Below are 55,967 nucleotides of genomic sequence, written 5' to 3' on the forward strand. Positions count from 1 at the left end.
CTGGGAGTCATGGTGGTCCTTTCCTTGGTCTGTTGCATTTCCAAGTATAGTCCACCTGGCTCTCGTTAATTTTGCACCACTTTCGTTATACCACCGTTGAGGCCACCGTGTTTGGGAGATTCAACCGCCGCAACGTGCGCCGTAAGGCTGTTGTATAGCCCTTATGCGTGATTGCCGTCCATCCCAACACATCCGCCGTGGCCAGCAGTTCGTCTTGCATGACCTGCTTTATGCTGTCGTCGGTATGTGGCATCTTAGGCCGCCTTGTGCTCGCGCAATTTCTTAATCGTGGCTTCGCCAATACCGTCGATGGCGCTCAACGTGGCATCATCAGCGGTAATCGCATCGCCATAGCTGGTATAGCCCGCTGCGGCCAAGCTGGCAGCTGCCTTGCTGCCCACGATTACCTCAAGTGTTGCTGATGGCTCGCCGCTTGGCGCTTCGCCACCATCGTTGGTTGGGGTCGCTGCGCCGTCGGCGTTGGGGGTTTCGACCCGTTGCACCGGCTCGGCAGCCGCTGGAGCAACAGGCATTGGATTGGTCGCTGCGTTGGCCGCAACCAACACAGTGGCAATCGACTCATCGAGGGTATGCACGCCGGACAAGTAGGTCACGCCCATATGAATCCATGAATCGGCTAAAGTGACTTGAACGTTGGCCATTGAAAAAACTCCTTTACAACAACGCCATATAGACCTGAAACCGTCTCCTGTTCTCTAGATGTTTTTCAACACGCCGATCGCTTCTGGCTCGGTAATGACGGGAAAGCTTGTTTGCCATGCCTCGCCTTCAATGCGGGGTGGTTTATTCTCAAAGTGCTCGGTTCGAATCACCCGCCCTGGCTCGCTTTGGCCAGCGGCCCGCCCAATCGCGGTATAGCCCAAGGTGTCGGTGATCAGGTTTTGTTCGCCATCCGGCAGATCAAGCTCTTCGTTTTGACCCGTCAAGGCCACCATCACGAAGGCTTGCGCGTGCAGAAAGCGCACATCGCCTTGTTGGGTGCGATAGCGCAAGTCATAGCGCTCAATCGGCGGCAAGCTATCCAATTGCAAGGCGGCATTGATGCCCGCCAAGTTGCCAAGGCCAGCAGCGAGCTCTAAGGCATTGCCATTGGTGGTTACAAAGTGGCTGGTGCGTTGGCGCACATTTTTATTGAGCGACAATTTGGTAATGACGGGCGTGCCGGTGATGATCCGGCCCACGGTGTAGCCTTTGCCTTGCAGCAAATTCACCATGGCGTAAATATCTTGGAAGGGGTCGTAGGTATCATTGGCCCAATCGCCTGCCACGTTGACGCGATGGCCTGCGGGATTGGCCAACTGTACGGTTTCCTTGAAGGCGTTATCGCCTTCAACAACCACGGCTGCATCAACAATCGCCTGCCAGCGCCATGCTTCGTTGACCTCAATCAAGGCCAAGTTGAGTGTGGTTTCAGCCCAATTCGTCAAGGCGGCGATGGCTTCCATCGAGGCATTGCGACCTAAATAGCGCAACAGGATGTCATAGTCACGGCCCGTCAATTCGCGGGCAATATCACTATGGGCCAGCTTGACATCGAAGGTACCGATCAGGTCGCCACCCTTCTTTTGCGCGGGACTATAGCGCGTGCCACCATTGGCCACGACGGTGCGATAGCGGATCGCATCTTCGGTATATTGGTTTTCTTCGACGGTGCGTTCAGGTAACAGCTCTGCACCAAGATAGCGCCGCTGCGGTCGCCCGAACTGGGCCAAGACATTCCTTGCCAAATTGATGAGCGTGCCATCAGCGCGGGCTTGGGCAATTAAACTTGCAATATCAGCCATAGAAACAGACTCCTAGACAGTGAATGAAATGATTAGGCTTTGCCGATGGTGCATTGGTAGCGGCTGCGCACAAAGGCTTTGAGCGTACTGCTGAGCGCCGCCCAGCCCGGCACAAAGTTTTCTTTGACGATGCCACCATGCCGATACAAATCAGCATCGTTGTTTTTGCTGGCATCAGTAATGTCTTGGGCCAAGAAATAGATTTCTTCATCAGCATCAGTAGCGGGGCCAAAGGCCGTGCCTGCATCGCGTTCGGCCCACGTTCGGCCCAATAACGTGCCGCTAAGGATGGTGACAGGCTTCATGCCACTGCCTTTATAGGTGGCTTTATCGCCGCTCGTGAGACCAGCAGCCAAGGCTTCGACTGCAATGGTGACCGCGCCAGCGGCGGCATTGGCCGTGGTATAGGCTAATTTGCCCACGCCAAAGCGCAACAACGTGCCACTGGGGATGGGGTTGGCCAACGCGCTCACCGCAATGCTGGTTGCCACCGATGCGGCATTGGCGGTTAGGGTGACGACTGCGCCATCGGTTGCCAGAAACTGACTAGCATCGACCTTCGCGCCACCTGGTAATACGTGCTCACGATTGAGAAAATCGCCCGCCCATGCAGGGCTGGTAAGTTGGTTTGGATAGCTGTTTACGTCGGCCATTAATTACCTCGCTTTGGAAGGGCATACCCCATCCGCTGATTGTGGGTCGTGATTGGATCATCTTTCTTGGGATTGCCAGCACCTTGCTGGATAAAGCCCGTTCCTCGCCGTGGAGGGTTACTACCGATCGTGAGGGATGGCATAAATTCACTCCAATGCTTGTCGGCATAGTCTTGGAGTGGGGTTTCCACGTCGCCGTCCTTGACGCTGATCGTGGTCTTGTCGCCCTCGGTTTTGGTGACAAAGGTGACATTCGTGGCCAAGCGCTCGAGCACGTTTGGTTTCCACTGCATGGCCTCGGCAACACCGCGAATGGTCGCTTGGGTGCGCAGATTGGCCAGCTCGGTTTGGGCTTGCTCGCGCTCGGTCAAACGCGTGCGCACTTCATCGATCTGCCCAAGGGCTTGATAGTCGCGCCAGCGCTGCACATCGTCGCCCGTCAGCACCACGGAACCTTCCGGCGTGCGCTCGCGCAGCTGGCGATTCTGGTCGCGGTACTGATAGTTCTCCTGCATCAACAGCATGAGCGCTGCATCAGGGCCACCTTGGCGCGCAACGAGATTGGCAATTTGCCCCGCAATATCGGGTTGATTGCCACCATTAGGAGCGGGCGGATTAGTCGGTGGATTGGCAGGCGGGTTGGCTGGGGCTGGATTGCCACCGCCGCCACTACCGGAACCACCGCCGCCGTTATCAGCAGTAAATAATTTGATTGAGCGAAAGAAACGAACCATTGCAAAGAACTCCTATAAATACTAAGGATTGGTGCTAGCGCTTCTGTCGTGGCTGCCAGCGTACCGATTCCCATGGCTTTGGCTTGCGATTTGGTGATGCTTCGCCTGCACGCGCTGGTGGATCACCAACACGGGATGGATGGATGCGTGGATGCATGAAATCATCGAACAGGTGCGGTGGTGGATTGAGTACCACAAACCCTTCAAGACTGTGACTTAATCGCACCAACGATTCACGCAGCGATTCGTGAGCTTCCGTTGAACCCAACGCTTGCATTGCTCGCGCAGCATCATTGAATTCCATCATTGTCCTATCCTTTGTAATGCGGCCACCGTGGTGACTTGGGCATTTGCGCCCCAAACGCCACCGCTGTGCACCGTCGCTAAATCTTCGAATTGAAATGCACCCTGTTTCCAGAGTCCATACCGACCTGGGCCAAGCATATCGCGCTGCGTTTTTGCGCTTTGCTCCAGAAACCATTCCTTGCCCGTTGACATCGCCAGCGGCGCGCGGTTCCTTAAAATTGGCAGAATTGCACACCGGCACTGAGGATGCAGCGGCATCATGACGTTGGTTGGGTAGACCGTGCCATCAAGCGCTAGACAGGCCAGACAGGTACGCCGTTGGCGTGCCGCGATTCGCATGTAAGCGGTAGTCAAACCACTCGTTTGATACTGCTGCAATGTTGCCAACCGTGCTGCCCGAACCGACTGATCACGGGTGATGAGCAAGGCATGATTGAGACTGGTTGTCAGTCCATCGTTGACCATGTTCCGCGCGGTCGTGCGCGGATTCTTGCCCAACGCCAACCCCTTCAGCAGTTCGTCGGTGATGGCCTGCGCCGTTGCTGGATAGGCAGCACTCAACAAATCAGCGAGCGGATTGCCAGCCCGTGCCAAAGCAGCAATGTTTTCAAATGCACCGCTGCCCAATTGATAGAATGAGCCTTGAATCGCGCCGGAATAGCGCAACCACGCCGTGGCCTGCTCGGCCCCCATACTGGCGAAACTCAATTGTTGCGCCTGAATCAGTGCAGCTGCATCGGCGTTGTACTTTGCCAATTCCCGCTGGAGTTGCACCAACAACGCGTGGTAGCGATCGTTCGCATACAGTTGCGACTCGCTGACGGTTTGCCCCTCGGCTTTGGCTTGGCTCATTTGAAATGCCAAGGCCTCGATCTCAGCCTTCAACGCGGCTTCGACCATACGCCAGCGGTTGGTCAAATCGTCCATGGCGCGCGCGTTCATTACCAACAACTCGTTGCGAAACTGCGTCGCAATGGCAACGACATTAATCATTCCGGTTGCTCCAGACCCGTGCTCGCGGCACCACTGTCGAGCCGTGCTTGGTTGGTTGCGAGCGCTGCGGCCAGCGTGCGGGTTTGCTGAAGCTGCTTGGCTTCCTGCTCCGCCGCAATGCGGGCTTTCTCGGCATCGACATCTTCCACATCGATCAGCCCTAAGAACAAGTCATGGCTGATGGCCCCTTTTTCATAGGCTGCAAGCAAGAAATTGCGTTCCTCACTGCTTAAGCTGCCGAGCCACAGGCGTGGGATCACATCCGCACGCAGGCTATCAAAGGCGTTCGGGCGACCAGCAAAGTGGGCTGCGAGGGCCAAGGTCGCTTCGAGCAGCCAGCGCACCAGCTGTTTGATGGCGGTGGCCGTTGGGCCAAGCGCCATCGCGAAATCGAGCAAGGCTTGTTTACGACTTTCGCCGCTAGCAACCGCATCCCCACTCAACAGCGCATGCAGCTGCTTACACTCGTTGAGCATGCGGCGATAAATGGCGGCATCGGTGTCAATGAAGGTCGTCACGGGTGACGGGTCACGCCATTGCACCGATGGGTTGGTATAACCGGTGATCACCTTCGTGCGCTCATCCCGAATCGGTACACCCACGAGATTGGTCGTTTTGCCGGGGCCAATGTCATAGGGCTTATAGACGCGCATCTTTTGCCCAGCATTCGCCGGATCGTCCACCTCGTCGTAGGGCATTTGGGCATTCGACAAGACGCGTTCGACAAAGCCACTGATGACGATGTTGTGTTGCAGCATGGTCAAGGTCATGTTTAAGGCCTTTTGCATCTGCTGCATCGACAGGCTGATGATGGGCTTGCAGGTGATTTCCAGCATCAGTAAGTGACCCATCAGCGGCAATCGCGTTTCGCCCGTGACCGCCTCCCCTTCGAGCGTGCGCACCACGGTATCGAGGCCATCAAGGAAGGTCACTTCCGCAACTTCTTTTTTGTCGGCGTTGGTGTAGACATACACGCCACAGGCTTGCATGGTGGCTTTGTCGCGGCTGACCCCAGCCTGATCTGGGGCCAGCACATCGAGCCAAATGAGATTCAAGGCATCGGCCAAGGTTGGCTGTCGTTGGATTACCCCGCCATCGACCGCAGCAGGCGGAATAAACAAGCGCAGCACCGCACGCCCATGCACCACAGCAGTGGCAATTGATTCTTGCAGGATGCCCAACACATTGCGCTGATCCCACCAGCTCGTCATGGCTGCTTCGGCTTCGTCGATTAAGATTTGCTCGGGGTCGGTTGGTTGTTCATCCTCCAGTAGCGGGCGGCGCACGGCATAGCTCCACTGCGGCTCACGGCCAATCGCTCCATTCATATGCCGTTCAACCACCTCGGCAATCACATTGCTGGACACAAACTCGCGTTGGATACGGGTCATCACCTCGGACGCGTTTGTATCGCCAGCGGCAGGCGTGGGGCCAGTCCACGCTGCGCCACCCTGCCAGTGATCGCCATCACGAAACAACACCGCGCTCTTGACGCTTTCGGGCGTAGAAGGCAGCCGTTTCTTAGCCAATTCAACGGAGAGTGTGTCAAAGGCAGTTGGCATTAGTAGCTCCCCCATGAGCCAGGCATTGCTTCATCGTCATTGCTTACTAACAGGTGATCAAAGCAAAAGTCAGGAGCGCCACACAAGACCAAGCCATCACCATCATCAGGACTATGCTTATGGCGTTTGCGAAAATCATCCTTGGGTTCAAGGCGTTTCAGCTCGAGCTGCCCCTTCGACTGATAGCCATACTGACGATCGGTCAAATCAATTTCGAGCTGCTCGGCGGGCTGAATAATGGCAATGTCCTTCAAGACCTCTGCCGTTTCAGCGTACATCTCGGTCACGCAGTTGGCGTACTCCTCGCTGTTGTGCGGCGAGGGCAGCGCCCCAAACATGACCTCAATCACCTGATAGTTACGAAAGCGTCGCCGCAATTCGGGATCAACCAGTAAGCGATCGATAATGCCTGCACCAAAACCACCCGTACCATCGACGCGAATATGCAGACTAGTTACATCCTCAGGCAGCTTCAATGCGGCGAACTTAATATGCTCAACATAGACAAAGGTGTTTTGCTGCTCGATGCGAGCAACCTTGCTAATGTGCCCGTTGTGCCGCAGATACACCGCCCCGGTATCATCACCCCAGCGCGCACAGTCCACCCCGATCCGCGCCTTGGTTGGGTCAGCGGTTGCGTTAACCATGGGCTGTTTGCCACGTTTGACTGCTGCCTCAAATCGACCAACCGGAATGAAGGTATTGATGCTGGCGTTCTCCGGCGGAATGCCCAGCACGCGGAACATAAATTCATTGTTTGGCTGATACCAGGTCGTGGCATCCCATGGCAATTGGAAGTGGAATAAATCAGGGTTTGGCCCGTCTACTTCTTGGCAGTGCTTTTCGATCATGTCGGTGACATAACTGCGTTTCACCGCCCCTGGCACCACAGTTTTATCAGCCACCACATTCGGGTGCTGTAAACAACTCATCCGCATCGAGAGCACGTTGCTGTACTTGGCTTGGTGATAGAAATGGCTGTTGCGTGTTTTGGGATTGGCAATCATCAGCACAATCACGATCCCGCCACTCGTCATCGAATCGATAGCCTCATAGACAAACTTGGGAATGCCTTCGGCCTCGTCCAGTACAAACATCAAAAACTTGCCGTGCTGCCCTTGTACCCGCTCGCCGCCCTTGCCATTGCTATCATCGGTTGACTTGCCACTCGCAAAATGGTTGTCGTCGATGATGACTTCACAGGTCTCCAGAATTCGACCGGGCAGCTTGGCCTTTTTGCGGTCGGTTTTGATTTCTTTCCAGAGCAGCTTTTTCACCTGATCCCAACTGGGGGCAAAGGTGTAGATAATGCTGGGCCGAAAGCAATCTAAGAAATGGCTCACCAAGGCGCTCATGCCTTTGGTCTTGCCCACCCCGTGGCCTGCTTCGATCCGTATCCGATTCTTGATGATCTGCCCCGGCTGCCACACGGTTTCATCGTAGGCTTCGCCGTTCTCGTACTTTTCTCGTTCAAACTGTTGGCGCAACGCAAGCGTATAGGCCTCGAAAATCTCAACCTGCCCAGGCTCGTCGATGCCTGTGCCGCGCCATGGCTGCCAGCCCAGCTTGTCTTTGGTGTAGCCCTCAGGATTGAACTGATAGTCGGCAAACGGCGATACATCCTCCAAACCGCGTTCGCGCAGTTCAAGGATGGCCTTGGCGCGGACTTGCAGGCTGAGTGGCGGCTTAATCCGCAGATTCGTATTAGGGGTTAAGTAAGACATCGATGATATCCTCGCCTGCTGCAATGGCCCGAATTTGATTAGGCGTGAGTTTGCTCACATCAAGGTTGGCCAACAACGAATCTTTGATATTGGTCAGCGCGCCATTGGCCTTGCCAATCAACTCCAGCGCTTTCAGTGCATCGTGCAACTCCAGCTTGGCACCGACTTTGGACGTTCCTTCTTGAAAACTGCGCACCAGCCCGATGTCCGCCTGCGCCTCCACAGTTTTCAGGTTTATCGCATTGCCTTTGGTGATGAATGGCTCGATCGTGCCGCGTGCGATGCGGGCTAAGCGATCAAGCACCTCATCGGCGCTCATGGCGCGTTCGGCCACCAAGTCTCGTATCGCGCGCATGATGTTAGCTTTTGTTAGCATGCGGCTTGCGGTCACGGATGCAGCGCGAGGATTGTCCTCTGAATAGCCTGCTCGCTGAGCGGCCTTCGTGCCGTTGAAGTCTTTGACATACTCATACACAAACGCCTGCTCCTTTTTGGTTAAGGGCTTGTCTGCTGCATATTTGAGGTTGTCGTGTACTTCATTGGTCATCAATGGCCTACTTCAGTGATGTCGCCGCTGGCGCGGCGGATAGTAATAGATTTACTGTCAATAATTATTTGCGTGACGTTGTTTTGCGTGCGTTCCGGCGACGATGAGCGCGGTCGGGTTTGCCCGTGCGCCACGCTGGTGGGCGATCAATCAAATGATGGGTGCCAGCCAGCAGGTTGTTGACATCGACATGCAAGCGAGTAAGGGAGTGAGCCACAAGAACGATCAACAGCACAATCAACGTGATGCCAATGAAAACATCCAATTTAGACCTCCTCACATAAGGATTCGTGAAACATTCCGAGGCCATCGATAGCGCGATGAATCCACCATGGATTGCCATTGATGGCTTGACCTAGAATGCGCTTACCATCAAACTCATGACCTGCGTGGAACGTTGCGGCCACAGGAAAGTTGAGACCTGGGCCTTGCCGACAATTCGCATCATTGAATTTAATGCGATAGCGCTTGATGACTGGCGCGGCTGGCTCCTTGCGCCATGCGTCAAGCATTGGCATGAGCACTGGGCCGGGGCATTCGCTCTGCCCCCACTCCATATGCCCTTTGGTATTTGACTTCACATTGAAGCCACGATCATCGGCCAACGCCTCAAAAAGCATGACCTTTGCATTCCACTGTTTATCGGTTGGGTGTTGCTTGCCACCAATCGGCGTGTGGACAGCGACGGTTGTGGTGTTGCCGGTGCCATGACCACAATGCCAAAGGATGTCGCTCAGGTTGCGCAGCCAATAAATCGTGCCCGTTGCGCCCACGGCGTAGTGATACATAATGCCGTGCCCATAAATCGCGATCCCATTGGCATAGCCCCAGATTTTGCCAACGTGATAGTGCGCAATCGCCTGCAAATGCCGAATCTCTGCATCGATCGATGCCGCTATTGCGGTTTCGGGGCCGTTGTAATGATCAACGCTCCCAGTAATAAGCTTCAGCAGCCGCGTGACGAGATAGCGCGATGGGCGACGCAGCAGGAGATGCCGAATATCAACAATTGGCAGACTGGCGATACCCATGGGCTACACTCCGTCTGTTGCAGCGGGAACAATGGAAAGGATTGGCCGCAGCCGCTCTTGTTTAGCTGCTTCAGCCTCAATCAAGGGAGTCAGCGTTTTAGGATCAAGGTCGATGTTGAACCGCTTGGCATAGTCAATGGCAGCTTGAACAGCAACGTCCTTGGCGGTTGCCCATGCGTGTTCAGGGGTGAAGCCTTGCGCAGCAGCGGCCCGTTCGCCCACCTTCACGGCGGCATACAACACCGCTTGCTGATGCTCGGTCAATTTGGAATTAATGAAGGCCGTGCCAAGCTTAATCAGCGATGGGCCTGAGCTGGCCACGATGCCAAAAATGACTGAGAGCAGCAGCGGAACAAGAACATTAGCGATGGCGTTGATGGTTGCGAGCATTGGGTTTACCCTCCTGAATCATTGGTAATGGTTGATTAGGTTGTGTGACATTGCGGCGTTCGCGGCTCGGTTGTGGCTGTCGCGTGTAGGCATAAATGCCGGCAATATCCAGCTTCATATCGTCGAGGTCTTGGCGTGATGCTCGCAACTCAATTTGAATCGCTTGCATGGTCATCACGACTTGGGTATTGACCTCGGTATTTTTCTTGTAGGCATCGAGCAGCTCGCCATCATACACATGCGACAACAGGGCAAGCTCCTCTTTGCGCAAGCGAGCATCACGGTCGAGATCCTCCTTCTTTTGTTGTTCCTTGGCATCAGCTCGCGTCGGATTGAAATAGGAAACAAACCAATCCCACACCGTGCTGACGGCTGGCGCTGCCGATTTACTCAGAAAAAACAACAGCACGACGAGAATCCCGATGATGCCGTTGTTGTTGATGAGTTTGATTGCGTGCTCAGCCTCGGCCATAGAAACAAATCCTTGAAAACAACAAAAACCCGCAGGATCAACACGCCCCAAATGTATTCGGGGAGTATCGACCTTGCGGGTATCGCATCAGTCGTGCGCCTAGTTGCCTAGGTCGCCATGGCTAGCCCAAAAGGAAGCTAGTCACATAAAGAGCGAAGTTCGCTCTTCATTAATTGGTGGTCGGCGCGAGGATGATTTTCGCCAGCGTTGGCTGGTCGTCTGCGTATTCAACTTCCATCGTCGCCATTAGGGATTGCTTGGTTGAAGCAAATCGTTGTTGTTTGAACGTTTCACCATTCCGCTGGCAGCGTTTGAGAAAAGAAAGCGCTGATTCGTTGTTGTTGCGTTTGATGGTGACGATCCGCGCAACTTCAGGCCAGTTGCCTGGCGATTCCAAAACAAAAATAACTTTGCCATGAAATCGTGCTGTCATCATGACCTCATTTGGTTGCGTCGATACGATTGCGGAAATTATAGCACATGTGTACTAATTGTCAATGAAAATGGGGCTATTTATCCCACATATCCCACATTTTCAAACATAGCTTAATAAAAGCGCTCATACAAGACTGTAACGCGCAATGGACGTAATCCGTATGGTCAGCAATATCGGTAGAAAGAAAGGCGGAGTTATGCGATTTCGATTACTCGCTGGTGGATTACTCGTTGCGGGATTGATCTCAGCATGTGGAAGTACAACGCTTCCATCACCTTCTCAACAACCCATATCAACCAATATGCCATCAACCAATACGCCAGCACCGACCGAGAGTATCGTTCAGGTAACCGTTATTTATCTTGATCCTGATGAGGAGTATGTATCGTCGTTTGAATTTGCCTCGGCCAAAGAACCTGTGATCAAAGGCGAACGCCTGATCATGGCAGGTTCCGATATTTCTTTATCATTCAAAGTCATTGATTTTGTGCGTGGTACGCAGGCATTAGAGGATATTGCAACTTTTGATCCGGCATATGCTGGTCCACCAGCTGGCTATGAGGTTGGGCTGGTTCGAGCGGAAATACAGCATGGGAATGTTCTCACCGAACCAGTAGTCCTTGATGGATCACTCGTGTCACTCCTAGTCCTAACGAATGGTGAATATCTGGAAGTGCCTACTATGCAGGGCTTACCATGTTGTATTGAACCGCGATTTGATACCCCGGTCGCAAAGGGTGATACGACAGAAGTCTATTTTCCGATCTTGGTTGCTCGTGATGATCCCAATCCCTTACTGGTGATCAATCGCGACCAATCGAAGAATAAAGATGCGCGTCATTTTGCCCTCCAATAAACGCATCTAAGTCAAGCAGACGATCTAGCGGTGTTTCTTAAATCGGTGGATCGTCTGCACCATGGGCTGATTACTGGAGAGAATGAGCGTGGGGTACTATAGTACCTGAGAAGAATGATCGCGATCAGTGGGAGGTTCAAGCATCAGGATTGAGCTGGTGAGAAGGATACACGCCGCACCACCAAAGACAAACCATTCCGCACGTTGATAGAAAAACACATTATGCTGTCCTCTGACCTCAGTATACTGACGCGAGCGAGAGTCTTGTTTATAGGTATTTCCACTCCATGAAATAATTCCACAGAGCATCAAGAGTGCAGCGCTCATCCACACGAGATCCCAGACAAAATGCATCCGAGTAAAAAAATGTGCAACACCACTCAAGATAACGAGGATGATCAGAATTCCTATCCCGATCGTGGCAAGATACACTTGTTCTTCAAATTCATATGAAGAAGATGAATTAAGCATGGGTTGGCGTAAGGTAATGAGTCCGGCCACCATTAAACCCACACCCATGACCCAGGGAATCCACGCCCAGCGTTGATAGCCATTAATGAGTTTTGTAAGCATCGAGCGCTCCTTTCTGATCATCAGTTATTTCAGTTGTTCACGTTGCTCGATAGTGAGCATCCCATAGCCTTCTTCGATATAGCCCTCATAGCCCTCGGTGCGAATAAAGAGCCAAAAGCCGTTATAGTGCATGACTCGATATCGGACGAACCTAGTGGTGTAGCCCAAAACTTCGTTTCAGGCGAATATGCAATAGAATGCCCTCAGGAATAAACCAGAAGGAGTTCCCTGCGCCGAGTTGGCGGTTAAATGAAGAAAGCCTAGCTTGTAAGCTAGGCTTTAAAAACTATTTTATTTTAGGAATCCTAAATAATCAAACTCATCGTTCATATCTTGTACGTATTTATTCAATCCTCTAAGCCAATTTTTCTGAACTTTAAGTAATGGATCTCTTATCGTTATATATGAGTTTATTATTTCTTCTTGTATTTTCTGTGATTGATTTAATTTTTTGATTGCATATATAGCACTTTCTCTTATATTATTTTTAGATGCTATTTCTTCAATTTGCTTAGAAAGAATATATAGTAAATGTTTTTTAGGATATGGACTAGGCCAATTATCAATTTCCTTTTCTACTTGTTCTGAATACGGCGAATATTCTAAGATCTTACTTCTAAGTATAGGGATTAAATTCCCAGTTTCATCTGGATGAACAATATTACCCCATAGAGGATAGGAAAAAAATTTCGGTGGGTGTTTTTTAGGAATAAATTTAGTAGTTCTCACTACCCATCGGCTTCTTGTAAATTGCCATAGATTTTTTATTTGTCCTACCCCAACCGCTGTTGAGCCAAAAGCATATGATAGTAGGCCGAGTGGTCCAGCAAATGCATGAAAAAGAGGTTTTCCAGTATTAGCTAATAATAAGCCAGCTTTAAGAAAGCTATAAATTTCATCTGGATTTGATGGCATTTTTTCATCCGAAAACTCGAAGGAGAAATACCATCCATCAGCGTTTAGCCTTGTTATATCTGATAGAAGAGCCATGATATTACTATCAGATATAACAGCTGACCTTCCTATTATAATACTAGCATAAGTAGGTATTCCAAGATTATCCCCAACCTGTTTTGCTGCTTTAAAAAGCTTCTCATTGAGATCTGTAATTTTATCGTCTGATGCTTCATAAATAACTGCTGGAGCAATAACAGCATTAGTACCTACTTTCTCATTTATAAATAATAAATCTCTCTGTAATGATAATAAACCATCGCTATCAATTTCAACTAGCTTTGAAATTCGATTTCTATGATTATTCATACTATAGGATTGTAGATTTTTATTTGAATAACTAGGAATATGATATTGTTGATCAATCATCAGCTCAAAACCTAGTTTTTTAAGCTTTTTTGCATTGGTAATCATTGAGTTCTGAGAGATATCTCTTGGACTAAATACAGCTCCTTGTCCAACACCTGTCTTTGCCAAATCTAGCATAATTTTCTGACTACCAGAACCATATTGAAACCATACACCTCTTTTCATTAAGAACCTCCTAATTTTTGCAATAATAATTTTACCTGTCCTGCGTTCATTGGGCGATTTATTCTCTCTTTTTCTAAAAGTTTTTTGATGATTATCTTAAGTAGAGGAGGGAGGTTTATATAATCGGGATTCATTAAATAAGCAGTAGATAATTGGATGTTTTGATATAGATCACCAGGTATATCGGCAAAAGGATGTGTACCTACAGCAGCCTCATATAATATGATACCCAGTGCAAATAGATCTGTCCGATGTTCAATTTCTCTTCTGTTTCCACGTGTTTGCTCTGGAGCAAAATACAAAGGAGTTCCTATATCAGCACCTCGCTGTGTGCTAGTCAAATCAGGTAACCTTAAATGCCTCGCTACTCCGAAGTCAATAATTACAGGATCATTATTCTTATTGATACGGATATTACTTGGTTTCAAATCACGATGAACAATACCTTTATCGTTTAATACTGAAAGTCCATCGCATAACTGAGAAAAGATATGGATAATATTATCCAGAGATAATGGGGCTTTGGAAAGTGTTTCAGTGAAATCACATCCATCAATAAAATGTTCGACTAGATAATGCCGTTGAACGCCATAACGCACAGAATTTTCATAAATAATAAGTTTCGCCAAGTTTTTGTGATTCATATCATAAAGCGCCCCAATTTCACGTCGGAGGCGCTCATCATCATCATTATCATGTATGATCTTTAAACAAAGATCAATTCCTTTCTCATCTCTAACATGAAACGCTGCCCTTTGCGCACTAGGCGTAAGTGCTTTAATGAAAGTATAATCTGGATAAAGTTTTTGAGCTTCTTCAAGAGGAACTATATAAAAACTCATAAGATTACTCCTTTTTGTTTTGAGCAAGTATCAAGGCCAGCCGATAATAATAACTCCAAACTTTGGGATTATCACGTCTAGCTGATTTGATAACCTCTACTTGGTGTGCTGCATTGACTGCAAGAATACCGATCCCGAGATCTTGAATGCTGGGTTCAAGCTGAATCCGTATGGCAACACGGGTTGGCATTGCAATATACGAACGATGGGCAAATATCTTATTACGATGTGCCTGAGCGACTGCCTTGCGCCAATCGCTTACCTTTGCTTCGACGCTCACGATTTCAGGCAAGATGGAACGCCACGTTGGGGCAAGGGCATAGGTATATCCTGATTGTTCGACAATATTTAATTCAATAAGATTCGATAACTGTTCCCACACATTCCGGCTCGTTTGAAGCACTCGCTCAGCGATGGTTTCAAGCCGAGCTTTATTGATTCTACGAAGATATGACATGATATTAATTGGATCTTGCGTAACTCGTGTGAGCTTCGTTACCTCAGGCTGGAAAGTTGTCGCTAACAGATCTGGCTTTCCTGCCCCAACGGTCAGTGAACCAGCAGTCCAAAATTCTTGCCGACCAAGAAGCAACTGAGGGAGGTGATGTGCTACAGCATCTTCAATAATTGCTTCTGGGCCATTGATCCGACGGCTAAAATAGGTGACACTCATAGATCGCTCCAGTAAGCGTTATTGCACAAAGAAGAATTGTATAATACGCCTTTGTGATGAATATTACAAGACGCTAATCGTATGAGTTTCTTACGAGTTTTGCGCGTATTTACTAAAGGTCTGCGCCCCTCCAATGTCTTTCTATCAACAGTCTATAAACAGGTAAATTCCTAGTTATCCACAGTTAATTCATAAGAAATATTAGATCTATTGAGTGCTTTGATAGCTCTGTCTGAGTGGTTAAATACTCCCGCTACGGCCCATATAACCAATGATCAACGCCACCATGATGGCTACACGCACCACGTCCAGTTGCATAGGAGCGTGAACCGTCGCGACAAATAGCTCCAACCCGTTGGCCTGAGTTTGAAGCAGGCCGTGCTGTTGGGCGCGGTCGAGCAGTGGGAACCACAGTTGGCAACCTGGGGAGATCCGAGCGATCAAGGGTCAATACTGCTTGTTGTTCGCTAGAAACATCAAACAGACTAGCGCTCATCCATCCATCGTAATCTCCAACTTTAACGTGATACCACAATTCATCATAAACCGTGCGTTGAGCGAGAATCGTAATCGCATCGCTTGGCGCAATCTTAGTAATCACGTCATAGCGGGTGCTTGGGCCTTGTCGCAGGTTCGAGGTTGCAGGCACAGAAACAACCAAAGCCGTGGGTTCTGGAGTAGATGTTGGTGCAGGCCGTGCTGTCGCTGGCGATCGCTGAGGCCGAGCCGTACTTGCTGAGAGTTTGGATTGGGTCGATGTTGTTGGGACAAGTGTCGTGCTTGCGCCACCACATCCAATAACGATGAGAAGGCAGAATCCAAGGATGAAGCGATGGAGCATAGGAACCTCGCAATTCTAAGGGCTTTCTCTATTTAGATGCACTGTGAGGGTGAATTTTGCATGCAATTAATAGCATGATGTTTGGTCACCTCTATTTAGATGTGACCAAACACTAATCAACTAGGTTTATGCTTCAGCCTTGGGATTGGTATAGGCCGCGATGGTAGCTCTGAGCCGATCAGCAAACTTATAGATATCATCAATATCTTTGATTTGAACTTTTTCTTCTTTGCGTTGGTTATCAAAGAGGCTGATCGATTTTGTGGTGGTTGAGTTCAGCCAGAGCCGGCAGATGGGCTTGCGATTGTTGTCATCGAGCAGAATGCCACAGTAGCTCTGCTTATCGCGCATGACGATGCGTTTGGCATCGATGGCTTCACGCAAGATGGAGCGCACGATGTAGAAGGCTTCAAGCTCTTCCATCGTGGTCAGCACGCCCGTGGCTTCTTTGTCGGCTGCGGTCACTGGCTCGTCGGTTGCTGCTTGAGCAGCTGGGGTTTCCTCGATCGTGATCCGTGTATCGGTTCCCAATGCGGTTTTGAGCCGATCGTTCACCTGGTCGTTGATGAAGTTGCGCAGCGCTCGGCGGGTGGTCTGGCCAAATTGCTCGCGCATGTTGGCGGTCATGCGGCCACTGTAGACTTGGGTCGCGAAGAACTTGATAAATTCTTCCGAGGGATTGGTGAGTTGTTCGCCCATGATCCGCTTAATTTCGCGGGTATATTTCAGCTCGCTGGCGGTCGTGACGATGCCAGCTACATCGAAGGTGGCTTTGGTAAATTTCTTTAGTTCGTCAACATCTTGTTCACGAATATCAAGCAAGTTGAATTCGAAGAAGGGTTTGGTATCCATTTTGTTGGGCGCTTCGAGATCGGTGTAAAACCAGTAGGAGAGGCCATTCGTAAGAATCCCAAAGCGAGCCTCAGTTACGCTGAAATAGCGATACAACTGGGAAGCATGGGCCTTACCCAAATCGGCATTGTGATGCTTACATTCGAGGAGCATGACCGGCTTTCCATCACGCAGGATCGCATAATCAACTTTTTCACCTTTTTTCAAGCCAATATCGGCATTCAGTTCGGGGGTTACTTCGAGAGGATTGAAGACATCGTAGCCCAGTGAGGCTAAGAAGGGCATAACTAGGGCATTTTTGGTTGCCTCTTCCGTTTGAATATACTCCAGCTGCTTGGTAACACGGGTGGCCAGATCGCGCAGACGGTCAATCAGATCCATGGTCATTCCCTTCTAAACAAGAATGCGGTTACCCTAGTTCCTACACACACTGCGATAAGCGCTCTCTACACGCCTAACAAACGAAGTGCCTTGAAGTCTACCACCTCCTAACTAACGCTACAAGACAAACATTTGTGTTATTCAGGTATAGGTCGGCAGCACTATCTAAGTGAGGAGGTGATGCTGCCGACCTATTTTCTTAACTTTCGCACCCAATACCATCTTTATCGCGATCAAAACGGTGTGGATCGGGTGCCAAAACTCTAAATCGACGATATGGGATGTCACCACAATCAAGATCTGGCGGTGGTGGTGCAATACAGACATCAGGATAGGAAGGATCACATCGTGGGACAGACGTTGATGTAAGTGTTGGTGTTGCAGTTGGAAGAGCCGTTGCTGTCGGGAGTGGAATTCCCGTTGGTTGCGGCATCGGGATTGCGGTTGGCTGGGTTACGCTTCGCACTTCGCTCCCAAGTAATCCAAGCAATACCTTAAACTCATCAGGATTATTGGGATGCCATTCAAATCGAGCGCGCTCGAACCACTGGGTTTGAACAGTATCGCCATTCGCATTCGTTTCAGTGGCTACACTAGTAAGAGGAAGTCCAAAAAGTTGTAATGATCGTGCATATACATCAAGCCCTGGTATCGTTAATCCATGCGATTGCCAGTAGCTTTTGAATCCTCGGTTTGGAGCTTGATCACAGACATTATGCCCGGTCTCCTCAAACCACAAACACCCTGGGATTGGTCCAGCTTCGCGGGCATTAGCAGTGCGACCGAGTTGTGTCAGTCGCTCTTTTCCAAGCAATCCTAAGAGCACTTCATAAGGAGTACCAACATTTTCAGGATGGTACTCAAAGCGATTCCGCTCTAGCCATTGTGTTTGATAGACCATCCCAGTGTCAGGATTAGCTTCACCTGCAGCTGCGCTGATGGGATAGCCAAACACGGCGAGACCACCATTGGCTTCCCAATAATCCGAGAATGGATCATCAAGGCAAAACGCTGATTGTGAAAAGCAAAGGTTGTGGGCGGTTGCTGCTTGTGGAAGAAACAGCACGATAAGACTCAGAGAGCATAGAAGGAAGATGAGCCGACGCATGCAAAGACTCCTTAACAAACTGATGATATAGTATTTAGATGCACTCTTCATGCATTTTTTGGATGTGAAGTAAAGAAGTTTATTTTTGTGTTTGTCGGGCTAATTGCTCAGCAAGTCGTTCAAAAACCCTATCAATCCGGGGAATAACTCCAAAATACACATGGCGATTTTCATAGGCTTTGAGGGCTTCGATATGGGCTGGCATGGAAGCAAGTAATTGGTCAATTTCCTCAAACCACGTGAGCGAAGCTGGATCATCGACAATCAACGGTTCCCACTTGTAATGAACAAAATCATTTCGTTGTTTCGCAAGTGCTCGTAATGCCTCGCGAATTGACTCATCAAAACGGGGCAGGCCAAGGCCATCAAGCACTTTGGTATATTTATCACCAAGATTATGCTTGCGAATCAATCTTTTGATATCTGCATCTGACTGGCCTTGTCGTCGAGCAATGCTTGTGATGATGCCATTAATCCAATGTTCACACCATGTTGCATAAAGAATGATTGCGAGGAGTGTATTTTCATTATTAACAGCATTCAGCGCATCCTCTAGTAATCCATCGGTATAATTGAGGGTGAGTTTTGTTGACAAGGTTGTTTCGTTTGCTAGTTGAGGTATATAAGCAAAGACCAATTTTTGGAGTTCTCGATCAGTTTTATTCGCAACATCTAACATTCCAGTGCGAATAGCATTAAGCACTGATGATTTAACGAAGGCTAGGAATTGATGGTTATCAATAGATTGATCATTGATTGATGCTTCAATGATATGAAGATATACTTCTAAATCTGCGGCTGACATATCCATGTGATGTTACCTTCTCTATTAAATCAAAGTATATCAAAAGGTGTTATAACTCCTAATATTCGAGATCTATTGTTTGAACAAGTAACAATAAACGGCTTATTTATATTTTTTTCTAATACTTCTAAGATGGTAGTATCAATATAGCAGAGATTTGCTTTTTCTTTATATAGTTGGTTATTAGTATCAGTTAATGCCGCTTTAATAGAGGTAGATAATCTTTCTATTCGTTGATTATTTGACTGTAGGTTGAATCTTAAGTACTTAACTATATGATAGTCGGATATAAGATACCAATCATCTTCATGGAATAATGGTAAATAGGAAAATGAATTTCCTAACATCTGTTGTCGTACAAATGAAATAGGATGCCAATCTTCAGCAACCACCACGTTTGAAACCATAAAAGCATTCACTGTATCTTGATTAGACATTAGAGCTGCCTCAATTAATAAAGCTAAACGTATCGCATGTGATGTAAGATTTCTCGCGACAGCACCTTGATGAAGTGCGTCATTACGATAATATGTCACAGCCGTATAGAGTTTTTCTGGATCAATATAATAAGGCGATGTTGTATCAAGACATATTGTACTGATTAGAGCGCATATTTTTGTTTGATAGGCTTTTAGACTTGCGTCGGTTCCTTTTTTAGGAGACGTTAGAGTAATTCCCAGTTTCTCTAAGGCAAATAGAATGTCTTGAAAATCCTCAGCATTCTTCTGTGCTTTGGCACGGGCACTCCTGAATAAATCCCGAAAATAAATACGTTGATTATCACAAAGTACTATTGGATTCTGATGTGTTAAATTTCTAGCCATTCTATCCTCAATAACGAAGTAAACAAGAGGCTGAAATCTAAATTCCAGCCTCTCTACCCAGCATTCAGATACTAGCAGAATGGTTATTTGGGTGCAATACTCCAATCACCATCAGCTTGCACTTCGTAGAAACAAGGGCCTTTGCTGAATCGTGCTACTGCTTCACTCTGTACAGGGCCAATCTCGTTTTGAACAAGATCCCGCCCACCAGCACAGTAGACCCAAACAATAAAGTTACTGTTGCCATTGTGGCTAAATCGATAGGGGATATTACCGATTTTAGCCGGCTCAAAAAGATCGCTGACCGTATCTCCTCGTCCTTCGATTCCACTAGTGGCAATCCCTTGATTGTAGCCGAGCGGCTCGAGACGTAACGACCATGTTCCATCAGCATCTATTTCAAAAAAGGTTTCTTTCTTGCCAGTAACGAAGCGACTGCCGTTATATCCGCCAATTTCATTGACAATCAGATCACGATCCGAGCCTTGATAGGCCCACACAATAAAGTTACTGCGGCCATCATGGGTAAAGGTGGCGCGTGCATAACCAAACGGAATCATAAGAGGATCGGTCACTTTTGGCCCAATCCCGCTCAGCATGATTGGTTGCGGTGGAGGAGTATTTTCCCGCACTTCTTTCCCGAGTAATCCAAGAAGCACTTTGTATTGATCGGGATTGTTAGGATGCCATTCAAAGCGTGCACGTTCAAACCATTGGGTTATCACGGTATCGCCATTGGCATTGGTTTCCATGGTGGCACTGGTTAATGGAAGTCCAAAGAGTTGCAACGAACGAGCATAGGCATCTAAACCGGGGATTTTTAGCCCGTTTGATTGCCAGTAACTTTTGAAGCCGAGTCCTTGAGCTTGATCACAGACATTGTGTCCAGTATCTTCGAACCAGAGACAGCCTGCAATCGCCCCAGCCTCGCGTGGTTCTACGCCGCGATTAAGTTGAGCAAGACGATTTTTTCCTAATAATCCCAAGAGAATTTCGTAGGGTGTGCCTGCATTCTCTGGATGAATTTCAAACCGATTGCGTTCCAGCCACTGGGTTTTATAGGTTTGCCCAGTATCACTATTCGCTTCATCGGTAGCAGCATTAATAGGATACCCAAAGACCGGCAATCCTCCATTACTTTCCCAATAGTCACTAAAAGGATCTTCGAGACAGAAACCTGTTTCGTTAAAACAAAGATTGTGGGCCGCAGCGATGCTGGGCATCCCTGCTATCACGAGCACCCCCAGCATAAGCATAGAAAACCAACGACGCATCACAAAACTCCTAATACAAAAGAATCCTCATTGTATTTAGATGCAATCGATTGCGAGATTTTGCATGGAATAAAGGAATATTTGAAGATTTAGTCTCAGATAGCTGGTGAGGGTGAGTGCTTATGAAATACTTACATGCGCTAGATAGAACTAATACAAGACAGCCCAGCCTGATCAGTTAATTCTGTACTGTTATAGATTTAGCCGCAGATGCTGGCCAGCTGGAGCAAAAGCAACAACGATTATTCGCGCTATGTTATCGCTATATTGTTGCTTTGTTGTTGATGATAAATGATGCTACGCGCTTTCGACAATATACCAGCATCATGTGTTGTTGATCCGGCAGCCGCCGCAGCGAGCAACAATAAACTAACAACGTTTGTTGTCGTTTCATAAACATTTCGCTCATCAATCCTCTTTAACCAGTGTTATCAATCGTTATCAATCGTTATCAATTGATAACACCCCCTGTGCATTACAGTGTTATCAATCGTTATCAATTGTAAATCCCAGCGCTATAGCCTGTTTACAATTGATAATAGCATCTTTGACTAACCCTTTTGGGTTAATACTGGCAAAATTATACCGTGTTTGGATTAATTATTTGGGGTATTACTTTCGTGAATGAATATATTCAAAGCAATTATTTCACTCTTGAAAGGCACTACCGTTTCACATGCCTGTAAAAATTACTAAATTTTACTTTCATTTAATGAGGTTTATAAGAATATCGTTAATATCCGCACAAGAAAATGTATTTGTGCGTGATTCATGCCACTTTGATTCTTGCAAAAATAAAACGTTTCATTCATAATTTTTACTATTGCATCGACAGTATTTGCTCACTTCCTCGTTGTCGATGCACGCTCATTCACCCCAGTTAGAGGGACAACACCATGTCGTGTGACCATCTTCTCCGCTCAGGGATTTTTGGAGGGCTTGATATACTTTTCAATGCCCGCCGCGTAACCGCTGGTTCAATGCATCATGCCACGCCTGCTGATGCTGATGCCCAGGTTGATCATGTTCGTGTCGGTGTAGAACTGTTGGAGCAGTATTCGGCAGCGCACAACAATAAGACCGCTGTGCTTGACTGGATAGAAAGTGTTGACATTGATCGGCAGCTTGTTGACGAGAGTCAATCAGTGGGGGAGCGACCAGTGGTTGATGATCAAAACAAAGCGGGTCGGGGACAACCCGCTTGTCAGGATGGCGATCAGGCGTTCGTCGACGTTTCGACTTTCCAGCGCAAATGAGACAAGATAGCGGCACGATCATCGGGCGAGAGTTGACCCAATAAGTTCAGAAACATGCGTACCTCGGGGACGGCAGTGATGAGGGCTTGGATGGTGGCATCCTCATCGCTGGGGTGAGCGTCCACAGGAATGCCACAGGCTTCAACAAGCTGGCGGATGGGCAGGTTGAGGCTAATAGACAAGGCATTCAAGGTACGAAGATCGGGCATGACATCGGGCTTATTGATGAGATTGGAGAGGGTTGAAACGGCAATGCCAGAGCGTGTGGCAAGTTCCCGCAACGACCAGTTGCGGGAAGCCAGTTCTTGCGACAGGAGACTGGATAACCCAAGCATGAAACACCTCTCAAGGGAATAGTAATAGGACGGAATTCAGGGATTGACAGATGTTCGATTTAGTGTACAATCCGACACATAATACACGAGGTTGAGGAAACAATCAACCGGAGCAGGAACTCCACATAGGTGGAGCTACTTTAGGATAAAGTGTTCGATTTACAGAACAGTTCAAAAAATAATTATAAGTTTACTACATAGTTTCTATTTGGGGAGTGGTATTTTATGGATTTTGCTAAGTTTGACCGAGTGATTAGGATGCCTGGTGTTCTTGATCGAGTAATTTCATGTATGCAATTACAGAGCGTCGAAAATCGTCATTCGAAAGGGTTAAGTCTAGAAACATCTCACGAAGCTCCGGCACAGCCCCAGCGATTGCAGCAATCTGCCGTTGAACATCATCAGGATTTCCAACGGAACCCACATCGTATCCACAAGCCTCAATCAATCTCCCCAGAGGAAGATTTAATGCACTAGAAAGTGCGGCAAGAGTTTTTAAGTCAGGTGTGTGATTCGGTGTATTCATTATTTTGGATAATGTGGATGGTGCTAGATCGGCCAATGATGCAAGATCTCTTAGCCCCAATTTCCGCTTATCCATTTCATGCTTAAGAAAAATAGGTAGACCCGACATGAGGAACCTCTTATTGCTACGAAAGCGAGTATAGATCAGTATATAAGATAATTCAAGAAAAGTTCTTGACTTTTTGTTTCCTAAAGTGTACAATTCGCGTTAGTAAACGAAAGTGAGGTATTTATGAGTCGATTCAATCAAACACACCGTCCACCTCGAAAAAAATCAGCTACTTATATGTTGTCTAATGAAGTTATTCAATTCATTAGATTACTAGCTGAAACTAGTGATAAATCTGCCTCGGCTACTGCCGAAGATTTATTTAGAACTCACCCTCTTTTTTTATCTCAATCTGTTCACTTTGAGAAACAAAATATTTTAGAGAACAATCATCAAACTATCTAAATTAATGACCTAAGGAGCCAACCATGCAAACGATTGATACTATTCACATTCGTCGGTCATCAATGCACGCCTTCGCCCCATCCTATCCTGTCCAAACGCAGGCTTTTCCACTATCCGCTGCGCCCATTAGTCCTCTAAAGCCAAAAGCCAAAACCAAGAAGAACCGCAAAGCCAAAAAGCCGCAATGTACGTGCCCAAGTTGCCAGCTTGGCAGCGAAACAGGTGCGTTCTACTGCCTCAACTTAAGCGAGTGGGGCGTGTATTCCAGCGGCCAATTGTTGGGCTATCGCTCAACCTATAACGAGGCCGATTCGCTCATGCGTGAGCATCTCTACACCCAACTGACAAAAATCGCTGCCTGATTGTTGGAAGGCTCATGCGGCTGCATGCCTGAAATACAGCGCTGCAAGCGTAAGCGGCAGGCCTGAGCAGCCCTGAACCTGCTCACCACACGCACCTTAATAGCTGAATACGCAGTCGTGACACATCGTGCGCACCCAGCGCAGGATCGCAGCATTCCCAACGGTACAAGGCTATGGGCGATGAGCCCACCTCGGCATAACCGCCGCACCGTTGCCAATGTTGCACCACGATCAACGGGCAGGAAATCACGTAGGCCTGCCCAAAGCACACTATCAAAATCTTACTACAGAGGTTCGTTTTCGTCTCTCAGTTTATTGATGAGGTTGTGATGATTGAACTGCTGATTTGCACCCTTGGCTGTGCCATTAGCTTGGCCACCGAACACCTTGCGTTGTGGGATAACCCATGGCGCTTGAAACCGCCTGTGACCTATGCCATCGGCATGTTGACCATCATTGTTTGGTTCAGCATCTTCTGTTTTCTTGTTAGTCCACTCTATGTGTTTTTTGGAGTGGCGCTGCTGCTGTTATCCGGTGGATCGGGGATCGTAGTAATTCTTGGCTATTGGCTGCGCAAGGTATTTACCGCCAAAGATCAGGCCGCGTTTACCGCTGGGCAGCTTAGTCGGTCTGTTCCATCACCGATCACACAGGATTGGATTGATGGCAGCGACCGATAAAAACAAGCGTTGGGCCGAAATAACCGATGCGCTGGCCCTGCGCGGGAACGCTGACGATGCGTTCGTTGAAATCGCGCAGCGTTCCCGCGAACCAACAATTTTGCAGTTTGTTCAAAAAGGGCGTGAAGAGTTGGCCAAGCAACGCCAACGCCTGATCGCCCTGCGTGATACAGCCAAAGAGGAAACTAAAGAGTGAACTACCACATTGTAATGAACTATGGAATGGTAGAAACGCCACTCCAAATCGGTCAGTTGGATCAGGATGAGGCATTGATTATTCAGCGCCAACTTACCACCGTTGCTCGATCAGTGTTCGCTGATCTTGGTGTTATTGGCTTGGATTGTTTGCCAACGTACTATGTCGAGGAGCACGCCAATGACAGCTTGGATTTACACCATTGATGGTGAATTTCAAGATCTCGGGGCGGCAATTGAAGCCTACCGAGAGCGGCAACGCAAGGCCGATGAAGCTGAGCGCCGTGCGGCGTTCCGTGCAGCTCAATCCGATCCTGAGGTTCAGGCGTGGATTGAAATTGCCGAGCGCGAAGAAGCACTTCGCACAAACGCACGGACACAACGTCCAAACAAAAAGCCCATGGCATAGGCCAATGGGCTTTCATGTACGGTTCACCAGCACCGATTCATGGTCTAGATGAATTGGTGCTTTTGTTTGGAGTTAGCAACCCCAGTATACCATGGAGGCTTTGAATGTTTCAACGTGCGACCAAATTCCGCAGCAAACTGCGGTTAGCTCTGCTCGGCGTTGCGGGGAGTGGCAAAACCTACACCGCGCTCAATATTGCCAAACACTTAGGCAGCAATATCGCAGTGATTGATACCGAGCATGGCAGTGCCAGCAAATACGCCGATGATGTGGCGAGTTTCGATGTCGTCGAACTGACCTCATTTCACCCAAAACGATATATCGAAGCCATCAATGCCGCCAATTGGGTTAAATATGATGTCTTGATTATTGATAGTCTCTCGCATGCCTGGAATGGCAAAGATGGCATTTTGGAGCAGGTTGATCAGGTTGGGAAACGTGGTGCCAACAAATTTACTGCGTGGGCTGATGCGACCCCGATCCATCAACAATTGATCGATGCCATTCTTGGTTGCCGGATGCATGTGATTTGTACCATGCGGCTCAAAACCGAGTATGTCGTCGAACAAAATGAGCGCGGCAAACAAGCACCACGGAAAGTTGGGTTGGCTCCGGTGCAGCGCGACGGTTTGGAATATGAGTTTGATGTGGTGGCCGATCTGGATGTGCACAATACGCTGATGGTCAGTAAAACGCGCTGCCCAGCCTTGCACGGTGTGAGTATCCCCCGCGCCGGAGCCGAGATTGCCACCACCCTCCTCGAATGGCTCGATCAAGGCATTGATAAACAAGCGCTCAACGAACCTGATCCTGCCTCGATCGACCCCTTCAATGATCCATCACCCTATCCCTACAAAATCGAACGGGTACAAGCCTGTCGTGGTTGTCGGGCATCGGTGATCTGGATTGACAATCTGCCCTACAACGCCGATGCAAATGGTCAACGCACGGAGCATCTTCATTGGGAACCCTGCCCAAAAGCCCATCTCTTTCGCAAAACCAAGCGCCTTACCGCTGCCCAACAGGCCGAACGGGATTCGGTGTTTGATAACTAACTGGTCGTTTCGCTGAGCGCCTTGCGGGGCGCTCGTCTGTTTAAAGGTGTGCTATGACAACCGGAAATGCATGGGTTGATGCGATTGGCCAATTGCCAATTGAAGGCAATATTGTGCCGCCAGCGTGGTTTCAACATATTACATTCGAGAATGGAAAGCCCCATGCCTGTGCGGTGATCTTGCTTTCCGATATTGTTTATTGGTATCGTCCCACGATTCTGCGCAACGAAACCACGGGCCATGTCACAGGCAGTCGCAAAAAATTTCGCGCGGATATGCTCCAGCGCAGCTACGACAACTTTGCTGACCAATATGGGTTTACCAAAGCCCAAGTCAAAGCTGGCATTAACGCCTTGGTCGAAAAGGGGTTAATTGTGCGCGAATTTCGCTCGGAAACCGTGAACGGGCAGCGCCTAACCAATCTGCTCTATGTTGCTCCGATTGCCCATGCCATTGCCACGATTAGCACACCCCTCTGTGATTCTAATGCTATACCTCCCTCAACAGAATCGCATACCTCTCCCAATAGAATGACAGAGGTGGGTGATTCTAATGGCACACCTCCCCCAACAGAATCGCAGACAAATACAACAACTACACAGAGACTTCCCAAAGACTTCCCAACAACATCAACTCCCGTATCGCATGATGCACATGATGATGGTGTTGTCGTCGAGAAACCATCACGCCGATCACAAGTTGCGACCGAGACCTATCTTCTGCTTCGAAACCATAATCCGCCCATTGGCGCTGCTCGCGAATTTGCCCATGAGGATTATGCCCAAGTCAAGGCCTATTTAGCCCATGCCGATGCCGCAGGCTATCACCCTGCGCAGATCGTCGAGAATTTGCGCGCTGGCTTACATCGCCAGCCTGCTGCCCAACCCGCAGCTGCCGAGCCAACCCAGCCTGATGAGCCATTGGCTAAATGGCCCACTTGGTTACCTGCCGATCATGGCTTGCCGCCCGAGATGGCCCCGTGGATGAAAGAGGCTGTATGGGTTGATGAACGCGGCGAAATTGAAATCCCCAAACATAATGATCGCTTTCGGCGGCGGTTCAGCTACTGGCTGACCCCGCTCGAATGCATGTTGCGAGGACTCTATGCAACGACTTGATACGATTATTCAATCGTCCGTAACTCCGGCTCCCGAGATCATGCCGCCAACAGTGCCGTGGACACCAAACGACACCTGTCTGTGTTGTAAAGGGGCTGGCTATTTTGTCTACGATGTACCGATCGAGCACCCCTTGTTTGGCAAATTGCAATCGTGCGGCTGTCTCCAACAACGCCAAGTTGATCGGCGGCGCGGCGAGCTGCACGCCAAAAGCGGCCTTGCGCCGTTTCAGGGCAAAACCTTCGCGACCTTCGATAGCCATGTTGCTGGCGTTGAACTGGCGGTTGGGGCCGCCCAAGCCTTTGCGGCCAACCCCGATGGTTTTTTAACGTTGGTTGGCAATCCAGGCTGTGGCAAAACCCACTTGGCCCAAGCGATTGGCAACGAGCTACAAACGCGTGGCTACGAAGTTGTCTGGTCAACCGCGCCCGATGCCTTGCGCTTACTTCGTTCGACTTTTGATCAAACCAGTGCCAAGCCCAAGAATAGCTTCGATGAACAATTCGAACTCTTCCGCAAAGCCCCAATTCTGCTGCTCGATGATCTTGGGGCCGAGAATGCTACTGACTGGGGCAAAGAAACGTTGTTCCAGTTGCTCAACGAGCGCTACGAATATCAACGCCCAACCGTGATCACCAGCAACCTGCATCCCAATACCCCAGATGCGCATCGGCGTTTTGGGATGCGCTTATGTAGCCGCTTGCTCGATGCGGTGCAGGGTCATTTGGTGGTGTTGAGTGCTGCTGATTATCGGCAACGTGATCCGATGGATCGACTGGGGGCAGCCTAATGCGTCGCAAACCTGTTAGTTTTACCGCCGCGCGGCTGGTGTGGGCCGCAGTGAGTCGTCGACCACAAGCGACCGTGCGCGATCTTGCCACTGAAGTCAAACTTGGGTATAGCACCGTTGCCCAAGCGCTGTTGGTGCTGCGCGATGCTGGCTATATCGAGTTTACCCCGCAGCGCTGTGGCTGCCGCAAAATCATCATTCCCTTGTTGGCTACCGCATGCGTACATTGATCAATCTGGTTGGTACACGGCTCGAGATTCAGGCGCAGCTGCACAATGGGAATCATGATGCAGCCCGCAACCTGATCACCAATCGCATGATTTCACCGTGGTTGTTGGCCAAGTGACTGACTCCAGCCGAGCAGGCACTCCTGACTGATCAATCATCACCGCTTATGAACCATTCTGTTTCAGCAGAGTTACCCTATCAAGGAACCCAATTGATGCTCGCGATCAGGTGATCGTGTGGCCCTAGCGAGGTGTTGTATGGATACACATCCTGACGAGATTGATTTGACGGCTGATCCGGCATTCGTTGCTTGGCTCCACGCTGGAGTAGAATGGATTACCGCCAATACATGTCCTCAGTGTTCGTCACGCACCTTGCGCCAACGAGGAGAGCAAATCGAATGCTGTACCTGTTTGCACCAGTGGACGGTCACTGGATAGTTAAGAAGGATCGACTCATGGATTTTCGTAGCTATTATCAAGCCGCCAAGCGCACCATGAATAGCACGCTCAGTCGCGAGATGCAACTGTGTACGGCAGCGCTCGGCATCTGCGGCGAAGTAGGTGAAGCGATTGCGGCTATTAATAGCAGTATCGATGCGCCTAATCGGACGGTGATCAATGAGCTTGGTGATGTGTGCTGGTATATCACGTGGTGCATGGATTTATTTGCAATCGATATGCTGCATGCGCTTGTACCAATTCCGCAAGAGGATGTGGAGGTGTATGGGTTGGCGGCCCAGCTCGCTGATATCGTCAAGAAAATCGCCTGTCACCAGCACCCCATCACTGCTACCCACAAATCCACAATTGTCGATATTCTGAGCCGCTTGCACGCATGGATTGGTGAAGCTGCCACGTGGGAGCAGGCCAGTATTTATGATGTGTACACGGCCAACATCGACAAACTGAACCAGCGGTTTTCAACTGACCAAGGCTTTAACAGTGCAGAAAGTATCAGCCGCGTTGATACGGTCGCGATCGAGAGGCTGACCTCGTGAGTGTCCAAGTGCAAATTCAACCCACACTGCCCACCGAGGCAGTTTTTTTTATTGAAATTGAGCCAGCCGACCCTGGCACCGACCATAGCTTGATCCATACGTTGATCGATATTCTTGCGAACTTGTGTACTATAGAGGACACAGGAGGAAAGCAGCATGCGAATAGCGATCTATCGGCGTATTAGCACGGAGGAACAATCGGATTTTTCGCTCTCGGCCCAAGAAGCGAAATGTTTAGTCTACATCGACGAGCAACAGTGGACGCATGTCAAAACCTACACCGATGAAGGGGTGAGTGGTGCGAAGGAATCACGGCCCGCGCTTGACCAGCTTCGCCACGATGCCAAACTCAAGCGCTTTGATGTGATTCTCGTCCACGACCTGAGTCGTTTGGCCCGTGGGATGCGAATTCAAGAAAACATCTTGCATGAATTTATGAATCTCCGCGTGCGCTTGATTGCCTTGAAAGATGGCTTTGATAGCGCCAATCCCCAATCGATGCTCATGGCGCAGTTCATGGGTATTATCAATCAACAATATCGGGACAACCTACGCTGGCATACCCAGAAGGGCTTGCAAGAAAAAGCCGCCCGTGGGCACTGGGTTGGCACGGTTCCATGGGGCTATCGGGCACTCGATAAAAACACCATCGCCCCTGATGACAACGCCCAATATATTCGCCAAATTTTCACCTTGTATGCGACTGGTCAATATTCGCTCAGCGCCCTCGCCGATCACATCAATGAACTCCAAACTCGCCATTGCACCCGTGATTTTATTCGGGCAGTGCTGAGCAGTCGCGCCTATTTGGGCTATGTGCATTGTGGAAAGGAGTATCAAGGCAATCACGAGCCACTGGTGACCGAGGATGTGTGGCAAGCATGCCAAGCAATTCGCAATGAGCGCAGCGGTGAACGTCGGATCATGCAGAAGCCCAAGGCCACCATTAAAGGCTTAATCATGTCGATTATCTCTTGCGAGCGCTGCGGAGCCGCGATGTGGCAGCACGTGAATAGTAATATGGGCAAAGCAACGCCCATTTATTACTACCGCTGTAGTGGCAATAGCCGTCGCACCTGTAATGCCCCACTTTCGCGCATGACCAAAGTCGATCAAATGGTATTGGATATGCTTGCCAGTTTCATGCTCGACGACAACCAAATTCAACGAGTTATGGAAGGCTTGCGCCAGCGCCATCCCACGCCGCAGCCAGCAATTGATCACGCGAATATTCAAGCGCGGATTGATCGACTTACGCTGGCATGGTCGCATGGCAATTTGTCTGATGCGGTCTATAACCGGGAAGTGGCCAAGCTCAAAGCACGCTTCGACGAGCAGCCAAAACAACCGCAGCAAATCGATATTGCGAAAGCAGCAGCGTATTTGCGCAATGTTCCCATGTTGTTGAATGCAGTTGGATTACAAGAGCAACGAAGAATTGTGCAGGAATTACTAGTGAAAGTGGTGGTTCGTGAGGGATTAGTGGTTCGTATAAAGCCAACAGCGGCGTTTGCGCCGCTGTTTCCCCAACAATTTGATGTTGTATTTGGAGCGGGAGACGAGACTCGAACTCGCAACCATCTGCTTGGAAGGCAGATGCGCTACCATTGCGCTACTCCCGCATCGGTTGTGCTAGCGCCAATAATGCCCGAAGTTAGCGAATTTGTCAAGTCTGACGAATGCTAAAGTCTGATTGGAGTAGCCCTTCAGGTTTAATGAAGGGCTAGTTGCTTGGGGTTATTCTGGCACGTTAAAATCAAAATTGGCTTGATATTCTTTGCCCGCAAATTCGGCAAAGACGCTGACTGACCACGCCCCGCTCATGGTGTAGATGCCTTGGGCGCGATAATTGCCGTTGCCCTCGCCTTTGGCTAGCGGTTTGTTCTGGCCCATCGGCATCGACGGCATATCAATATCCAAATAGACATCAGCATTATCAACGGGCTGGCCATCTTGGCTGACATTAATTACCCAAGTTTGGTCTGTATTTGGCTTTAGCGGGCTTTCCGACGTGAGTTTGAGCGTCACGCCATCAACGGTTTTTTCGACCGGAGCCGGTACTTGCGCCCCATCATTGCCGCCACATGCAACCAAACTCGTCAATACCAATAAGCAGATTAAAAGTTGTTTTAACACAAGATACTCCTCAAAAATAGCATTATTCAGCAATTTAATTGGTATGCGCTTATTTTGGTGGCGGTGCAAGCGGTGGCTGTGAGGCTTGGCTTTGCCAGATCAGCGGGGCAGGCGAATATTTGCGCCAATGCCAGCTTAACATCACAATCAATCCAGCATGACCAAGCAGCTTAAATAGCCCTTGGTTGGCTGGATTCGGGTTTGAATTCGGAGCATGGGTGTGAAGCAAATTGGCTGGTGGCTGGGATTCGGCGATCAAACAGATAAATATGCCCGCATCGAGCGGCTGATTTGCAGCACTCAATTCGTTTGAGCGATCGCAATGCCACAAGCAACTCAGCGGGTTTAGCCAGCCAAGCATGAGGATGCAGAGTAACCCCAGCCAACGCTGCTGGCTGCTTGAAACGCTTGAGTGCTCGATTAAACGTAACGTCGCCGTTTGCATGCCAATCCATAAATTCGATAATCACTCAGGTTATCGTATCACAGATTTTAGGGGCTTAAATGCTTCATTGCCCACAGTTAAATTAACTATGAGCAATGAAGTGGTGAATGATCAATTAGCCGCGTGGCTCAACGCCATCGGCCAAGCGCAAGCCAAGCTCGCGCAATTGCTTGCTATCGACCGACGATGGTGCGTTCATCATCAGGTCTTCGGCGCGTTGGGTTTTGGGGAAGGCAATCACGTCGCGAATGTTGTCGGTATCGGCCAGCAACATCACTAAGCGATCGATGCCTGGAGCCATGCCGCCGTGGGGTGGCGCGCCATATTCGAAGGCTTCCAACATATGCCCGAAGCGTTTTTGAATTTCTTCTGGGCTGTAGGGCAAGCGATCGAAAATGTATTGTTGAATGCTGCGATCATGAATCCGAATTGAGCCTGATGCCAACTCGTAGCCATTGCAGACCAAATCGTAGGAAGCGGCGCGCACGCCTTCGAACTCGCCGCGCTGCATTTTCTCCACATCAGCAGGGTTAACCATACAGAAGGGGTGGTGAGCAGCATCCCATTCGCCGCTCTCGGCGTTGTATTCAAACATTGGGAAGTCGATGACCCATGCAAAATGCATCAGATCTTTGTCGGCGAGATCAAGCCGTTTGGCCATTTCGCGCCGCACTTTATCCAACGAGGCGGCGACAACTGCTGGTTTATCGGCAACATACACGATTAAATCGCCTGCTTCTGCTGCGGTCGCAGTTTTCAGTTGCTCAAGTTGGGCTGGCTCGAAGAATTTAGCAATTGGCGAGCGCACGCTGCCATCAGCTTCGATTGCCATCCAGGCCATGCCTTTGGCTCCGCCAATTTTGGCAACTTCTTGCAAATCGTCAATTTGCTTGCGCGAATAGCTGCCACAGCCAGGCAAGCGAATCGCCTGCACCTTGCCACCGCTGCTGAGTGCGCCAGTAAACACGCCAAATTGGCTATCTTTGACGATTTCGCCAACATTGACAAACTTCAAATCGTAGCGCAAATCGGGCTTGTCTGAGCCATAATATTCAATCGCATCGGCGTAGGTCAAGCGTGGGAAGGGCGAAACCAGCCGTTTGTGTGGCGTAACATTGGCAACCAATTCGGTCATCAAGCGCTCAACCACATCGAGCACATCATCTTGCTCAACAAAGCTCATTTCAATGTCGAGTTGGGTGAATTCTGGCTGACGGTCGGCGCGTAAATCTTCATCGCGCATACAACGCGCAATTTGAAAATACTTGTCGATGCCCGAAACCATCAGCAGTTGTTTGAGCTGCTGTGGCGATTGGGGCAAAGCGTAAAATTCGCCTGGGTGCAAGCGGCTTGGCACGAGATAGTCGCGTGCGCCTTCGGGCGTGCTTTTCATCAAAATTGGGGTTTCAATTTCCCAAAAACCCTCACGATCCATCCAATCGCGCATAAATTTGATGGTGCGATGGCGCAAGCCAAGGATATGCTGCTGGCGTTCGCGGCGCAATTCGATATAGCGATATTTCAAACGCAGCGCTTCATCTTCGCCGCCATCACGATTGACCAAGATCGGAGGAGTTTTGGCAGTGTTGAGGATTTTGGCGCTTTGAACTTCGATTTCAATTGCGCCAGTATCCAAATTGGCATTCTCTGCCCCAGCAAGCCGTGATCGAACGCGGCCAGTTACTTGAATCACATACTCGTTTTTGATGCTATCAAGCACAGCGCGCGCTTCAGGATTCGACGACGGATCGACAATCACTTGCGTCAAGCCATAGCGATCGCGCAAATCGATAAACAGCACCGTGCCATGGTCACGGCGGCGATGAACCCAACCAGCTAACGTCACGGTTTGGTCGATGTGGTCGCGGCGCAACTCGCCGCAAGTGTGAGTTCGGAGCATACGACTGCTCTCCTCGCGTTTGGATAATAACAAAGCCAAAGCCACGCCAAGAAGCGGCACGTCGGTGTGCAACCAGCGTTGAGATCGCGGCTAGAGCCGTTGGGCGACAACACAATGTTGCGTATTTTAACACAAGGATGTGCTTGTGTCGCATCTGGCTTTTATGCTATCCTTCAGCAACCATCAATCGCAGTCCTTCAGCTGCAACATTTTAATAATTACCACGTACAGAAGCTACACTCGGATGTGGAGAAAACGCTCATGAAGGTATGGACAACGTGGTACAACCTACCATTTTTGATTAGTCTTGGTCTTGGTTTGGTTTTTGCGGTTTTGCAAATCGTTGGTGGCTTCGGCGATCACGATAGCGATGCCGATCTTGATAGTGATGGCCACGGTATGTTTGATGCCGCCCTCGATACACTCGGGGTTGGCAAAGTGCCCCTCATGTTTATCCTCGTCAGTTTCTTATCGCTCTTTGGCTTAATTGGGTTGTTGCTGAATGCCGTAGCAGTGCAAGTTGGCAGCGGCTACCAGAGCTGGTTTTTTGGCTTGATTTTGCTATTGAGCTTGCTGCTGGCCTTTTTTGGTACCAGCCGCACCAGCCGAATCTTCGCAAAATTGGCTCCCGAAAGTACCAACGCGATTGGCTTTGAACAATTGGTTGGGCGGGTTGGCCGCGTGAGTAGCCCAACGATTAGTATGACCTACGGTCGGGTTGAAGTACGCGATCCGCATGGCTTATTACACACGGTGTTTGCCCAATTAGCCACTGGCGAGCCATTACCAATCAATACCGAGGTCGCCTTGGTTGAATACGATAGTACGAAACGCTGTTTTATTGCCAAACAATTTCGCCATTAGGTCGTGTTTATGAAATGTAAGGAAGCATTGAATGTGATATTTGCTTGAAAAAGAAGGCTTATTTTACGAGGGAACGTCTCTAGGGTGGCTATTTGAGTATGTATATGGACCATCCCTGGTTATAAAGGAGTAATCGCTAATGGAACAAATTGCAATCTTGGTTGGGGTAGCAATCCTGGTCGTCATTCTGTTGATAGTCGTGTTTTTTGCGTTGGTTAATCACTTTTATGTCAAAGCTCCCGCTGATCGTACCTACGTGCGAACTGGCGGCAGCAAACCAAAAGTGGTTTTCAACGGCGGTAGCTGGGTTATTCCAGCTTTCCACGAAATTACGTGGGTCGATTTGCGCACGATGGATATTGATGTTGAGCGTACTGAGGCCAATGCCTTGCTCACGATCGACCCGCAATATGCCGATATTCGGGCGATTTTCTTTATCAAAGTTAATCCAATTGCCGAAGATATTGAGCGCGCCGCTCGTACCATTGGCGGTAAAGAAGTCAATACTGATAGTGTTAAACGCTTGGTTGAAAGCAAATTGGAAGGTGCGTTGCGTGACGTAGCCGCAACCTTCACCTTGATGTCGTTGCACCAAGAACGCGAAAAATTTGTTGAACGAGTGCAAAATTTGGTTCGTAGTGATTTAGCTGAAAATGGTTTGGTATTGGAAGCTGTTTCGATTACTGCATTGAAGAGTGCCCGCCAAGGCAGTTTTGGCACCGATGATGTGTTCGGCGCACAAGTGGCCCGCGCCAATGCAGAAGTTATTCAGCAAGCGCTCAAACAACGCAACGAAATTGATCAATTGACCCAAACCGAAATTGCCAAGCGCAATGCAACCGCCGAGCAAGAGCGCAACACGATTGAGCGCCAAAAACAGCTTGAAATTGCCCGCCGTAATGCCAGCACCTCGCAGGAGCAAAATGATATTGAACGCTCAAGCGAATTGGAAATTACCCGCCGTAATGCTGATGTTGACCAAGAAAAATTGAATTTAGAGCGGAATCTCTCGCAAGCGCGTGCCACCCAACAACGTGAAATTTTGATTCGCGAATCAGAAGAGCGCACTGCTGCCGAGCGCGTTGCCTACGAACAACAACAATCTGCTGAATTAAGTCGGGTTGAAAAAGAACGCACCATCGCCGAAGCAGAAAAGCTCAAAGAACAAGCGGTGATGTTGGCTGAACAACGCAAACAACAAGCGATTCAGTTGGCCGAACAAGAACGCCAGCGCGAAGTCCAGCGCAGCCAAGTTTTGCGTGAACAAGCTGTTCAAGTGGCCGACCGCGAACGCCAAGTTGCATTGGCCCAAGAGCAAGCCAAGCTGGAACAGGCTGAAAAAGATCGGTTGGCAATTGCTGCTGAGCGTGAAGCTGCCGAACAAGGCGTGGTCACGGTGCAAGAACGCGCTGCCGCTGAACGCGAAGCGCAAATTCAAATTATCAATGCTGAACGTGATGCCAAGCGCGAAATTATCAATCGCAAAAATGAAGTCGAGCTTGAAACCTTCCGCCAAATTAAGCAGGCCGAAGCCGATGCTGAAGCCTTGAACAAGAAGGCAACCGCTGAAGCAACTGCTGCGATTAAGATGGCCGAAGCCCGTCGTACCGAAGCCCAAGCAATGTCTGATGCGGAAATTCTGCGCGCTGAAGCCAATAAATCAACGGTTGCTTCGCAAGGTTTGGCTGAAGCTGAAGTGATCAAGGCCAAAGCTGAAGCCTCACGGATTGAAGCTGATGCGATTCGCGAACGTGGTTTGGCCGAAGCTGAAGCTGCGCGGGCCAAAGCGCTGGCCGAAGCCGAAGGTCAAAAAGCCTTGGCCGAAGCCTTGGCTGCTCACGCTGGGGTAGCCCAAGAGCTGGAACTGGAACGGATTCGCATGCACGCCCAAGTTGAAATTGGCGTGGCGCAAGCTAAAGCCATGGGCGAAGCAATGGCCGCGATGGACTTCAAGCTTTATGGTACGCCAGAAACGGCCCAACAAATCCTGCGCATGATCGGCTTGGCCGACGGGGTTGGCAGCTTGATCAACACCGCACCAGCGCCGTTGAAAGAGCTTGGCAATCGTTTGATCAGCCGCGTATTGCCAACTAATGGCAATGGCGATGCTGAAAAGCCCGCCAGCAATTCCAATGGCATGAATTTGGCCTCGGCGCAGCCCGTGTTGCGCGAAGCAGCTTTGATTGCCAGCCAATACTTGAGCGCCGAAGAATTGCAAAGCCTAACGGTTGGCGCAGCTCTCGAACAAGTGTTGAGTGTCGCTAGCGCAGACCAACAGCCAGTGTTGCATAAAGTGCAGGGAATGCTGCAATTGATGCCACAATTGGCCGAACAACCACTGAGCAGCGTGCTGATGTTGGTCCAAAATAGCTAAACTAGTGGTCGCTGGCTGCTCGTACTTGGCCAGTGCGAGCAGCCATTGCTGTTTAATAATTGAGTTTCGCCAGCCAAGCTGCTAGAATCGTGACAATTGGTGGTACGGAAATCGCAGTAGTAGCTGTAGGATTATGTGCTTAGCACCAAAGGAGTTGTTGTATGTCGAAGGCATTAACCGACCTGTTTGCCGAAATAACCAACAATCTAGCCGATGAACGTGATTCATTGAATGCACTTGATGGGGTTGGCGATGGCGATGCTGGCGATAATATGGTCAGCAATTTTGAAACAATCACCAAGACGCTCCGCCAAAATGAAGGCCAAGGCTCGGTTGATCAGGCTTTACGCGCTGCTAGCCATGCCTTGCGCACCTCGGGCAAAGGCCCAACCGCGCCAATGTATGCCAACGGTTTGGACCAAGCTGCCAACGATCTCCAAGGCAAGACCTCGTTTGGGGTCAACGATATTATGAAATTGCTTGGCGGTTTGTTGGGCGGGGTGCAAAATACGCCTGGGGTCAAGCAACAAGGCGAGGGCGGGATTCTCGACGGCCTCGTGCCTGGCGTGACCACCTTTATGCAATCGCGCAACAACGGCAAATCGACGCTCGAAGCGCTGATGGATGGCTACAAAGCCTCACAACGTGGCGCATATGGCACGAGCCAGCAAGGTTCAGGCTTTGGTCTATTTGGCAATAATGACACATCTGGCAAGGTCGATCCCGGCGCTGCTGGCGCTAGCTCGTTGCTTGGCAGCTTGCTGCAAACCTTGCTTGCCAATGGTCTCAGCGCAGGCCGCGGCGAGCCATCCAAAACCAGTGGTTTTGAAGAGTTGTTTGGTGGCGGCCAACAACAGCAACAACCACCCCAAGGCGGCGGTGGCTACGGCGATCCACTTGGTGGGCTTGGTGGCTTAGGCGATTTGTTCGGCCAATTGTTTGGCGGCGGTGGCGGCATGTTTGGCGGCCAGCCCCAACAACAGCAACAACGCCCAAGCAGCGGTGGCGACGATCCTAAGCCACGCTTGCGCGACCAAGAAGTGATTTAATCGCAGTGCGGCGCATGAATTTGGTTCATGCGCCGCAGCTTTTTTAGGCCGCCGAATGGCCTAATTCGCTGTGCTCACCATGTTCGGCCATGGTTGCTGCTGCATCGCGGTCGCGGATGAAGAGCGCCACACAGGCCGAAATTAATGCTAAAACTGCCGCTGCCATGAAGGCATATTGGTAGCTTTGGGCATTTTGATTGATGCCCGTGCCACTATGATTGAGCGCCAAAACGCTGCCCAAAATTGCCACGCCCAAGGCTGAGCCAAGTTGTTGTTGCATGTTGAAAATGGCTGAAGCCTGACTAGTCGAAGCATGCGGAATTTGGGCAAATACTGCTGCTTCAATTGGCAAAAACAGATAGGCCATGCCCACGCCAGTGCCAAACATCAAGGCCCGCACCAACCATAAATTGGTTTCTGCATCAATCGTGCTCATCAGTCCGATCATGACGGCAACTCCGAGCACGCCGCCAAAGGTCAAGCGCCGTGGGCCAACTTTGGGGTAGAGCCGCGCCACAAGTTGGCTCGATAATACTACGCCAATCGCTTCGGGCGAGGTCGTCAAGCCCGATTCGAACGCGCTTGCGCCAGCGACATTTTGCAAAAATTGCGGCATCAAAAAGAGAATCCCGGTGAAGGCCGCCGAGCCGAAAATTGCGACCAAATTGCTCACTCGAAACAGCGGAATCGAAAACAGCCGCAGATCAAGCATTGGCTTGGCTTTGGCTAATTCGACAAATACCAAGGCTGCAAGGCTTACAATGCCAATCGCTGCGCTGCTCAGAATAAGAACCGAACCCCAACCTTTGCTTGCGCCTTCGGTCAAGGTGTAGAGCAAGGCTGCAAAGCCAGCGCCTGCCAAAATGAAACCAAGCCAATCGAAGGCCCCAACTTGTTCGCGCTCTGGCGTTTGCAGCCAAAGTGCGCCAAAGATCAACGCTGCCAAGCCAATTGGGCCATTGACGAAAAACACCCAATGCCACGACAAGCGATCGACTAAATAGCCACCCAATACAGGCCCAACCGCTGGTGCAATCACGGTTGGAATAATCAAAATCCGCGAAACTTGAATCCGTTGGTGTGGTGGAAAGGTACGAAAAAGCATCGTCGTGCCAACCGGCATGAGTGCCCCAGCAGCGATGCCTTGGGCGGCACGGGTCAGCATCAATTGCTCAATATTTTGAGCCAAACCACATGCCATCGAAGCCAAGGTAAATAGGCCAAGCGAGGTCAAAAAGACCCATTTTGTGTCCCAGCGGTCGCTTAGCCAGCCTGAAGCAGGTATCACAACCGCAAGACAAATTAAGTAGATCACAACGATTGCATTGATTGCGCTGCTACTAGCCCCAAAATCTTGTTGGATGGTCGCGAGGGCTACGTTGATAATCGTGCCATCCATAATGCTCATAAACAATGCCGCCACGAAGACGACACAAACTGCAATTTTTTGATCGATCACGATCCGCTTCATGAAAACCTCGTGCTTGCATGCTAACAGATTGCTGGCTAGTAGCTGCTGAAACCTAGCCATCGCTCTATTGTACTCATTGATGGAGCTTGAAAAAATGGAAAAATTTTGGTCCTAACATATCATTTTTTTGTGCTTTGTTCGCGATAGCGACGCGGCGAAATGCCAAGCTCTTGCTTGAAAAACTTGCTGAAATGGAAGGGATCGTGAAAGCCGAGGTTGTGGGCAAGCTGTTGAATTGGCAGGCTGGTGAATTGCAGATAGCGCTGGGCTTCGAGCAAAACCCGTTTGAGAATGAGGCGTTTGGGTGGTTGGCCACTATATTGGCTACTAATTTGGGCCAATTGCGTTTTGCTCAGATTAAGCTGGGTTGCATAATAGTGAATGTCGTGGTGTTGCTGAAATGCCTGCTCAAGCAAGCCCAAAAATTGGCGATAGATAGCATAATTTGGCTGCTGTGGCTGGTCGTGGGCTGCTTGATTGAGGCGCTGGCTTTGCCAAAGCAAGGTTAATAATAAATGGCGCAGGCTGTGATATTTGGCTGCACAATCTTCGCGTTGATATTCTTGGGCCAATAAATCAAATAAACTATCGATTATGTGGCTATCGGGAGCGCTCAGTTGCAGCCCACCATTGGCCTGAAACAGCGGTTGCTGCTCATGGGCTTGGGGTTGCAAAAATGCTTGATCATAACGCAGATAATAGCCATTCAGCTGATCAGCTTGCTCGAACACATGCACCTGGCCTTGGGCAACCAAGGCTAAAGTGTGGGCTTGCAAGCGATACGATTGTTGATCAACTTGATGGCGACCAGCGCCAGCCTTGATCCAAAGCAGCTCGTGAAAGCTATGTCGATGGGGCAAATTAACCACATTTGGCAGTTGCTGTGGCTCAAGTTTGGCGATGAAAATCGGTGCCCAAGCACTATGTTCAAGTGGAATCTGCTCAATCTGATATTTATTTGACATAATTTATTGAATGGCTACCACGACTAAAGTGATGTCGTCGTGAGGCTGAATGTTGTGGCTGTAGCTGCGAATTGCCGCCAGAATTGCTTGCACAAACTCCTGCGGGTGGTTACTGGGCAGGGTTTTGACCAAATTGAGCAGATTTTCAAAGCCCCACATTTCGCCTTTGGCATTTTGGGCCTCGACCACGCCGTCGGTGTAGAACACCAACAGATCGCCAGTTTGCAGACTAATCGTTTCTTGAACATGCGGCATTTGCGGCCCCATGCCAAGCGGCAAACTACCCTGAATTTCCAAAAACTCGACCGTTTGCTGGCGACGACGCAAGGGAGCTAATTGGCCTGCATTGGCTAAAAGCATGCTGCTGGTTTGCGGGTTGAACAAGGCTACTTGCAGGGCCACAAAGTTGTTAGTTTGGCGCTTGGTACGCAGCCAACGATCAAGCTCGCTGAGCACGGCGGCTGGCTCAGCGTGATCATAAATCTCCGATTGCAACACGCCCAGCGTAATCCCCATCAACATTGCAGCACTGACGCTCTTGCCCGTCACATCGCCAACGCTGATGCACAAACGCCCGTCGGCGGTTAAATCGTAGCTCAGCAAATCGCCGCCAACTTCGTGCGCGGGAAAACAACCGCCAGCAATTGCTAAACCATTGATTTCGGGCGCTTGATCGGGCAATAAGCCTTCTTGAATCATCCGTGCGAGGCGTAATTCTTCCGAGAGGGCGGCATTTTTGCGTAGCGCTTGGCGACCTTTTTCTAAATCGTTCAAGATCCGTTCGGCGGTATAAAATATGGCGGTGGTGCTGGCAGAGAGCAACGAACCCAAAATAATCCAAAAAATAATGAAGTTGAGCCGCTCGGGTGCTGGAATGAAAAACAGGCCAAAAATCACTGCATAGATGATGCTTGCAATCAGTCCGCCAATAAAAACGGCCAGTGACCAAGCCCGAATTGGCGACCAGCTGCGACGTTGAGCAATTGGTATAGTCCAGCGCAAGAGGAAAAAGACCAGCGACGGCGCGGCAATGCTAATCGAATAGCTTGAGCCAAAAGTTATTAGCACATTTTCGAGCTTTACGCCAGAGGTAGCAACTGGAATCAGAATAATAAAGCCCAAAATGGTTGAGAGCAGCATCGACCAGCGCAGCAGGCGGCGAAAGGGCATTGGTGTGTAGGTATAGCTGGTTCTGGCGGCTTGCATGAGTTCCTCGGGCCAATGAAGCTTCAATGGAGCAAAATTGTTGGTTGCATTATACGGCACAATCCTATGCTATTATAGGCTATCTAGCTATGAGATCGTTCTCAAGTACCGACTAGAGCAGCAAAAATTATATAGCACTGTAGCAGCAGCTTTAGTCTGGATACCCTTCTTGCATTTACGCCTGTGTATTGAGACCGATTCCAATGAAGTGAATCATGGAGGCAGCAATGAGCGCTGACCACAGCCGTACCGTGATTGGTATTCGTTCGACGAGGAGCTTTTGGGCGCGAGGATTGTTCGTGCTTTGGCTGATTATTGCTTTAGGATGTCAACAAGCAATCGTGCCTGCAACCTCACAAATCCATGCCCAACCCCCGCAAACTGTTGGAAATTTACTCCAAAATGGTGATTTTAGTGCTGGGCTTGCCCCATGGTGGGCCACGAATACCGTTACTGCTGATGCTGCGAGTGGCGCATTAGTTGCGACGATCACCAACGCTGGCAGTAACCCATGGGATGCAATTGTTGGCCAAAATGGGCTTAATTTGCAAGCTGGCCAAACCTACACCGTCACCTTTCGCATTCGGGCCGCAAGCACTGGCACGGCGGTGCTCAAACTGCAAAAAGAAGCTTCCCCCTACACCAATTATTTTAGCCAAGATGTTGCCCTAACCACCAGCGATCAAACCCATCAATTTGTGTTTACATCGGGTTTTGATGATGCTGGGGCTGCTTTTCAATTTCAGATGGGCGGCCAAGGCAATAATGTGCTGACGATTGACGATGTGCAGGTACTTGGCGAAACTGGGCCTGCCGAGCCATCGAGCAATTTGGTGCAAAATGGCAATTTTGTTGGTGGGATTGAGCCATGGTGGACAAGCGGCGATCTCAGCATTGATACCGCTGATGGTGCGTGTTTGACGATTAATACTGCTGGTAGCAATCCTTGGGATGTGCAGCTTGGTCAACATACTATTGCGTTACAAGCTGGCGCGAGCTATCAACTAAAATTCGCCGCTAAATCGACAACGCCCGTAACCTTGCCAGTGCGTTTGCAACAAAATGGCGAGCCATATACTGGCTATTTTGCGGCTGATCCCGGGCTGAATGCAGCTTGGACTGAATTTGTATTCACCTTTACGTCGGCCTATAGCGATGCAGCTTCGTTGTTGTTCCAAATTGGTGGCTTAGGCACGCCGACGATCTGCTTCAATCATGTGAGTTTAGAAATGTTAGAAACTGGAATTCGGGTTAATCAAGCCAGCTATTTGCCCACAATGAGCAAAGTTGCCAGCTTGGCGCACCCTGCAACCGAGCCATTGAGCTGGGAATTGCATAATGCTGCTGATACAGTGGTGTTGAGCGGTCAAACTACGGTTTATGGCGAAGAAGCAGCTTCTGCTGAACATGTACACTTGATCGATTTTTCAAGTTTTCAAATTGTTGGCGAAGGCTATTATTTGCAGGTTGGCAGCGAACAGAGCTATCCTTTTGCAATTGAGGATGGCTTATACTTGCGGCTGAAATACGATGCCTTGGCCTATTTCTACCATAACCGCAGCGGGATTGCGATTACCATGCCCTATGCTGGTGATGAACAATGGACGCGGCCTGCTGGCCACATTGGCGTTGCGCCAAATCAAGGCGATCTTGCGGTGACATGTTTTGCTGGCACTGACAACCAAGGCCAGACATGGCCCGGCTGTGATTATGAACTTGATGTTTCCAAAGGTTGGTACGATGCTGGCGACCATGGCAAATATGTGGTTAACAGTGGCATTTCGGTGTGGACGTTGCTGAATCAATATGAACGGGCGCAACAACGCGGTGCTGAAAGCCTTGCCCAATTTGCCGATGGCAGCATGAATATTCCCGAAAATAACAATGGTGTGCCCGATTTATTGGATGAAGTGCGCTGGAATATGGAATTTATGCTGGGAATGCAAATTCCTACGACTGCGCCAGTTTCCAAAACTGGGATGGTGCATCATAAAGTCCATGATGCCCAATGGACGGGCTTGCCAATGGCTCCCCATGACGATCCACAAATGCGCTATTTGTATCCACCAAGTACCGCTGCAACCTTAAATTTGGCAGCGACGGCGGCTCAATGTTCACGCATTTGGCGTGGGATTGATGAGGCGTTTGCTGACCGTTGTTTGGTTGCTGCCGAACGCGCTTGGCAAGCAGCAGTAGCCTATCCCAACGAATTTGCCAGCGATCACTTCGCTGGTGGTGGTGGCTATGGCGATCGAACGTTGAACGATGAATGGTATTGGGCCGCCGCCGAATTGTATGTAACAACTGGTTCGGCAACCTATCGCGAAGCGATTGAAGAATCGCCATATTATTTGAAGCTCGATATTGGTGGCGGTAGCGCTATGAACTGGGGCAGCGTCGCCAGCCTTGGCACCTTGTCGTTGGCCTTGGTTCCAAATCATTTGAGTAGTGCTGATCGCCAAACTGCTCGCGCGGCAGTGATTGCGGCAGCTGATCAATTTGTGGCAGCGCAACAAGCAAGTGGTTATGGCATTCCCTACAATCCGGGCAGCCAATATCCATGGGGTTCTAACTCATCGATTTTGAACAATATGATTGTGATTGGTTTGGCTGGTGATTTTACTGGCGAAACCAGCTATGCCGATGCAATTAGCCAAGGCATGGATTATTTGCTGGGCCGCAACCCGCTCAACCGCTCGTATATTTCGGGCTATGGCTCGGTTTCCTTGACCAACCCGCACCATCGTTTTTGGGCTAAGCAAATCAATCCAGAGTATCCTGGTACGCCGCCTGGTGTGGTAGCTGGTGGCCCAAATTCAGGCATTGAAGACCCGTATGCCCAAGCAGAATTAACTGGTTGTGCGGCCTTGAAATGCTATGTTGACCATATTGATTCGTGGTCTACCAATGAAGTGACGATTAACTGGAACTCGCCGCTGGCGTGGGTTGCAGCCTATCTTGATGATTATGCAACTGGCTCGGTGCAATATTTGCCCTTGATTACGAAATAAGGGTATCCCCTCGCCCCAGCCCCTCTCCCGCACGCGGGAGAGGGGCTTTTTATTTGGATATTGCGGCATTAGTTATGGGTGAGGAACAGTTAATCGCGCTGGGCGACGATGAAGATTTGGGTTTCAGGGGTCGCGCCGTGATGTGGCACATAGTGTTGCAGGCGGGTTTCTAAAATTTGAAAGCCAGCTTTGGTGATAACTGCTTCGAGTTGGGCTTGGGGATAGGCCGTAACAAAGACTGGCTGATCGCCGATGACGATTTGAATATAATCGAAATCGCCTTCGACCATTGAGAGCACAAGCAAACCAGCGGGCTTCAACCAATGGTGAAATTGCTGCAAGGCATGCTCAATATCGTGGCGACGCAGCATCAGCAGGGCAAAAAACGAGACCACCGCATCAAATGAGTTGGGATCGAAATTAACCTGATTCACGCTATCGAGCACATATTGGCCGTTGGGTACATTTTGGCGCGCCAAATTGAGCATGGCGGCGGAAATTTCGAGGCAGGTCACTTCATGGCCTGCTTTGGCCAAGGTTTGGGCTGTTGGAATGCCCGTGCCGCAGCCAGAATCAAGCACCTTTGAGTTTGGCTCCAATAAATCGGCCAGCCATTGGCTGAGATCTTGTTGATCTTGGTTATTGCCAAACATCAGCTCATAATCGGCCCCAATGGCGTTAAACACGGCAGCTTGTTGTTGAATATCATCAGACCACGGTTGCATAATTCTCTCCTTAAACCAAGCCGGTTGGCGGCGTGTTATCTTCGTGAGGCTTTGGTTGCGGTTGTGAACGCTTCAGAGGCCGGGCAAAAAAGCGATTTAAGAGCGGCGAGCCAAAATTGCCAACTCGCACCACCCATGAGCTTTGAGCATCGGCTGTGATGATAAAACGGCGTTTGAGAATCCCACGGACAATCGCTTGCGCAAGGCGATCAGGATTGGGTTGCGGCTGATTGTTGCCATTTCCATCGCCATTGTTGCTTTGTGTAACTGGCATTGGTACATCACTAGGATAGACCACGCTGCTGGTGATGTTGTAGGCTTTAAGTTCTTGGCGCAGCACTTCCATTAGCCCACGGATGGCAAATTTAGTTGGTGTGTAGGCGCTATACCCAAGCGAGCCAACAAAACCCGCGACCGATGAGACGGCGACGAGCGTTCCAACGCGACGGCTTTGCATATGCGGCACGACGGCGCGAATTGCATGCAAGGTGCCAAAATAATTCAGCTCCATTAAATCGTGAAAAATCTGCTCATCAAGATGCTGAAAAGCTCCCGCTTGGATACTGCCAGCGGCGGCGATCAGCACATCGCATGGCCCAGCGCGTTGAATCAGATCGGCGATGGCTTGACTGACATCGTTGCGCACTCGCACATCGGCGGTGGCGATTTCGATGCGCTGTCCAGCCCGATTGACTAAAGGCTGAAGGCGTTCGGCGGCCTCGACCAAGCGAATGCGATTGCGCGCGATCAACGAAACCGACGCTCCGCGCGCCAACATTCGTTGGGCGGTGGCAAAGCCAAGGCCGCTGGAGCCACCAGTGATGATCACATGTTTATTTAGGAGACGCACGATCAAATTCCTCAAACAGGTTGATTGGCGCTTGCAAGCCGTTTGATCACCACTAAGGTGAGGTCATCGAAGGCTGGTAAATCGCCAGTATGAGCCGCAAGGCGGCTACTGATAGCGTGTAGCATGGTTGCTGCATCAGCATGGGCGGTCTGATGAATCGTCTCCATCAGCCGTGGCACGCCCCACTCATCCATTGTACTATCAACTGCCTCGGTTACGCCATCGGTATAACAGACTAAAACATCGCCTAATTCAATCGTTGTTTCAGCTTCGCCCAAGACTGCATCGTCAATTACGCCTAAAGCAATGCCTGGCGTGCGTAATTGTTCAATCTGACCAGTTGCCGCCCGATAGAGCAAGGGTGGATTGTGGCCAGCGCAGGTATAGCGCAAGCGCCCAGTTACTGGATTGATAATGCCATAAAACAGGGTCACAAACATATACGACTGGCTATCACGCATAATCCAGCGGTTGGCGCGCTCAATTGCTTGCGATGGCGGCGATCCATCAAGCGCCGCACCGCGCACCAGCGAGCGCGAAAGTGCCATAAATAAGGCAGCAGGTACGCCTTTATCCGAGACATCAGCAATCACAAAGCCCATTTCACCTGCCGATGGCCCACTGCGAAACTGCCAGAAATCGTAGAAATCGCCGCCAACTTGGCGCGCCAAATTCCAATGTGCGCCGCTATCCCAGCCCTCAAGTTGGGGTAGGCGGGCTGGCAACAAACTCATTTGAATTTCGCGAGCGACGCTAATTTCTTGTTCGATATGTTGGCGGGCGGCTTCGATTTGGGCAAATAAGGCGCTTTCGATCGCCGCAGCAGCTTGGCCAGCAATCCCTGCGGCAATCGTTACTTGGCGCGGTAACCAGGTTTCATCGGTGCCACATTGCTCAAGCAGCAGCACGCCAAGGGTTGCGCCGCGCGAGTTGAGCGGTTGGGCCAACACTGCGCCATAACTGGTATAGGGAACTAAGCCTGCGCTCGAAAGTTGTTCAAGATCAACCAACTCGGCTGCAAATGATTCGCCTTCGGAGCGCATCCGTACGAGCCATGGCACTTGTTCATCGGTCGCGCTGGCACCAATCGATTGGCGTTGTTCGTTGGTCAAGCCCCAGCCTTCGGCCAAAATCCAGCGGTTGCTTTCACGTTGCCAAAGCAGACATAACGCACGTTCGCAGCCAACCAATAAGGCTGGCAGGCGCACGCTGAGATAGAGCATTTCGCTAATCTCGCTGACCCAAGCAAAATTTTCTGCCGATTGCAATAGCGCATTCAGCACCCATGCTTCTTCTTGTTGCGATTGAAAGACCGAGGCGCTATCGATTGCGATGGCAATTTGATCGGCGAGGGTTTGCACAACGAAGAAATCATTTTCATCGAAAGCCCCGTAGCGTTCGCTTTGCACATCCAAAACGCCAAGCAATTGCTGGCCAACCCGCATCGGCACTGCCAATTCCGAGGCAATGCCTGGTTGGTCGGGCAAAAAGCGTGGTTCTTCGCGCACATCATTAACCAACATTGGCTCGCCACTGACCGCAACATGGCCGACAATTCCCAGTCCAAGCGGCAAGCGTTTGCCTTGGCGTTGCCAAAATGGGCTATCGCTGGCAGTGCTAGCACGGAAAAAAAGCTGTTGATGCAATTGATCGAAGGTAAATAAATGCACTTGTGAATAGCCGAAGCTTACGCGAATCCGATGCACAACCGAGGGCAACAAACGATCCAAATCGAGAATCGCGGTTACTTGACGGCTTACCTCGCCAATTGTGGCCAGTTGGGCGGCGCGACGGCGCGCTGCCGAATAGGCGCGGGCTTTATCAATCGCCACTGCTGCTTGGTCGGCAATCAGTGAGAGCAAGCGCAAATCGTCGGTATCAAAAGCGCGTGGCTCGCTGCTTTGAATCGAGATCGTGCCTAAAACCTCATCGCCAGTCATCAACGGAATATAAATCCCTGAGCGCGGCGGAAATTCTGCTTGATAGGTTGGCTGAGCAGGCAGGCGATCCATTTCGGTCTCAAAATCTTCGACCAACAACGAACGACCTGTGCGTCGAATCCAACTGACGATCCCGCGATCGTTGGGAATTTCGACCCGCAGCGGTGGCTCGTGATGGCCATCTTGCACCCGCACTTTAAGCTCAAAGAAGCGCCCTTCAAACAAGCCCAAGCGAAAATTGCTGGTATCGACAACCTTGCTGGCCTCACCAAACACCAGTTGACACAGTGAATCAACATCGAGTTCGGCGCGAATAATTGCGCGGCTGATTGCATTAATTTGGCCAAGCTCAGCGACCGTGCGGCGTTGCAAGCCCAATGATCGGCTGGCGCGTTGTACCATCCAAGCGCTGCCAATCAAGCCTGCTGCTGAGATCGCCACCAAATTAAAGGGGAATGATTGCGCCATTTGGGAACCGATGGCAGCCAACGGCAAGGGCAACATTTCAATTGAAAAAATATTGGGCGCGCTCACTTGCCAAGTGCCAAGCGTGATTTGCTTGCCATCCCAGAGCAAAGCGAAGATCAAGCGAGCGCCTTGAACCACCACAATATAGCTCAAGATGAGCAGGCAGAGTTTTGACCACAAACCTAAATCGTCAATAAACGGGAGCGCGAGGGCAAGACCTAAACTCCGTGCGCCACTTTCGAGTGTGCGGCGGGCCAAATCCTCATAGCGCGAGCGGGCCAAACGCCCAAGCCGAATACATAAGCCAGAGGCGGCGGCTAAAACCAAGGTTGTGCTGGGGGTGCTAATTAACGCAACCGCCAACAACACAACGCCTGAGAGGCTAAGCGGCTGGTTGGAGCGATCGCGGACGGCTAAGCCATCGAGCAAGAGCAAGAGTGCGCCTGCAACTGGCAAGGTCGCCGAGTTGAAGGTGGGCAGCCCATACCAAACAATATTGGCGCAGCCCAACAAAAAGAGCATGGCAGCCCAACCAAGGGCCACCATGCGTGGTTTCGAAAGCCGGATTCCACGATCAAAACTGGGTAACATGCACCTTACTCAACCTGGGCTAACGCTGCAAGTGCTTCATCACGCGTGCGGTGAATGGTAAAAATTTGGGTGAAGCCTGTCAGTGCAAAGACTTCGGCGACGGCTGGTTGCAATGAGCATAAGCGCAGTTCGCCGTTGGAGCCTTTCAGCTCGCGGGCCAACAACAGCAAAATGCGCAGGCCGCTGCTGCTCAAAAAGGTTACGCCCGTCAGATCAAGTAAGATGCGTCGTCCGCCAGTTTCGGCGGCTTCATGGACAATCGTGGCTAAGGCTGGTGCTGCCGTGGCATCAATCCGGCCTTGAACTGGCACAACCCGTACATCGTCGGGTAGGCGTGTTCCAACGATTTTACTCATGTGTAACTCGTTTTCACCAGTTTCAGGATTGTAGTTGAATTGCACATCATCCATCATTCTGCCCATCAAATACATACCAAGGCCACCAGCCTCGCGGGTGTCGATTGATGAGGTCAGATCGGGAGGAGGAACAGTTTCAGGATCAAAAGGAACCCCGCGATCGAACAGCCGTACCACAAAACGGCTACCATCGCGTCCGCAGACCAAGCGAACATCACCAGGATGTTCGGCAGTGTAGGCGTGTTGGATAATATTGGTGGCTGCTTCATCAACGGCCAATTCAATTTCCCACGCCGTATGTTCGTTAAGCCCAGCTTCGAGTGCTGCCTGATAGGCAAACTTACACAGGGCACTGAGCGAATCGAGTACCCCTGGCAGTTTAAGTTCAGCGGTTTGCGCCATATCGTCTCACCGAAATTCGTCTAGAAGCTGCCAACAGCTTCCACCAAGTCGTCGTAAATTTGGAACAGTGGCGTGAAGCCAGTCAAGTCGAATACTTCGCGAATCCGTTGGGGCAGATTGGCGATCCGCACATCACCCCGTTCAAGCTCGCTAAATTTCCATTCGCGGGCTTTTTTACGTGCTTCAATCAAGACCCGTAAGCCTGGGCTGCTGATATACTCTAAATTTTCGAGGTCGAGGACAATCCGATGGCGGTTTTCCTCATAAATTTGGTTAATCTTATCGTTCAGCGCATCTTTGGTTTCTGCGGCCAACCGTCCAGAAACGGTGATAACATCAACACGGTTATAGGTTTTATGGCTAATATCCATGCATTCCTCCTGCCACCATTGTAAGCGGGTTACATTTTGGCGAATCTGCGGCATATTATAGCACAGCGATATTAATTTTCTCAGGGAACTTTTGGCCGAGTTTTAACGTTTTGGCTAGGTAACGAATAACTTTTTGGAGGATTCTATGCGCCGCACATTAACGATATTTGCTCTCTTTGCTGCTTTGGCTGGCTGTGGGAGTGCGTCCACGCCAACCGCAATGCCAACCAACGTGCCTACAGTTGATGTTTCGCAACCAGGTGCTGGCTTGGCTGGCTCAAAATGGAATGTCTTGCAGATCAATGGTCAAGCGCTGAAAGGTCAGCAAGCATTGCCATTAAGCTTTGAAATGGATGGCCGCGCTTCCGGCCATAGCGGCTGTAACGGCTACGGTGGCGATGCCAGAATCAATGGCGATCGATTGACGCTTGGCCCATTGATGTCGACCAAGATGGCTTGTGCCGACCCTGAGTTGCAACAACAAGAAACCACGCTCTTCGAAGCCCTCGAAAAAGTAACCAGCTATACGATGGCTGGCGATAAATTGAGTTTGCTCGATGATAGTGGCACGGTTGTGGTCGAATTGGTGAAGCAAGCCTAAACTAGGCATTGAGGCTATAGGCTATAGGCTATTGAATTGTTAGGTTAACCACGATCTGATCCCCTCACCCCCTGACCCCCTCTCCCGCCCGCGAGGCGAGGGGGAACCACAATTCCAGTGCTCCCCTCGCCCGCGTTCAGTGGGAGAGGGGACACGGTTGCCAAGCCAATGTACCAGTACACAGAGAACAGAGAACATAGAACATATGGCGTTGAGGATCGGGGATAAGGGATCAGGCTATGGGAACACTAATCAAGCTAATCTGTGTCATCTGTGGCAAAAAATAGTTATTTGTGCAATTCGTGGAATTTGTGGCTAAAAAAACAGCCTTCGCGTCCTTCGGGGTTTCAGCCCTTCGTGCGCTTCGTGTCCTTCGTGGATCAAAAACGTAACCTTTGCGATCTTCGCGGTTTTAGCCCCTTGACAATTCAATGCTGAACACATATATTGTTATCGAACATTGTTCGATGAAATGCTTGTAGCTGAAATGGAAGCAACGATGGGCAGTAAAGAACGGCGCGAACGGATCAAACAAGCGACCCGCGAGGGGATTTTGAGTGGTGCGCGCCAAATTGCCCAAGCAGATGGTTGGTCGGGCTTGACCATCCGCAAAGTTGCTGAGTTGATCGAATATAGCCCATCAATGGTCTACGAATATTTCGCCAGCAAAGAAGCTATTTTGGAAGCCTTGTTGGAAATTGGCTTTCAACAATTAACCAGTGCCATGCAACAAGCTAGCGCCGCCTATGTCGATCCCTATCAGCGCTTGCAGGCCTTGGCCTTGGCCTATTGGCACTTTGCCCAAGCCAATCCCGACTTGTATCAAGTGATGCATGGCATGGATGGCGTGACGGTCAACCCTGATTTGCGCAACCAAGCAGCATGGCCAACCTGTTTGCTGGTTGAGCAAGATTTACAAGCTTTATTGATTGACGAGCAGGTTACAAGCCCCAATTTACGTGAAGATAGCGAAATTCTCTGGGCAACCTTGCATGGCATCGTCAGCTTAGCACTAAGCCAACGCCTCAGCCAAGCAGCACAGATCGAAGCCCGCATCCAACGCACAACCCAAGCCTTGTTACAGGGCTTATTAATGACCACCACATAAATTTTTTTATTCCATATAGAACGTTGTTCGATTATTGAATCTTGTACAAGGAGTATTGAAATGAGTTCATTGCATGTTGTTTTTGGCACTGGCCCAGCTGGGAGTAGCCTCGCCGAAGAACTTTTAGGCCAAGGCAAGCAGGTACGCTGTGTGAATCGCAGTGGCAAGGCCAATCTGCCAGCAGCAGTTGAGGTTGTGGCTGGCGATTTGTTGAATCAATCCCAAATCAATGAATTGTGCCAAGGCGCGAATGTTGTTTATCACTGCGCTAACGTTCATTATGCTGAACAGACCAAAATTATGCCTCAGTTTCAGCAAACAATTATGCAGGCAACTGCGGCGGTGGGTGCACGCTTGGTCGTGCTCGACACGCTCTATGTCTATGGTTCGAGCCAAGGCCGCCCATTGACTGAAGTCACACCGTTTGCGCCGCATACTCGCAAAGGCCGCATGCGCGCTGCATTGGTCGAAACTTATTTAGCGGCGCATCGGGCTGGCACGCTGGAGGTAGCGATTGGCCGCGCTGCCGATTTCTTTGGCCCACGGGTTTTAAATTCGACCTTGGGCGATCGGGTTTTTCCAATGTTGTTGCAACATAAGCCAGCCCAATTGTTGGGCAACATCGATTTGCCACATAGTTTTAGCTATATTGGCGATGTGGCGCGCGGCTTGGCGTTGTTGGGCCAGCATCCAGCTGCTGTGGGCCAAGCATGGCATTTGCCAGTTGCTCCGCCATTAACTCAACGGGCGATGTTGCAAACCATTGGCGAATTGCTGGGCTACCCCGTGCGCAGCATTGCGCTCCCCAAAATGGCGATTCGGGCCTTTGGCCTGATGGATTCGTTTATGCGCGAGTTTGTTGAGATGTTTTATCAATATACCGAGCCACAAATTGTCGATGCTCAAGCGATTGAGCGTGAGCTTGGCTTGGCGGCTACGCCGTTGGAGCAAGCGTTGCAAGCAACTATCGCTTGGTATCGCGGCCACCAAACTACGCAAAAAGCCGCTGCCTAAAGCTGGCAACGGCTGAGGATTCAATTATTTGGGCTGCGCTGATCGATTCAGATTAGCGTAGCTTTGATCTATTGGTTGCTTTTCCATTCGCCAGCCACGTTGCGCCGAAATTGATCGGCGGGCGTGAGGTCGTGGCCTTGCAAATAGTGGCCGAACCAATCGAGAATATATTCGATCCGCGCGATGCGATGCAATGGCTCGCCGCTGCGCGAAAGTTCGTGGCCTTCGCGGGGAAAGCGCACAAAGCGCACAGGCTTGTCGAGCACCTTGAGCGCGGTATACAGTTGCTCTGCTTGCTCAACTGGGCAACGATGATCTTCATCGGAATGCAAAATTAACAATGGGGTGTTAATTGAATTGACATAACGAATTGGTGAGCGTTCCATAAATTTGTCGATATTGGCCCATGGCTGGCCGCCAAATTCATCTTCGCCGAAATATGGCCCAATATCCGATGTGCCGAAGAAACTCATCAAATTGGAGATACAGCGCTGGGTATTGGCGGCGGCAAAACGGTCGCTATGGCTGATGATCCAGTTGGTCATGTAGCCGCCATACGAGCCACCGAGCACACCCATGCGTTTGCTGTCGATCCAATCCCACGTTTCAGCCAAATCGGCGGCAGCCATGAGATCGCGATAATCATCGCCGCCAAAATCTTGGCGTACCAAGGCGCGGAAGCGTTGACCATAGCCCGTGCCACCGCGCGGGTTGGTGTAAATCACGCCATAACCAGCCGCCGCCAGCACTTGAAATTCGTGCATAAAATTGTGGCCGTAGGCGCTGTGCGGCCCACCATGAATGTAGAGCAATGATGGATATTGCTGGCCTTCAGTGAAGCCAACCGGCTTCATTGCCCAACCTTCGATCTCCAAACCATCAAAACTGTTGTAGGTAAAACGTTCTGGCTCGATCGTTTGCATGCTGGCCAGCAAGCTGGCATTTGGGTCGTAGAGCACATTAATGCTGCCATCTGCATCGCCCATATACAAGCATTCGAGTTGGGTTGCGGTGCCTGCGGTAAAGGCGGTGCGCTTGTTGAGCGATTGGCTGTAGCCTGAAATGCTGGGATTATCCTCTGGCGTGAGTTCGTGCATTGTGCCGTCGCTGTAGCGATAGGCGCGGGTGCGGGCTGCGCGGGTTGCCAAACAATAAATGCCATTATCGCGCCAATAAGGCCGATAGGGAAAACGCCCAATCCGTGAATCGCTGATAATGCTATTTTCTAGCCCATGCTCAAAGCCAACGCTGAGCAAACGGGCATCGCCGCCAGATCGACTAACACACCACAAGGCCTCGTTTGAAGCATTGCCAAGCTGTTGATCGTGGCCGATGTAGGCGATTTGGCTGCCATCAGGCGACCACGTTGGGTGATAAACCGGCCCAAGTGCGTTGGTCAAGCAGCGCGATGTGCCAGTATCAACATTTAAAAGATACATATCAGCTTGGCGGGTGTGCTCTAATTCTGCCCGCGAAACCGTGATAAAAGCCAACTCGCTGCCATCGGGCGACCAAGCCGGATCGGCGTGATCAAAGGCTTGGTCGGTAATTTGGTGCGGCGCTTGGTCAAGCTCCACCAGCCAAATTTGGGCATATTCTGGCTGCAAATAGCCCACGCCATCAAATTTAAATGGCAAGCGCTCGATAATTTTTTCGTCGCGCAAGCTCTCGACATGGGCTTGATCTTTGGCTTTAGCTCCGCGAGAGATGAAGGTTAAGGCTTGGCTATCGGGCCGCCAGTTGATTTCGGCTACGCCATAGCCAAGGCTGGTAAGTTGCTGGGCCTCGCCACCACGAGCCAAATCAAGCACAAATAATTGGGCCACGCCTGCATCGCGGGTTGAAATAAAGGCCAATTTGCTGCCATCAGGCGACCAGCGCGGCGAGCTATCGCGGCCTGAAACGCTGAAGGTCATGCGTTGCGGCGTGCCGCCATCGGCCTGAATTAGCATAATTGCCGAGCGATAATCGGGCTTGCGCGGGCCAATTTTGCCTGCTGTTTCTTCGATCCAAGTTTCAACAAACGCAATCTGCTCGCCATTGGGCGCAATTTGGGCATCGGAGATAAAACGTAGCTCCAACAGACTGGTGGCCTGCCAGGTTTGCAACTCTGCCATGGGTGGTTCCTATTCTCTATATGCAATGATTCGTTAATCTGCAATCCCTCACCTCCTAACCCGCCCAGCGAGCAAGGAGGAACCATTTCAGCATGAATATTGGAACTCCCCTCGCCCGCGTTCAGTGGGAGAGGGGCTGGGGGTGAGGGGACAAATTACAGTTATATGCAATTCTGCGCATAGTAGCATAGAACGATTAACTCTTTAACCAGCCTTTGGAAGCATTCAGCATGCGAAATGACTTATTTTAGTCATTGAATAATAGTTAGGAAAAAATTAAAATGGCAGTATATGGATTCTTTGATCGAAGGAGGTTGCTTGATTCATGCGACGAGGAGTTCATAACATTTCGGCTATCGACGTTGATTAGTACACGAGGATGTGCATGAATACACAACATTTGCCTAATCGCTCAAGACGATTACC

Annotated in this window: 62 protein-coding genes, 1 tRNA gene and 1 pseudogene (1 of these 64 running past the window's edge); 23 read left to right on the forward strand and 41 right to left on the reverse strand. The window is 50.1% G+C overall.

Annotated features, from left to right (window positions below):
• Positions 1–85 precede the first annotated feature (85 nt).
• The 15 genes from JOD20_RS26760 to JOD20_RS19430 form a co-directional block, all read right to left on the reverse strand.
• The gene (locus tag JOD20_RS26760; protein WP_275580646.1) at positions 86–220 is read right to left on the reverse strand and encodes a hypothetical protein; all 135 of its coding nucleotides are present in this window, start codon (positions 218–220) and stop codon (positions 86–88) included.
• A gap of 34 nt (positions 221–254) precedes the next feature.
• The gene (locus JOD20_RS19365; RefSeq protein WP_204756853.1) at positions 255–662 is read right to left on the reverse strand and encodes a helix-hairpin-helix domain-containing protein; all 408 of its coding nucleotides are present in this window, start codon (positions 660–662) and stop codon (positions 255–257) included.
• A gap of 54 nt (positions 663–716) precedes the next feature.
• Positions 717–1,805, reverse strand: a complete 1,089-nt coding sequence (locus JOD20_RS19370) for a major capsid protein (protein WP_204756854.1) — start codon at positions 1,803–1,805, stop codon at positions 717–719.
• 32 nt (positions 1,806–1,837) lie between these two features.
• Positions 1,838–2,458, reverse strand: coding sequence for a hypothetical protein (locus JOD20_RS19375; protein WP_204756855.1), 621 nt, complete (start codon positions 2,456–2,458; stop codon positions 1,838–1,840).
• A complete protein-coding gene (locus JOD20_RS19380; protein ID WP_204756856.1) occupies positions 2,458–3,192 on the reverse strand; it encodes a hypothetical protein in 735 nt (244 codons plus the stop codon). Before JOD20_RS19380 ends, JOD20_RS19375 begins: the two co-directional genes overlap by 1 nt.
• A 34-nt stretch (positions 3,193–3,226) precedes the next feature.
• The gene (locus tag JOD20_RS19385) at positions 3,227–3,499 is read right to left on the reverse strand and encodes a hypothetical protein (RefSeq protein ID WP_204756857.1); all 273 of its coding nucleotides are present in this window, start codon (positions 3,497–3,499) and stop codon (positions 3,227–3,229) included.
• On the reverse strand, positions 3,496–4,491 hold the full coding sequence (locus tag JOD20_RS19390; protein ID WP_204756858.1) for a minor capsid protein: 996 nt from the start codon (positions 4,489–4,491) through the stop codon (positions 3,496–3,498). The genes JOD20_RS19385 and JOD20_RS19390 overlap by 4 nt, the downstream gene beginning before the upstream one ends.
• Positions 4,488–6,053 carry a hypothetical protein gene (locus JOD20_RS19395; RefSeq protein WP_204756859.1) on the reverse strand — a complete coding sequence of 522 codons (1,566 nt, stop codon included), beginning with the start codon at positions 6,051–6,053 and terminating at the stop codon, positions 4,488–4,490. Before JOD20_RS19395 ends, JOD20_RS19390 begins: the two co-directional genes overlap by 4 nt.
• Positions 6,053–7,777: a hypothetical protein gene (locus JOD20_RS19400; RefSeq protein WP_204756860.1), complete on the reverse strand. Its 1,725-nt coding sequence runs from the start codon at positions 7,775–7,777 to the stop codon at positions 6,053–6,055. Before JOD20_RS19400 ends, JOD20_RS19395 begins: the two co-directional genes overlap by 1 nt.
• Positions 7,758–8,324, reverse strand: coding sequence for a terminase small subunit (locus tag JOD20_RS19405; RefSeq protein ID WP_204756861.1), 567 nt, complete (start codon positions 8,322–8,324; stop codon positions 7,758–7,760). The genes JOD20_RS19400 and JOD20_RS19405 overlap by 20 nt, the downstream gene beginning before the upstream one ends.
• 64 nt (positions 8,325–8,388) lie before the next feature.
• Positions 8,389–8,589: a hypothetical protein gene (locus JOD20_RS19410; protein ID WP_204756862.1), complete on the reverse strand. Its 201-nt coding sequence runs from the start codon at positions 8,587–8,589 to the stop codon at positions 8,389–8,391.
• A gap of 1 nt (position 8,590) precedes the next feature.
• A complete protein-coding gene (locus JOD20_RS19415) occupies positions 8,591–9,355 on the reverse strand; it encodes a peptidoglycan recognition protein family protein (RefSeq protein WP_204756863.1) in 765 nt (254 codons plus the stop codon).
• Between the two features lie 3 nt (positions 9,356–9,358).
• Positions 9,359–9,745, reverse strand: coding sequence for a hypothetical protein (locus tag JOD20_RS19420; RefSeq protein ID WP_204756864.1), 387 nt, complete (start codon positions 9,743–9,745; stop codon positions 9,359–9,361).
• Positions 9,717–10,217: a hypothetical protein gene (locus JOD20_RS19425; protein WP_204756865.1), complete on the reverse strand. Its 501-nt coding sequence runs from the start codon at positions 10,215–10,217 to the stop codon at positions 9,717–9,719. The genes JOD20_RS19420 and JOD20_RS19425 overlap by 29 nt, the downstream gene beginning before the upstream one ends.
• Before the next feature lie 169 nt (positions 10,218–10,386).
• Entirely contained in the window at positions 10,387–10,650 is a 264-nt protein-coding gene (locus tag JOD20_RS19430) for a hypothetical protein (protein ID WP_204756866.1), read from the reverse strand.
• Positions 10,651–10,849: 199 nt separating this feature from the next.
• On the opposite strand from JOD20_RS19430, the gene JOD20_RS19435 reads away from it, so the two are divergent.
• Positions 10,850–11,509 carry a hypothetical protein gene (locus JOD20_RS19435; RefSeq protein WP_204756867.1) on the forward strand — a complete coding sequence of 220 codons (660 nt, stop codon included), beginning with the start codon at positions 10,850–10,852 and terminating at the stop codon, positions 11,507–11,509.
• Between the two features lie 96 nt (positions 11,510–11,605).
• On the opposite strand, the gene JOD20_RS19440 is transcribed toward JOD20_RS19435, so the two are convergent.
• From JOD20_RS19440 to JOD20_RS26505, 10 genes are all read right to left on the reverse strand, one after another.
• On the reverse strand, positions 11,606–12,082 hold the full coding sequence (locus tag JOD20_RS19440) for a hypothetical protein (RefSeq protein ID WP_204756868.1): 477 nt from the start codon (positions 12,080–12,082) through the stop codon (positions 11,606–11,608).
• A gap of 291 nt (positions 12,083–12,373) precedes the next feature.
• Entirely contained in the window at positions 12,374–13,570 is a 1,197-nt protein-coding gene (locus JOD20_RS19445) for a hypothetical protein (RefSeq protein ID WP_204756869.1), read from the reverse strand.
• A complete protein-coding gene (locus JOD20_RS19450) occupies positions 13,570–14,412 on the reverse strand; it encodes a serine/threonine protein kinase (protein WP_204756870.1) in 843 nt (280 codons plus the stop codon). The genes JOD20_RS19445 and JOD20_RS19450 overlap by 1 nt, the downstream gene beginning before the upstream one ends.
• A 4-nt stretch (positions 14,413–14,416) precedes the next feature.
• Entirely contained in the window at positions 14,417–15,085 is a 669-nt protein-coding gene (locus tag JOD20_RS19455) for a hypothetical protein (RefSeq protein ID WP_204756871.1), read from the reverse strand.
• A gap of 253 nt (positions 15,086–15,338) precedes the next feature.
• Positions 15,339–15,734: an SH3 domain-containing protein gene (locus JOD20_RS19460; RefSeq protein WP_204756872.1), complete on the reverse strand. Its 396-nt coding sequence runs from the start codon at positions 15,732–15,734 to the stop codon at positions 15,339–15,341.
• 318 nt (positions 15,735–16,052) lie between these two features.
• A complete protein-coding gene (locus JOD20_RS19465) occupies positions 16,053–17,159 on the reverse strand; it encodes a type I restriction endonuclease (protein ID WP_204756873.1) in 1,107 nt (368 codons plus the stop codon).
• A 199-nt stretch (positions 17,160–17,358) separates the two neighbouring features.
• Entirely contained in the window at positions 17,359–18,267 is a 909-nt protein-coding gene (locus JOD20_RS19470; protein WP_239583956.1) for an excalibur calcium-binding domain-containing protein, read from the reverse strand.
• Positions 18,268–18,346: 79 nt separating this feature from the next.
• A complete protein-coding gene (locus JOD20_RS19475) occupies positions 18,347–19,078 on the reverse strand; it encodes a hypothetical protein (RefSeq protein WP_204756874.1) in 732 nt (243 codons plus the stop codon).
• A 23-nt stretch (positions 19,079–19,101) separates the two neighbouring features.
• Positions 19,102–19,896: a CBS domain-containing protein gene (locus JOD20_RS19480; RefSeq protein ID WP_204756875.1), complete on the reverse strand. Its 795-nt coding sequence runs from the start codon at positions 19,894–19,896 to the stop codon at positions 19,102–19,104.
• An 83-nt stretch (positions 19,897–19,979) separates the two neighbouring features.
• The gene (locus JOD20_RS26505; protein WP_239583957.1) at positions 19,980–21,170 is read right to left on the reverse strand and encodes a hypothetical protein; all 1,191 of its coding nucleotides are present in this window, start codon (positions 21,168–21,170) and stop codon (positions 19,980–19,982) included.
• An 896-nt stretch (positions 21,171–22,066) separates the two neighbouring features.
• Between JOD20_RS26505 and JOD20_RS19490 the strand changes: the two genes are divergently transcribed.
• Positions 22,067–22,426 (forward strand): hypothetical protein, encoded by a 360-nt coding sequence (locus JOD20_RS19490; RefSeq protein WP_204756876.1) that lies wholly within the window; start codon positions 22,067–22,069, stop codon positions 22,424–22,426.
• Here JOD20_RS19490 and JOD20_RS19495 read toward each other — a convergent pair.
• Together JOD20_RS19495 and JOD20_RS19500 are read right to left on the reverse strand one after the other, a co-directional pair.
• A complete protein-coding gene (locus JOD20_RS19495) occupies positions 22,387–22,761 on the reverse strand; it encodes a helix-turn-helix domain-containing protein (RefSeq protein WP_204756877.1) in 375 nt (124 codons plus the stop codon). The genes JOD20_RS19490 and JOD20_RS19495 overlap by 40 nt on opposite strands.
• A gap of 253 nt (positions 22,762–23,014) precedes the next feature.
• Positions 23,015–23,395: a helix-turn-helix domain-containing protein gene (locus JOD20_RS19500; protein WP_204756878.1), complete on the reverse strand. Its 381-nt coding sequence runs from the start codon at positions 23,393–23,395 to the stop codon at positions 23,015–23,017.
• Between the two features lie 123 nt (positions 23,396–23,518).
• On the opposite strand from JOD20_RS19500, the gene JOD20_RS19505 reads away from it, so the two are divergent.
• The 13 genes and pseudogenes from JOD20_RS19505 to JOD20_RS27025 all read left to right on the forward strand — a co-directional run.
• Positions 23,519–23,740: a hypothetical protein gene (locus JOD20_RS19505; RefSeq protein WP_204756879.1), complete on the forward strand. Its 222-nt coding sequence runs from the start codon at positions 23,519–23,521 to the stop codon at positions 23,738–23,740.
• A gap of 23 nt (positions 23,741–23,763) precedes the next feature.
• The gene (locus JOD20_RS19510; RefSeq protein WP_204756880.1) at positions 23,764–24,102 is read left to right on the forward strand and encodes a hypothetical protein; all 339 of its coding nucleotides are present in this window, start codon (positions 23,764–23,766) and stop codon (positions 24,100–24,102) included.
• 329 nt (positions 24,103–24,431) lie between these two features.
• On the forward strand, positions 24,432–24,782 hold the full coding sequence (locus JOD20_RS19515) for a hypothetical protein (protein ID WP_204756881.1): 351 nt from the start codon (positions 24,432–24,434) through the stop codon (positions 24,780–24,782).
• A complete protein-coding gene (locus JOD20_RS19520) occupies positions 24,766–24,978 on the forward strand; it encodes a hypothetical protein (RefSeq protein ID WP_204756882.1) in 213 nt (70 codons plus the stop codon). Before JOD20_RS19515 ends, JOD20_RS19520 begins: the two co-directional genes overlap by 17 nt.
• Positions 24,975–25,184, forward strand: coding sequence for a hypothetical protein (locus tag JOD20_RS19525; protein WP_204756883.1), 210 nt, complete (start codon positions 24,975–24,977; stop codon positions 25,182–25,184). Before JOD20_RS19520 ends, JOD20_RS19525 begins: the two co-directional genes overlap by 4 nt.
• Positions 25,159–25,386 carry a hypothetical protein gene (locus JOD20_RS19530; RefSeq protein ID WP_204756884.1) on the forward strand — a complete coding sequence of 76 codons (228 nt, stop codon included), beginning with the start codon at positions 25,159–25,161 and terminating at the stop codon, positions 25,384–25,386. Before JOD20_RS19525 ends, JOD20_RS19530 begins: the two co-directional genes overlap by 26 nt.
• 104 nt (positions 25,387–25,490) lie before the next feature.
• Complete coding sequence (locus JOD20_RS19535) at positions 25,491–26,441, forward strand: ATP-binding protein (protein WP_204756885.1); 951 nt, start codon at positions 25,491–25,493, stop codon at positions 26,439–26,441.
• 53 nt (positions 26,442–26,494) lie between these two features.
• The gene (locus JOD20_RS19540) at positions 26,495–27,559 is read left to right on the forward strand and encodes a hypothetical protein (RefSeq protein WP_204756886.1); all 1,065 of its coding nucleotides are present in this window, start codon (positions 26,495–26,497) and stop codon (positions 27,557–27,559) included.
• Positions 27,546–28,349 carry an ATP-binding protein gene (locus JOD20_RS19545; protein ID WP_204756887.1) on the forward strand — a complete coding sequence of 268 codons (804 nt, stop codon included), beginning with the start codon at positions 27,546–27,548 and terminating at the stop codon, positions 28,347–28,349. The genes JOD20_RS19540 and JOD20_RS19545 overlap by 14 nt, the downstream gene beginning before the upstream one ends.
• The gene (locus tag JOD20_RS19550) at positions 28,349–28,579 is read left to right on the forward strand and encodes a helix-turn-helix domain-containing protein (RefSeq protein WP_204756888.1); all 231 of its coding nucleotides are present in this window, start codon (positions 28,349–28,351) and stop codon (positions 28,577–28,579) included. The genes JOD20_RS19545 and JOD20_RS19550 overlap by 1 nt, the downstream gene beginning before the upstream one ends.
• Positions 28,580–28,834: 255 nt before the next feature.
• The gene (locus tag JOD20_RS19555; protein ID WP_204756889.1) at positions 28,835–29,017 is read left to right on the forward strand and encodes a hypothetical protein; all 183 of its coding nucleotides are present in this window, start codon (positions 28,835–28,837) and stop codon (positions 29,015–29,017) included.
• Between the two features lie 17 nt (positions 29,018–29,034).
• Entirely contained in the window at positions 29,035–29,577 is a 543-nt protein-coding gene (locus JOD20_RS19560) for a nucleoside triphosphate pyrophosphohydrolase family protein (protein ID WP_204756890.1), read from the forward strand.
• A gap of 156 nt (positions 29,578–29,733) precedes the next feature.
• Positions 29,734–30,651 (forward strand): annotated as a pseudogene (locus JOD20_RS27025) (recombinase family protein); the annotation flags it as partial.
• On the opposite strand, the gene JOD20_RS26510 reads toward JOD20_RS27025, so the two are convergent.
• The 5 genes from JOD20_RS26510 to aspS all read right to left on the reverse strand — a co-directional run bounded on the left by JOD20_RS26510 (position 30,532) and on the right by aspS (position 34,058).
• Positions 30,532–30,933 (reverse strand): hypothetical protein, encoded by a 402-nt coding sequence (locus JOD20_RS26510; RefSeq protein WP_239583958.1) that lies wholly within the window; start codon positions 30,931–30,933, stop codon positions 30,532–30,534. The pseudogene JOD20_RS27025 and the gene JOD20_RS26510 overlap by 120 nt on opposite strands.
• Before the next feature lie 191 nt (positions 30,934–31,124).
• Positions 31,125–31,199, reverse strand: a tRNA-Gly gene (locus JOD20_RS19580).
• Positions 31,200–31,314: 115 nt separating this feature from the next.
• Positions 31,315–31,713 carry a FixH family protein gene (locus tag JOD20_RS19585; RefSeq protein WP_204756892.1) on the reverse strand — a complete coding sequence of 133 codons (399 nt, stop codon included), beginning with the start codon at positions 31,711–31,713 and terminating at the stop codon, positions 31,315–31,317.
• A 49-nt stretch (positions 31,714–31,762) separates the two neighbouring features.
• Entirely contained in the window at positions 31,763–32,158 is a 396-nt protein-coding gene (locus JOD20_RS19590) for a hypothetical protein (protein ID WP_204756893.1), read from the reverse strand.
• Positions 32,159–32,273: 115 nt separating this feature from the next.
• Positions 32,274–34,058: an aspartate--tRNA ligase gene (gene aspS, locus JOD20_RS19595; protein WP_204756894.1), complete on the reverse strand. Its 1,785-nt coding sequence runs from the start codon at positions 34,056–34,058 to the stop codon at positions 32,274–32,276.
• Between the two features lie 261 nt (positions 34,059–34,319).
• Between aspS and JOD20_RS19600 the strand changes: the two genes are divergently transcribed.
• The 3 genes from JOD20_RS19600 (at position 34,320) to JOD20_RS19610 (ending at position 38,345) form a co-directional block, all read left to right on the forward strand.
• Positions 34,320–34,922, forward strand: coding sequence for an OB-fold-containig protein (locus JOD20_RS19600; protein ID WP_204756895.1), 603 nt, complete (start codon positions 34,320–34,322; stop codon positions 34,920–34,922).
• A gap of 139 nt (positions 34,923–35,061) precedes the next feature.
• Complete coding sequence (locus tag JOD20_RS19605) at positions 35,062–37,296, forward strand: SPFH domain-containing protein (protein WP_204756896.1); 2,235 nt, start codon at positions 35,062–35,064, stop codon at positions 37,294–37,296.
• A gap of 161 nt (positions 37,297–37,457) precedes the next feature.
• Entirely contained in the window at positions 37,458–38,345 is an 888-nt protein-coding gene (locus JOD20_RS19610) for a DAK2 domain-containing protein (RefSeq protein WP_204756897.1), read from the forward strand.
• Positions 38,346–38,388: 43 nt separating this feature from the next.
• Here the strand turns inward: JOD20_RS19610 and JOD20_RS19615 are convergent, their stop codons facing one another.
• From JOD20_RS19615 to JOD20_RS19625, 3 genes are all read right to left on the reverse strand, one after another.
• On the reverse strand, positions 38,389–39,816 hold the full coding sequence (locus JOD20_RS19615) for an MDR family MFS transporter (RefSeq protein ID WP_204756898.1): 1,428 nt from the start codon (positions 39,814–39,816) through the stop codon (positions 38,389–38,391).
• A gap of 119 nt (positions 39,817–39,935) precedes the next feature.
• On the reverse strand, positions 39,936–40,781 hold the full coding sequence (locus tag JOD20_RS19620; protein WP_204756899.1) for an AraC family transcriptional regulator: 846 nt from the start codon (positions 40,779–40,781) through the stop codon (positions 39,936–39,938).
• Positions 40,782–40,784: 3 nt separating this feature from the next.
• Positions 40,785–41,987: a PP2C family protein-serine/threonine phosphatase gene (locus tag JOD20_RS19625; RefSeq protein ID WP_204756900.1), complete on the reverse strand. Its 1,203-nt coding sequence runs from the start codon at positions 41,985–41,987 to the stop codon at positions 40,785–40,787.
• Between the two features lie 227 nt (positions 41,988–42,214).
• Here JOD20_RS19625 and JOD20_RS19630 point away from each other — a divergent pair, with 227 nt between their 5' ends.
• Positions 42,215–44,998: a glycoside hydrolase family 9 protein gene (locus tag JOD20_RS19630; RefSeq protein ID WP_204756901.1), complete on the forward strand. Its 2,784-nt coding sequence runs from the start codon at positions 42,215–42,217 to the stop codon at positions 44,996–44,998.
• Positions 44,999–45,087: 89 nt separating this feature from the next.
• Here the strand turns inward: JOD20_RS19630 and JOD20_RS19635 are convergent, their stop codons facing one another.
• Genes JOD20_RS19635 through JOD20_RS19655 form a run of 5 tightly spaced genes read right to left on the reverse strand, consistent with a single transcriptional unit; the run spans position 45,088 to position 50,701 of the window.
• Positions 45,088–45,723, reverse strand: a complete 636-nt coding sequence (locus JOD20_RS19635) for a class I SAM-dependent methyltransferase (protein ID WP_204756902.1) — start codon at positions 45,721–45,723, stop codon at positions 45,088–45,090.
• 10 nt (positions 45,724–45,733) lie between these two features.
• Entirely contained in the window at positions 45,734–46,573 is an 840-nt protein-coding gene (locus tag JOD20_RS19640; RefSeq protein WP_204756903.1) for an SDR family NAD(P)-dependent oxidoreductase, read from the reverse strand.
• 11 nt (positions 46,574–46,584) lie between these two features.
• Complete coding sequence (locus JOD20_RS19645; RefSeq protein WP_204756904.1) at positions 46,585–49,572, reverse strand: GAF domain-containing SpoIIE family protein phosphatase; 2,988 nt, start codon at positions 49,570–49,572, stop codon at positions 46,585–46,587.
• Positions 49,573–49,577: 5 nt separating this feature from the next.
• The gene (locus tag JOD20_RS19650; protein WP_054534400.1) at positions 49,578–50,330 is read right to left on the reverse strand and encodes an anti-sigma factor antagonist; all 753 of its coding nucleotides are present in this window, start codon (positions 50,328–50,330) and stop codon (positions 49,578–49,580) included.
• A gap of 20 nt (positions 50,331–50,350) precedes the next feature.
• Positions 50,351–50,701 (reverse strand): STAS domain-containing protein, encoded by a 351-nt coding sequence (locus JOD20_RS19655; RefSeq protein WP_054534399.1) that lies wholly within the window; start codon positions 50,699–50,701, stop codon positions 50,351–50,353.
• 145 nt (positions 50,702–50,846) lie between these two features.
• Here JOD20_RS19655 and JOD20_RS19660 point away from each other — a divergent pair, with 145 nt between their 5' ends.
• From JOD20_RS19660 to JOD20_RS19670, 3 genes are all read left to right on the forward strand, one after another.
• A complete protein-coding gene (locus JOD20_RS19660; protein ID WP_204756905.1) occupies positions 50,847–51,302 on the forward strand; it encodes an META domain-containing protein in 456 nt (151 codons plus the stop codon).
• A gap of 499 nt (positions 51,303–51,801) precedes the next feature.
• Positions 51,802–52,410, forward strand: coding sequence for a TetR/AcrR family transcriptional regulator (locus tag JOD20_RS19665; RefSeq protein WP_204756906.1), 609 nt, complete (start codon positions 51,802–51,804; stop codon positions 52,408–52,410).
• Positions 52,411–52,470: 60 nt separating this feature from the next.
• Positions 52,471–53,424, forward strand: a complete 954-nt coding sequence (locus JOD20_RS19670) for an NAD-dependent epimerase/dehydratase family protein (RefSeq protein ID WP_204756907.1) — start codon at positions 52,471–52,473, stop codon at positions 53,422–53,424.
• A gap of 68 nt (positions 53,425–53,492) precedes the next feature.
• On the opposite strand, the gene JOD20_RS19675 is transcribed toward JOD20_RS19670, so the two are convergent.
• Positions 53,493–55,541: a S9 family peptidase gene (locus JOD20_RS19675; RefSeq protein WP_204756908.1), complete on the reverse strand. Its 2,049-nt coding sequence runs from the start codon at positions 55,539–55,541 to the stop codon at positions 53,493–53,495.
• Positions 55,542–55,926: 385 nt separating this feature from the next.
• Between JOD20_RS19675 and JOD20_RS19680 the strand changes: the two genes are divergently transcribed.
• Positions 55,927–55,967: the 5' portion of a glycosyl hydrolase gene (locus tag JOD20_RS19680; RefSeq protein ID WP_204756909.1), read on the forward strand. It continues 3,370 nt past the right edge of the window; 41 of the gene's 3,411 nt are visible here — the first part of the coding sequence; the start codon lies at positions 55,927–55,929; its stop codon lies beyond the right edge, outside the window.

The organism is Herpetosiphon giganteus (genome assembly GCF_016907925.1).
Lineage (GTDB): Bacteria > Chloroflexota > Chloroflexia > Chloroflexales > Herpetosiphonaceae > Herpetosiphon > Herpetosiphon giganteus.

Bases quoted from the DNA above. Each gene is read 5' to 3' on its own strand.
- JOD20_RS26760 (WP_275580646.1), bottom strand. From the start codon at position 220: ATGCAAGACGAACTGCTGGCCACGGCGGATGTGTTGGGATGGACGGCA.
- JOD20_RS19365 (WP_204756853.1), bottom strand. From the start codon at position 662: ATGGCCAACGTTCAAGTCACTTTAGCCGATTCATGGATTCATATGGGC.
- JOD20_RS19370 (WP_204756854.1), bottom strand. From the start codon at position 1,805: ATGGCTGATATTGCAAGTTTAATTGCCCAAGCCCGCGCTGATGGCACG.
- JOD20_RS19375 (WP_204756855.1), bottom strand. From the start codon at position 2,458: ATGGCCGACGTAAACAGCTATCCAAACCAACTTACCAGCCCTGCATGG.
- JOD20_RS19380 (WP_204756856.1), bottom strand. From the start codon at position 3,192: ATGGTTCGTTTCTTTCGCTCAATCAAATTATTTACTGCTGATAACGGC.
- JOD20_RS19385 (WP_204756857.1), bottom strand. From the start codon at position 3,499: ATGATGGAATTCAATGATGCTGCGCGAGCAATGCAAGCGTTGGGTTCA.
- JOD20_RS19390 (WP_204756858.1), bottom strand. From the start codon at position 4,491: ATGATTAATGTCGTTGCCATTGCGACGCAGTTTCGCAACGAGTTGTTG.
- JOD20_RS19395 (WP_204756859.1), bottom strand. From the start codon at position 6,053: ATGCCAACTGCCTTTGACACACTCTCCGTTGAATTGGCTAAGAAACGG.
- JOD20_RS19400 (WP_204756860.1), bottom strand. From the start codon at position 7,777: ATGTCTTACTTAACCCCTAATACGAATCTGCGGATTAAGCCGCCACTC.
- JOD20_RS19405 (WP_204756861.1), bottom strand. From the start codon at position 8,324: ATGACCAATGAAGTACACGACAACCTCAAATATGCAGCAGACAAGCCC.
- JOD20_RS19415 (WP_204756863.1), bottom strand. From the start codon at position 9,355: ATGGGTATCGCCAGTCTGCCAATTGTTGATATTCGGCATCTCCTGCTG.
- JOD20_RS19420 (WP_204756864.1), bottom strand. From the start codon at position 9,745: ATGCTCGCAACCATCAACGCCATCGCTAATGTTCTTGTTCCGCTGCTG.
- JOD20_RS19425 (WP_204756865.1), bottom strand. From the start codon at position 10,217: ATGGCCGAGGCTGAGCACGCAATCAAACTCATCAACAACAACGGCATC.
- JOD20_RS19430 (WP_204756866.1), bottom strand. From the start codon at position 10,650: ATGACAGCACGATTTCATGGCAAAGTTATTTTTGTTTTGGAATCGCCA.
- JOD20_RS19435 (WP_204756867.1), top strand. From the start codon at position 10,850: ATGCGATTTCGATTACTCGCTGGTGGATTACTCGTTGCGGGATTGATC.
- JOD20_RS19440 (WP_204756868.1), bottom strand. From the start codon at position 12,082: ATGCTTACAAAACTCATTAATGGCTATCAACGCTGGGCGTGGATTCCC.
- JOD20_RS19445 (WP_204756869.1), bottom strand. From the start codon at position 13,570: ATGAAAAGAGGTGTATGGTTTCAATATGGTTCTGGTAGTCAGAAAATT.
- JOD20_RS19450 (WP_204756870.1), bottom strand. From the start codon at position 14,412: ATGAGTTTTTATATAGTTCCTCTTGAAGAAGCTCAAAAACTTTATCCA.
- JOD20_RS19455 (WP_204756871.1), bottom strand. From the start codon at position 15,085: ATGAGTGTCACCTATTTTAGCCGTCGGATCAATGGCCCAGAAGCAATT.
- JOD20_RS19465 (WP_204756873.1), bottom strand. From the start codon at position 17,159: ATGGATCTGATTGACCGTCTGCGCGATCTGGCCACCCGTGTTACCAAG.
- JOD20_RS19470 (WP_239583956.1), bottom strand. From the start codon at position 18,267: ATGCGTCGGCTCATCTTCCTTCTATGCTCTCTGAGTCTTATCGTGCTG.
- JOD20_RS19475 (WP_204756874.1), bottom strand. From the start codon at position 19,078: ATGGATATGTCAGCCGCAGATTTAGAAGTATATCTTCATATCATTGAA.
- JOD20_RS19480 (WP_204756875.1), bottom strand. From the start codon at position 19,896: ATGGCTAGAAATTTAACACATCAGAATCCAATAGTACTTTGTGATAAT.
- JOD20_RS26505 (WP_239583957.1), bottom strand. From the start codon at position 21,170: ATGCGTCGTTGGTTTTCTATGCTTATGCTGGGGGTGCTCGTGATAGCA.
- JOD20_RS19490 (WP_204756876.1), top strand. From the start codon at position 22,067: ATGTCGTGTGACCATCTTCTCCGCTCAGGGATTTTTGGAGGGCTTGAT.
- JOD20_RS19495 (WP_204756877.1), bottom strand. From the start codon at position 22,761: ATGCTTGGGTTATCCAGTCTCCTGTCGCAAGAACTGGCTTCCCGCAAC.
- JOD20_RS19500 (WP_204756878.1), bottom strand. From the start codon at position 23,395: ATGTCGGGTCTACCTATTTTTCTTAAGCATGAAATGGATAAGCGGAAA.
- JOD20_RS19505 (WP_204756879.1), top strand. From the start codon at position 23,519: ATGAGTCGATTCAATCAAACACACCGTCCACCTCGAAAAAAATCAGCT.
- JOD20_RS19510 (WP_204756880.1), top strand. From the start codon at position 23,764: ATGCAAACGATTGATACTATTCACATTCGTCGGTCATCAATGCACGCC.
- JOD20_RS19515 (WP_204756881.1), top strand. From the start codon at position 24,432: ATGATTGAACTGCTGATTTGCACCCTTGGCTGTGCCATTAGCTTGGCC.
- JOD20_RS19520 (WP_204756882.1), top strand. From the start codon at position 24,766: ATGGCAGCGACCGATAAAAACAAGCGTTGGGCCGAAATAACCGATGCG.
- JOD20_RS19530 (WP_204756884.1), top strand. From the start codon at position 25,159: ATGACAGCTTGGATTTACACCATTGATGGTGAATTTCAAGATCTCGGG.
- JOD20_RS19535 (WP_204756885.1), top strand. From the start codon at position 25,491: ATGTTTCAACGTGCGACCAAATTCCGCAGCAAACTGCGGTTAGCTCTG.
- JOD20_RS19540 (WP_204756886.1), top strand. From the start codon at position 26,495: ATGACAACCGGAAATGCATGGGTTGATGCGATTGGCCAATTGCCAATT.
- JOD20_RS19545 (WP_204756887.1), top strand. From the start codon at position 27,546: ATGCAACGACTTGATACGATTATTCAATCGTCCGTAACTCCGGCTCCC.
- JOD20_RS19550 (WP_204756888.1), top strand. From the start codon at position 28,349: ATGCGTCGCAAACCTGTTAGTTTTACCGCCGCGCGGCTGGTGTGGGCC.
- JOD20_RS19555 (WP_204756889.1), top strand. From the start codon at position 28,835: ATGGATACACATCCTGACGAGATTGATTTGACGGCTGATCCGGCATTC.
- JOD20_RS19560 (WP_204756890.1), top strand. From the start codon at position 29,035: ATGGATTTTCGTAGCTATTATCAAGCCGCCAAGCGCACCATGAATAGC.
- JOD20_RS19590 (WP_204756893.1), bottom strand. From the start codon at position 32,158: ATGCAAACGGCGACGTTACGTTTAATCGAGCACTCAAGCGTTTCAAGC.
- aspS (WP_204756894.1), bottom strand. From the start codon at position 34,058: ATGCTCCGAACTCACACTTGCGGCGAGTTGCGCCGCGACCACATCGAC.
- JOD20_RS19600 (WP_204756895.1), top strand. From the start codon at position 34,320: ATGAAGGTATGGACAACGTGGTACAACCTACCATTTTTGATTAGTCTT.
- JOD20_RS19605 (WP_204756896.1), top strand. From the start codon at position 35,062: ATGGAACAAATTGCAATCTTGGTTGGGGTAGCAATCCTGGTCGTCATT.
- JOD20_RS19610 (WP_204756897.1), top strand. From the start codon at position 37,458: ATGTCGAAGGCATTAACCGACCTGTTTGCCGAAATAACCAACAATCTA.
- JOD20_RS19615 (WP_204756898.1), bottom strand. From the start codon at position 39,816: ATGAAGCGGATCGTGATCGATCAAAAAATTGCAGTTTGTGTCGTCTTC.
- JOD20_RS19620 (WP_204756899.1), bottom strand. From the start codon at position 40,781: ATGTCAAATAAATATCAGATTGAGCAGATTCCACTTGAACATAGTGCT.
- JOD20_RS19625 (WP_204756900.1), bottom strand. From the start codon at position 41,987: ATGCAAGCCGCCAGAACCAGCTATACCTACACACCAATGCCCTTTCGC.
- JOD20_RS19630 (WP_204756901.1), top strand. From the start codon at position 42,215: ATGAGCGCTGACCACAGCCGTACCGTGATTGGTATTCGTTCGACGAGG.
- JOD20_RS19635 (WP_204756902.1), bottom strand. From the start codon at position 45,723: ATGCAACCGTGGTCTGATGATATTCAACAACAAGCTGCCGTGTTTAAC.
- JOD20_RS19645 (WP_204756904.1), bottom strand. From the start codon at position 49,572: ATGTTACCCAGTTTTGATCGTGGAATCCGGCTTTCGAAACCACGCATG.
- JOD20_RS19650 (WP_054534400.1), bottom strand. From the start codon at position 50,330: ATGGCGCAAACCGCTGAACTTAAACTGCCAGGGGTACTCGATTCGCTC.
- JOD20_RS19655 (WP_054534399.1), bottom strand. From the start codon at position 50,701: ATGGATATTAGCCATAAAACCTATAACCGTGTTGATGTTATCACCGTT.
- JOD20_RS19660 (WP_204756905.1), top strand. From the start codon at position 50,847: ATGCGCCGCACATTAACGATATTTGCTCTCTTTGCTGCTTTGGCTGGC.
- JOD20_RS19665 (WP_204756906.1), top strand. From the start codon at position 51,802: ATGGGCAGTAAAGAACGGCGCGAACGGATCAAACAAGCGACCCGCGAG.
- JOD20_RS19670 (WP_204756907.1), top strand. From the start codon at position 52,471: ATGAGTTCATTGCATGTTGTTTTTGGCACTGGCCCAGCTGGGAGTAGC.
- JOD20_RS19675 (WP_204756908.1), bottom strand. From the start codon at position 55,541: ATGGCAGAGTTGCAAACCTGGCAGGCCACCAGTCTGTTGGAGCTACGT.